Source organism: Amycolatopsis acidiphila, from assembly GCF_021391495.1.
Lineage (GTDB): Bacteria > Actinomycetota > Actinomycetes > Mycobacteriales > Pseudonocardiaceae > Amycolatopsis_E > Amycolatopsis_E acidiphila.
Genome location: NZ_CP090063.1, coordinates 1809795 through 1865632 on the forward strand (window position 1 = coordinate 1809795; position 55838 = coordinate 1865632).

A 55838-nucleotide genomic window follows, 5' to 3' on the forward strand; every position below is an offset into this window, starting at 1 on the left:
GGCTTGGTGTGGCGCGGCTGACCCTGCCCCCCGGTGCCGACCCGCATGACCAATGGGTGCGTGAGCAGTGCTGGGTTCTGGTCAGCCTGCTCGGGCACCTGGTGCTCACCAAGCTGCACTACAGCGACCTGTTCCACACAGTGCGCCGGACGAAGCCGTTGTCGGTGGCGTCGGAACTGTTGTGGCAGCTGCTGCCACCACAGACCTTCGCCCGTGAGCAGGTCGTGGTCACCGCCTTGATGGAACCCTACGACCAGGTCGGCGGTGACGGTTACGACTACGCCGTCGACGGGCAGCGAGCGCGCGTGGCGATCTTCGACGCCATGGGCCACGACCTGTCCGCGGGACTGACCACAGCGATCGCCCTGGCCGCCACCCGCAACGCCCGGCGCCGGGGCGATGGGCTGATCGAGTCCGCGGCCCTCGCCGACCGCACCATCCACGACCAGAACCTTCTCCACCACGAGCACGTCTTCGCCACCGCCGTGCTGGCCGAGCTCGACCTGGACACCGGGGTCCTGAGCTACCTGATCGCGGGCCACCCGCCACCTGTGCTGCTGCGCAAGGGCCGGCGGATCAAGACCCTGCAGGCCCCGATACGACCACCACTGGGTCTCGGGCACCTGGCCACGACCATGCCCGAACTCGGCGAGGAGCAACTCGACCCCGGTGACCGGCTCCTGTTCTACAGCGACGGCGTCGTCGAAGCCCGAAACCCCAGCGGTCAACTGTTCGGCCTCGACCGCCTCGTCGAGCTCACCGAGCAGCACGAAGCCGCCGGCCTGCCCGCGCCCGAGACACTACGACGCCTCACCCAAGCCGTCCTGACACACCAGAACGGCCACCTGCAGGATGACGCCACTCTCCTGCTTCTGGAGTGGACCACCGAAGCCAGCCACCAGCTGCTACCCCAACCGTGAACGTCGGCCGGTACCCGACGAACGGCCGTTGACCACGGTTCGCCGGCGACCTAACCTTGCCGCTCACGTAAGCGATCCGAGGTACCACCGGAGGTGCCCGTGGTGGCGGGAGAGCTTGGCCGGCGTACGTTGCTGCGCCTGTGCCTCGTGGGCGGTGGAGCACTGGCCGTTTCCCTGCCAGGTGGGGTGGCCGCGGCTGACGGGCGAGACGCCGAGCTGCGGGCCCTCGACGCGGGAGCCGCGCGGATCCTGGCAACGGTGCGCCGCCCGCGCTTTCCCGCGAGGTGGTTCCCGGTCACGGAGTTCGGCGCCATCGATGACGGGCGCACCGACTGCACGGCCGCGTTCCGGCGCGCGATCGAGGCGTGCCACCGGGCGGGCGGCGGGCACGTCCTCGTGCCGCGCGGCGTTTACGCGACCGGTCCGATCCACCTGCTCAGCAACGTCGACCTGCACCTCGAACAGGGCAGCCGGATCCTTTTCAGCACCGATCCGAACGCTTACCTGCCACTGGTCCGCACGCGCTGGCAGGGCATCGAGTTCATGAACTACTCGCCGCTGATCTACGCCTACGACCAGCGCAACATCGCGATCACCGGCACCGGGGAACTGGACGGCCAGGCCGACGCGACGCACTGGTGGGACTGGAAGGCGCCCAGCGACCAGGAGTTCGCGCAGCTGGAGGCCCAGGCCAATGCCGGCGTCCCGGTGCCGCAGCGCGTTTTCGGCCCTGGCTTCCACTTCCGGCCGCTGTTCGTCCAACCCTACCGCTGCGACACCGTGCTGATCGAAGGCGTCACGTTCCGCAACAGCCCAGCGTGGCATCTCAACCCCGTGCTGTGCGGCAACGTGGTCGTCGACGGGGTGACCGTCGACTCGGCAGGACCGAACACCGACGGGTGCGATCCCGAGTCCTGTGACGGCGTCGTCGTCACCGGCTGCTCGTTCAACACCGGCGACGACTGCATCGCGATCAAGGCGGGCCGCAACACCGACGGCAGGCGCGTGAACGTGCCGTGCCAGAACCTCGTGATCCAGCGCAGCAGCTTCGCCAACGGCCACGGCGGAGTGACCATCGGCAGTGAGATGACCGGGGGAGTGCGCAATGTCTACGCGCGCGACCTGACCATGAACAGCCCGAACCTGCAAAGCGGGCACCGCATCAAGACCAACTCGGTGCGCGGCGGTTTCGTCGAGAACGTCCACTTGGGACGGATCGCGGCCGGTACGATCGGTGGCCCGATGCTGCTGATCGACTACAGCTACGGCGAGGGCGACACCGGAAAGTATCCGCCGACCGTGACGGACATCAACCTGGCCGACTGGACGGTGCAGGCCTGCGAGCAGGGCTGGCAGATGGCCGGTTACCAGGAGAACCCCATCGGCAGCGTGACGCTGACCGACGTCGCCATCGCCTCGATGTCCGGGACGAACGTTGCCCAGTACATCGCCGATCTCCAGCTGAACGGGGTGACCATCGGCGGACAACCGGTCAGCGGCTAAGGGCACCCGAGGTCATCGGTCCGGTTGCCGCCGGACTGGTGTGGCTCACCGTTGTCCCGGCGCCGCCGGCCCGCGTTCGTGACCGCTTCCCGCGCGATGCAACAGGCCGCCAGTGCGACAGGAGGAGATAGCTCGGCCGCGTGCAGCTCGTCGATGAGGATCTGGTCCTGCCGCTGCCGGCGCGCCGCCTGTGCTCGACTTTCACGGATCGACGCAGCAACCGTGGCGGGATGGTGATCGTCAAGCGCTGAACCGGTCCCGCAGCAGGAACTTCTGGATCTTGCCTGACCCCGTCATCGGAAACCGGTCGACGAACTGCCAGATCCGCGGAGCCTTGTGTGGCGCGAGGCGTTCGCGCACATAGGTGAAGAGTTCGTCCTCGCCCGCGGTCGCTTCGGGCGCGAGCTTGACGAAGGCCGCGACCTGTTCGCCCCACGTCTCGTCCGGAATGCCGACGACCGCGACGTCGACGACGTCCGGATGCGCGAACAGCACGTGCTCGATCTCGCGGGGATAGATGTTCTCGCCGCCGCGGATGATCATCTCCTTGACCCGGCCCTCGATCCGGCAGTAGCCGCGGCTGTCCATGCTCACCAGGTCGCCGGTGTGCAGCCAGCCCTCGCCGTCGATCGTCTCCGCGGTCTGCTCCGGCAGGTCGAAGTACCCGGTCATCACGTGGAAACCACGCGTGTACAGCTCGCCGACCTGCCCGAACGGCACGGTTTCCCCGCTCGACGGGTCGACGATCCTGACCTCGACACCCGGGATCGGACGGCCCAGCGTCTCCGCCCGGTCGGCGGGATCGTCGTCGAGGCGGGTGGTCGTGATGCCGGGCGAGGCTTCGGTCTGCGCGAAGCAGAGCGTCATCGGCACGCCGAGTGACTCTTCGACGCGGCGCACGAGGTCCGGTGGCACCGTCGCGCCGCCGGAGAGCGCGAACCGGACCGAGGACAGATCCGTTTTCGGGAAGTCCGGATGCCCGAGCATCGCGATGAGCATCGTCGGCACGCCACCGAACGTGGTGCCGCGTTCCGACTCGATCACGTGCAGCTGCAGCGCCGGGTCGAAATGCGGCAGGAGCACTTGCCTGCTCCCACTCGCGATCGACGAAAGCGTCGTCAGCACGCAGCCCGCGGTGTGGAACAGCGGCATCGGGTTGACGAACACGTCGTCCGGTCGCGCGTCGAAGGTCCGGACGTAGGTCAGGCGCGCGCTGTTGGTGATGCCCCGGTGTTGCAGGACAGCGCCCTTGGGCACGCCGGTGGTGCCGGAGGTGTACTGGATCTGTGCGGCGTCACCGGGTTCGACGACCGGGAACTTCTCCGTCGGCGAACCGGAGGCACGGAACTGCGCCCAGTCCTCGAAGAAGATCGTCTCCCGCAGGCCCGGCAATTCCTGCCGCACGCTCGCGAGCGAGTCGGCCATGGGGTTGGTGCGGTAGGACTTCAGCAGGAAGACGCCCGAGGAGCGGGACTGGCCGAGCACATGCTCGAGTTCGGCCGGCCGCAGCGCGGGATTGACGGTCGCGAGCGTCACGCCGGCCAGTGCGGCCGCCATCTCGAGCACGATCCACTCGGGAATGTTGTTGGCCCACACGGCAACCCGTTCGCCGGGCGCGAACCTGCCGAGCAACGCCCGCGCAGCCTGTTCCGCTTCGCCGAGCAACTCCGCGTACGTCCAGTGCCGGCGGGCGGCGGGATCGGCCACCCCCTCTACCAAGGCCACCGCGGACGGGAGCCGCTCGGCGGTCTCGCGAAGCAGGTCGCCCACGGTTTCGTCGCGCACCAGATCGGTGTCGCGAGCAGGCCAGTACGAAAGGTTGGGCACGCCGTTCACGCTAGCCACGTGCCGTGCGCGGCGGAACCGGTCGGACCGGGAAGTGCCCGTTCAGCCCGCGGATGCGGTGAACACTGGAGTGCCGGGCACGTCGAGATCAACAGGGAGCTGCCGTCCGGCACAGGGGCTGAGAGAGGACATGGCTACATCGCCTGACGAGATCGGTGGGTGGTGGTGATTTACTCAGGGCTTTCGGCGGATCGCCCTGAATGACGGAGCACAGGTCACGAAGAGTTCCTGACAGTTCTCATGCTGCTCGCCCGATGACCGCACGGGTATTCGCCTTCAGGCCTATTTCGTGACCGCGCCTGGATCAGGCAAACGGGGATCAGCGGCGCTCAGATCTGGCATCACGAGCGCGACAGCCAACCTGCGGCTGCGGACTCCGGTGCGGTCCTCGACCTCGTGCCGGCTCAACGAGGGAACCGCGTTCCGGCGTCGCTGGGCATCGAGGTGGACCTCGTAGAGATGTGGCCTGAGGAGCTGCAACAGCAAGCGGTCGCGTTCGCTGAAGTCAGGGCCGTCAGCACGCCACAGTTGCATTCGCCGGGTCTGCCCCGGGACGGTGGGAAACGAAAGCAACATGCTGTGCTTGCGACCGTCTCTGGCGTAGAGGTCGGCGAACATCGGGGCGTTGCGCAACTCACGGAGCGTGTAGAAATCCGACCACAATGTGACGCTTGCCAGATCGCCGGTTCGCGCCGGGTAACTGCAGGGCAGGAAATCGCGTCGGAGCTTCCAGAACCCTTCGCCCGAGCCGCACCGGCCCTCGTGATCCAGTAGCCGCATTCCGCTCTGTAGCGACTGGTAGACGACAACGTCCTCACTGAGGATGTCGAGTTCCTTGAAATCCACCGAATCGCAGGGAACCAGGTCGCACAGCCGGTCCAGGGCGGCCCACGGCGTCGCCTGGTTCGGATCGTCACGTGGGCCATCCTCGACGACCGCCATCAACGAACGCAGTTCCCCTGCCGACAGGCTGCAGACCATCGGGCACCTCCTCGGCCCAAGGAAATCGTACGCCGGGGACATACCACCCAGACAGGTCTCAGCGGGAACCACCATTTCATGCCGACCAGACCGGGGGACAACGTTCGCGCAGGCTCGGGGGAACGCCGATAATCAGTACCCGGCCGCGTGTCGAGATACCGTCGGCCTGTTCGTCATTCTCTGCAGAGACCGGCACGGACGACGGGGAGCGCACATGCGGTACATGCTGTTGATCTACAACTGTGAACGGCCCGAGCCGGGCGACCCGGAGTTCGCCGAGGCGCTGGCGAGGGTCAACGCGTTCGCCGACGAGTGCCGCGGCCGGGGTGCGTTCGTGTCGGGCGATCCGCTGCAGTCCGAGAGCACCGCCACCACGGTGAGCGTGCGCGACGGCCGGACCCTGATCACCGACGGGCCGTTCGCCGAGACCCACGAGCACCTCGGCGGCTACTACGTCCTCGACTGCCGCAACCTCGACGAGGCCCTGGAGCTGGCCGCCCTGTGCCCGATGGCCGAGCAGGGCTCGATCGAGGTGCGGCCCCTCGCCGGGGTGCCGGGCCTGCGGCACCTGGCGGCCTCGGGGGAGTGAGTGCCACGGAGGTCGTCGAGCGGGTCTACCGGGAGCACCGCGCCCGGATGCTCGCCGCGCTGGTCCGCATCCTCGGCGACTTCGAGCTCGCGGAGGACGCGCTGCAGGACGCCTGCACGCTGGCGTTGCGCCGCTGGGAGGACACCGTGCCCGGCGACCCGGTGGCCTGGCTGCTGACCGCCGCGCGCAACAAGGCCATCGACCGGCTGCGCCGGGCCAGGGTGGGCCAGGAGAAGCAGGAGCAGACGGCGGCCGGGACGGTCACGATGACGGACTTCAGCGAGGACCGGCTGGTCAGCGTGGGGGACGAGCGGCTCAGCCTGATCTTCACCTGCTGTCATCCGGCGCTGGCCGAGGAGGCCAGGGTGGCGCTGACCCTGCAGGCCGTGGTCGGGCTGACCGCGGCTCAGATCGCGCGGATGTTCCTGGTCGGCGAGGCGACGCTGGCGCAGCGCCTGGTGCGCGCGAAACGGAAGATCCGCGACGCCGGGATCAGTCTCGAGGTGCCCGCCGACCACCTCCTGCCGGAACGGCTGGACGGCGTGCTCGCGGTGGTGTACCTGATCTTCACGCAGGGGTACACCGCGGACACCGAGCGGCACACCGTCCAGCAGGAGGCCATCCGGCTCGCGAAGCTGATCGCCACCCTGATGCCCGACGAACCCGAGGCGCTCGGCCTGGTCGCGTTGCTGCTGCTCCACGACTCGCGCGCGGCGGCCCGGTACAGCGACACCGGCGAGGTGGTCCTCTTGGCGGACCAGGACCGCGCGCGCTGGAACGGCGCCGAGATCGTCGAAGCGGTCCGAGTGCTGGGCCGGGCGCTGCGCCACGGCACGCCCGGTCCCTACCAGGTGCAGGCCGCGATCGCCGCGCTGCACGCCCAGGCGCCGTCCGCGGAACAGACCGACTGGCCTCGCATCGCCGCGCTGTACACGGAGCTGCTCGCGCTCGCGCCGTCGCCGGTGGTCGCGCTGAACCGCGCGGTCGCCGTGGCCATGGCCACCACACCCACCGACGGGCTCGCCCTGATCGACCGGATCGACGGGCTCGAGCGCTACCACCTGCTGCACGCCGCTCGCGCCGACCTGCTGCGCCGCCTCGGCCGGAGCGGTGCGGCAGCGGCCGCCTACCGGCGCGCGCACGAGCTCGCCACCAACCCCGCCGACCGGCGCTACCTCGCCGGGCGGCTGCTCGCCCTCGACACCCCGGAGTCCAGATGAGACTGTCGATCCTCGACCACGGTCACCGGCGCCGCGCGAAGGCGTTCATCGCCGTCACGGCCAAGCTGTCGCGAGTGGACAGTCCGGACATCGTGAAGATGCTGCTGTACCGGCCGGACTTCCTCACCGGCCGGTTGCTGGACCTCACCGCAGCGGTGATGCGCGGGCCGTCCTACTGGACCGCCGCGGAGCGTGAGTACCTCGCGATGTCCATCGCGCAACGGCACCAGTGCCCGTTCTGCATCGTGACGCACGCCGAGCTCACCCGCATCGCCGGTGCCGGCGAGGTCGACCCGGACGATCCCGCGTCCGTCCGCCCGGAGCTACGCGAAGTCCGCGAGTTCCTCGAAACCCACGACGCCCGTGTCGTCGCCGGGCTGCCGCGGGCGGCGGTCCTGGCGGCGTTGCAGATCAACGTCGTGTGGGACATCGTCAACCGGCTCGCGAACGCCTTCGGCTTCGAGCTGCGCGACGGTCAGCTGTCCGTCGGCACCCGCGCGTTGCACCGGTCCGGCTACCGCTTCCCCGGCTTCCTGCTGGCCGGCGGTGAGCATGCCGACAGCGGCGACCCCGTGGAGAACCTGAGGCACGCCGCGCTCGACGCGCCCGCCATGACCGACCCGGCATTGCGCGCGGCGGCCGCCACGGGCGAGGGGCTCGAAGAGCCGTGGCTGTCCTACACCGCGATCGTCCGCGATGCCTCGTACCGGTTGACGGACAGCGACCTCGACCGGCTCAGGGAGGCCGGGCACAGCGAGAACGAGATCTTCGAGGTCACCGTCGCCGCCGCGGTCGGCGCCGCACTGCGGACCTTCACCGAGGGACGGGACGCCCTCCTGGGCGCTGCCGACGAAGGCTGAACCGGTGTGGAAGGAGATTCGCGCTCCTCCCACACCGGAAGGTCACGCCGCGACCGGCTGCCAGGCCGCCCGCCCGATGAAGGCGAGCATCCGGGCCTGCTCGTCCGCCTCCCCGGGCGGGGTGAGCTCCGGGCCGAAGAACCCGGGCCGGCGCACCGCGTGCGCCCGCGCCCACTCGAACGCCATCGTCACCAGCACCGGATCGAGCCGCACGTCCATCGCCAGCGCGTGCCCGATGTCCCAGGTGTGCGCCACGAGATCGGTGCGGAGCAGCCTCACCACCGCCACGACCGGAACCTCGCCCATCCCGGGGATCGTCGTCGGCCGGGTCAGCGCGTCCTCGGTCAACGTGGCCAACGACGCGTCGCGCGCGGTCCGCCAGCTCGTCACCGGATCCTCGCCCGCCAGGCCCGCGGGATGTGGTGCCCCCGGAGCGCCCGAGCGATCGGCGAAATCCGCCCCGGTCGCCCACGCCCGCAGCTGGAGCTGGCCCCAGACCACGTGCCCGGCGACGTCTCGAACCGTCCACCCGGGACAGGTGGACGGCGAGTCCCACCGGCCCGGCGGAACGCTCGCCAGCACGTCGTCGAACCCGTCCTGCGCCCGCCGGTACCACTCCATCGTGTCCATCGTCGATCCCTTTCTCGAGGTGAGCTGCACCCCGAGGACGATCGGCGGGCGCCGGACTCGACAGCTCAGCTGGACGAGTCGGTGTCCCAGCGGTGCTGCACCTTCGCCAGGCGCCAGTAGGTGAGGGCGACGGCCCAGACGACGACGAACAACGCCACCACGAGGTAGCCGACGTTGCCCAGGTCGATGGCCGCGATCCAGTCGACCACGGGACCGGACCAGCCCAGGTCGTCGCGGGCGACGGTGACCAGTTCGATGGTGCCGATGACCAGGGCGACGGTGACCGAGAGGCCGGTGATGGTGAGGTTGTAGTAGACCTTGCGCACCGGGTTGGCGAAGGCCCAGTGGTAGGCGAAGTTCATGAACGTGCCGTCGAGGGTGTCGAACAGGCTCATGCCGGCGGCGAACAGCAGCGGCAGGCACAGGATCGCGTACCACGGAAGTCCGGCCGCGGCCGAGGAGCCGGCGAGTGCGAGCAGCAGCACCTCGGTGGCGGTGTCGAAGCCGATCCCGAACAGCAACCCGATCAGGTACATCTGACCCGGCCTGCGGATGGACCGGGTGAGCGGGCCCAGGATGCGGGCGAGGAACCCCCGCGAGTCCAGCTGCGCCTCGAGCTCGGTCTCGTCGAACCGGCCCTGCCGGAGCTTGCGGAACACGCGCCAGATCCCGGCCAGTGCGACGAGGTTGAGGATCCCGATGAGGTAGAGGAAACCGCCGGAGGCCGTGGTGGAGATCGCGCCGAGCACGTGGTGCACGCCGGAGCCGTCGTCGGCCCAGCTCATGGCGCTGTGCGCGCCGAGCGCGACGAGCGCGGCCAGCACGACGACGATCGTCGAGTGGCCGAGGGCGAACCAGAACCCCACCGACACCGGCCGCTTGCCTTCGGCCATCAGCTTGCGGGTGGTGTTGTCGATCGTGGCGATGTGGTCGGCGTCGAACGCGTGGCGCATACCGAGCGTGTACGCGGTGACGCCGAGCCCGACGCCGAACACCTGCGTGCCGACCGCGTAGCGCTGGGGCACGACCAGCAGTGCCAGGATCCCGAACGCCACCGCGTGCAGCAGGAGCAGCGCCAGTAGCAGTACGAGACTTCGGTAGACGTCCTGACGCTGCCAGGACAGGGACGGGGACACGCTCACGGACAGACCGCCTTCCAGCACCTCGTGGATGGTCACACGGTGCCGTGGCCGGTCTCCTGGCTGACGGGTCGACGCGCACGGTCCGCCTTCCCGGACGCTGTGGCGTCCAGTGGCTGCCCGGAGGCGTGGATCGTGAACTTCCCGTTTCACAGTGGCGAGGGCCGCGCCGGCTTCACACCGGCTTCCCGAGCACCACGGCTCAGTCACTGTAAGTGCCGCAACGCGGGCGCGGCAAGCGACGTAGAACACTGCCAACCGTTAGAAGTCTCTCGGGCAGTCAGGTGCGCAAGCGTTCGGCCGGGTATGGGCATGCCGAGGGCCGGCACCGCGACGAGCCCGCTCGCGGCGGTCGTCGCGGCACTGGTCCGGCCGAGCCGGATCGGCCGGGAGCGCTCCCAGCCAGCCCGGCTCGCGGACGCTCCCTAGCCCGCGGTCAGGGCCCGCAGGAGTGCGGCGCCGTCGGGGGAGCCGAGGCCGGTGCAGGCGTCCCAGCCCGCGGCGGCCTGGTAGGCCCCGTTGTCGCCGTCGGTGATGTCGCGGAAGCCGGGTTGCGGCCTGCCGGGCTGCGCGCCTTGGTACAGCTGGGTGTGGATCAGCCCGAACCGGCGCCCGGCGCCCTGCGCCAGGCGGCAGATCAGGGCGGACCACAGCGGCGCGACCGCGCTCGTGCCGCCCACCACGGCCTGCTGTCCATCGACCAGGATCTGGTACCCGGTCGCGGGGTCGGCATTGCCTGCCACGTCGGGCACGCCGCGGCCGGTCCCGCCGTCCGCGCGCGCCGGCACTCCGGCCGAGGTCTGGAAATCAGGCACCGGGAACGCATCGCTGACCCCGCCACCGCTCGCACCGCCGCCGGCGTTCCACACCGTCTCCGCGGTGATCGTCGACGGTGGCGTCGCGTCGAGATGGGTGCCGCCGCACGCGAGCGCGTGCGGGCTCGACGCGGGGAAGTCGGCATGCTGCTTGCCGTCCGTCTCCCCGTCGGTGCTCCCGCTGTCCCCGCTGGCGGCGCAAATGGTCACGCCGAGCGCGGCGGCGTCGGCGAAGGCCTGGTCCATCGCGGTGCGGGCCTGTTCCGTCCACTGGTCTTCGGACTGGCCCCAGCTGATGCTCACCGCAGCCGGCGTCGGTGTCGCGTGGATCGCGGTGCTCACGGCGTCCAGGAAGCCCTGGTCGGTGTTCGGTGCGAAGTAGACCAACTGCGTCACCCCGGGCGCGAGCGCGCCGATGACCTCGATGTCGAGCAGCACCTCGCCGTCCGCGGAATTGGGGTCACCGGTCGGCGCGTTCTTGACACCGTCCACCTCGACCGCGCTCACCTGCGGCACCGGAAGGTTCAAACCGCTCAAGTAGTCGTCGATATCGCTGGTGGTGAAGCCGCCGCCGAGTTCGATGATCGCGACGGTCTGGCCGGCGCCGTCGGTGTGCGGCGGGAAGTCGTAGAGCGAACCGAGCTGGTCCGGAGTGACCGACTGCGCCGCCTCGGTGCCGCTGTAGACCCGGAACTGGGCGCGAGCCTGGTCGCGTTCGTCCAGCCCCAGCACGGCAGTCACGACGCCGTCGAGCACGGCGGGCAAGGACAGCTCGCCGGTCCGGGCGTGGTGCTCGGCGCCGCCGTCGCGCACGCGCACCCGGCTGAGTTCGGTGCCGAAGACGTCGTTCAGCGCGCGCACCGGCCCAGTGACGACCACTCGTCGCGACCCGGGATGCTCTTCGATGACCGTCAGGCCGGCGGCGGTGAGGGTCTCGCGCACCCGGCGCACGTCCTCGTCGGCCGCGCCGTACCGCTCGGCCAGTGCCGCCGGGGTGAGGAATTCCGGCCCCGTCAGGGCGGCTTCGTCGAGTTCGGCGCGCCGCCGCAGGACGAGGGTCGCAGAGATGGTGGCTTCCGGGTCGGCGGGGCCGAGGAGTTCGGCGCCGGTCAGCTCGGTACGGGCACTTCCGGGAAGGGGGACACGCTGGGCTTCCGTCATCGTCGTATCGTCGCCGGGATCCGGCCCGCCCGCCAATGGGGGAGAACGGGTTTTCCCGCGCTGTGAACGATTCTTGTCCGGGGCACTGCCCAACCGCTTGCCATGGGGACTACCCTCCGATCACCGCACCCACGAGGAGTGATCATGGGCTGGTTGGGGACACACTGGTCTGCGGTCTGGCTGCTGGCCGCGTTCGTGCTCGGTGCCGGGTTCAACATGCTGTGCGACTGGCTGAAGGGCCGCCGCGCGAAGCGCCGCGAAGAGCCGCCCGCCGTCGCCCCCGAACCGGTGGAAAACACCCGAACCGAGCACGAGCGCCGCGAGGTGTTCGAGCTGCAGAAGCTCATCGACGCCCACGAAGCACTCACGGAGTTCGCGCGCGGGACGTTCAACGCGTACTTCCCGATGGAGGGCAAGAACATCGCCGGGCCGAACTACCGCTGGCGGGGCGGGGTCGACGTCCGGATCATGAACGAGGTGTCGGAGGCGGGCCTGCGATTGCACGCCCTGGAAGGTCTGGTCCTCGACGACCGGATCCGGGAGCTCGTCCGGACGGCCCGCGCATCGCTCCAGTTGCACTTCGAGGTGGCGACGGTCGAGCAGGCGAAGGCGGCGTTCAACTACGCGGCGACGGCGCTGGAGGAAGCCCAGTCCGCGCTCGCGCAGCGGATCCGGGAGATCTACGGACGATCACCCACCAACACCAGGAGCGAGGCCTTCTGAACCTCCGGCCGGCGGGCCGGTAGCGGATTGAATGTCCGACCCGATCATTCGCGACTCGCGGTGACGTCACCCACAACCATGAGTGACCTGCGGCCTCTCGTCGGGCAACATGCCTCTAACAGGAGGAGGTGGCTGGTGATCGACACCGGGGACACGGCGTGGCTGCTGGGCTCGGCCGCGCTGGTAATGCTGATGACGCCCGGGCTGGCACTCTTCTACGGCGGCATGGTCCGCTCCAGAAGCGTCCTCAACGTCATGATGCTGACGTTCGGCTGCCTGGCCGCGGTCGGCGTGGTGTGGCTGCTCTACGGCTACTCCCTGGCCTTCGGCAACGACGGCTTCGCCGGGCTGATCGGCGACTTCCGGCTGGCCGGCCTGCACGGGCTCACCAACACCACCGTCGGCCCGCCCGGCCATCAGGTCCCGCTCCTCGCGTTCGCCGGGTTCCAGCTCATGTTCGCGGTCATCACCGTCGCCCTGCTGGTCGGCGCGATCGCGGAACGCGCGCGGTTCTGGCCGTGGCTGCTGTTCGTCGTGGTCTGGGTGACCCTGGTCTACCTCCCGCTCGCGCACTGGGTCTTCGCCTTCGACGGGTTCGCCGGGCCCGGCAGCACGGGCGGCTGGCTGGTCAACAAGCTGCACGCCCTCGACTTCGCGGGCGGCACCGCCGTCGAGGTGAACTCCGGTGCGGCGGCGGTGGCCCTCGCCATCGTGATCGGGCACCGGCACGGCTGGCCGCGGCAGGCGGTCCGGCCGCACAACCTGCCGTTCGTGATGTTCGGCGCCGGGCTGTTGTGGTTCGGCTGGTTCGGGTTCAACGCCGGTTCGGCGCTGGGCGCCTCCGGCGTGGCCGCGACCTCCTTCCTCAACACCACCACCGCCGCGGCGACCGCGGTCGTCGGGTGGCTGCTCGTCGAGCAGTTCCGGGACGGCAAGCCGACCACCCTGGGCGCGGCCTCCGGCGCCGTGGCGGGGCTGGTCGGCATCACCCCGGGCTGCGGCTACGTCGAGCCGCTCGGCGCCGCCGCGATCGGCGTGGTCGCGGGCGTGGTCTGCTCGCTGGCGATCGGGCTGAAGTACCGGCTGCGCCTCGACGACTCGCTCGACGTGCTCGCGGTGCACGGGATCGGCGGGTTCACCGGCATGATCCTCATCGGGCTGTTCGCGAGCAAGGGCGTGAACAGCGCGGGCGCGGACGGGCTGTTCTACGGCGGCGGGCTCGACCAGCTCTGGCGGCAGGCGGTCGCCACCTTCGCCGCGCTCGGGTACTCCCTCGTCGTCACCCTCGTCATCGCCTGGGTGATCCACCGGACCATCGGCCTGCGTGCCGCCCGCGAGGCCGAGCTGGACGGCATCGACGAGGCCGAGCACGCGGAGAGCGCCTACGATCTGGCCGTTCATCCCAGCCGCCGGTCGATGGCGGCCGGTTTCGTGGAAGGAGGACGCCCGTGAAGCTGCTGACCGCGGTCGTACGCCCGTTCGTCGTGGACGACGTCAGGGAAGCCATGGAACGGCTTTCCGTGCTCGGCATGACGGTGAGCGAGGTACAGGGTTACGGCCGGCAGAAGGGCCACGTCGAGGTCTACCGCGGCGCCGAGTACTCGGTGGACTTCGTGGCCAAGGTGCGGGTGGAGATCCTGCTGGACGACTCCATTGTGGACAAGGCACTGGACGCGGTGGTGGCGGCGTGCCGGACCGGCCGCATCGGGGACGGCAAGGTGTGGGTCACCCCGGTCGACGCGGTGGTGCGGGTGCGCACCGGCGAACGGGGCACGGACGCGATCTGAGCCGTGCGTTTTCCAGACGCCGCCGGGTGCCGTGCCGAGTACTCCTGCGCTCGCGGCCGATCAGCGGACCCCCGGCTGGTAGCCCGCCCACTGGCGATCGCCCAGGTGCATCAGGTGTTCCAGGAGTGTCGCGAGCACCTTCTTGCCCGGTTCACGGCGGCGGGCGTCGCACAGGACGACGGGGATCTCGCGGTCCAGGTCCAGCGCCGCGCGCACCTCTTCGGCGTGGTAGACGGGCGCGTGCTCGAAACAGTTGACGCCCACGACGAACGGGACCTCGCGGCGCTCGAAGAAGTCCACGGCGGCGAAGCTGGTGTCGAGCCGGCGCGGGTCGGCGAGCACGACCGCGCCGAGGGAGCCGCGGGCGAGCTCGTCCCACATGAACCAGAACCGCTGCTGCCCCGGCGTCCCGAACAGGTACAGCACCAGCTCGGGGCTGATCGTGATGCGGCCGAAGTCGATCGCGACCGTCGTCGTGGTCTTGCCCTCGAGCCCGGACAGGTCGTCCACACCGGCGCCCGCGTCGCTGAGGATCTCCTCGGTGCGCAGCGGCCGGATCTCGCTCACCGCCCCGACCATCGTGGTCTTGCCGACGCCGAACCCACCCGCGACGAGGATCTTCACCGCCGTGGCCAGCGCCGGGGCGGTGTGCTCAGAGCCTTCTGATGCCATCAAGGACCGCCTGGAGTAGTTCTCGGCTGGGGATCTCGGTCGTGCTCGGCGGCGACCGGTGGATCAGGTACCCGCGGTCGATCAGGTCGCTCAGCAGCACCTTCACCACCATCAGCGGCAGGTTCGTCAGCGCCGAGACCTCGGCCACCGAACACGGTTCCCGGCACAGCCGCACGATCCGCGCGTGCTCCGGGCTGACCGTCTCGCGGATCTGCTCGGTCACCGAGACCACGAGGGTGATCAGCTCCAGGTCGGTGCGCGCGGGGCGGCTGCGGCCGCCGGCCAGGAAGTACGGCCGGACGAGCGGACCCGACTCGTCGTACGGTGATGCGTCCACCGGGCTCACCGCCGGTCATGTGCCCCGCCGTTCGGCGCCCCGGCCGGGCGTGGCGGCGCCGACATGTTCACGCCGACCCGTTTGACCAGCCGGTTCATCTCGTAGGCGACCAGCCCGAGGTCGGCGTCGCGCACGGCGATCGTCGCCAGGCACGCGCCGCGGCCCGCCGCCATCACGAACAGGAACGCGTTGTCCATCTCGACCAGGGTCTGCCGCACGGCGCCGCCCTCGAAGTGCCGGGCGGCGCCGCGGGCGAGGCTCTGGAAGGCCGACGCCACGGCGGAAAGGTGCTCACCGTCCTCTTCGGACAGTTCGTGCGAGCGGCCCATGAGCAGTCCGTCGGCGGACAGCAGCACCGCCCGGTCGATCGCCACCACCCGGTCGACGAAGTCGTCGAGCAGCCAGTTCAGGTCCAGGTTTCGGGTTGTCTGTTCCACAGTGTCCTCGTCTCGGGACCGGCTCAGCCGTCCCACGTCTCGTTGTCGGCGCGACCGCGGCGGGTGCCGTCCTGGAAGGCCGTCATCAGGCTCCGCGCCTCGACGGCGGTCGCCTCGTGATCGCCCGCCACGGGCTCCGGCTCGGGCAGCTCGTGCAGTTCGGGTGCCAGGTTCGCCTGGCGGTGGCGTTTGGGCAGGGGCGGCCGGTCGTCCGAAGGCGGCAACGCCGGCCAAGCCGGATTGCCCTCGGGCAGCATCGCGACCGTCGTCCGGCGTGGCGCGCCGGCTTCGACGCGGCTTTCCTGCGCGGGCACCACGGTGTCGAACCAGTCGGTGTGCCGGTCGTCGCCGGAGTCGAGGCGCTGCACCGGAACGAGCGCGCTGTTCGGGATCAGCACCACGGCCCGGACACCGCCGTAGTTCGACTCCAGCAGCGACACCCGGATGTCGTGCTGCCGGGCCAGCCGCGCGACCACGTAGAACCCGATCCGGGAGTCGCCGGTCAGCGCGAGCATCCCGAAGTCCGGCGGATCGCCGAACATGTCGTTGGCCCGCGAGCGATCCTCGGGTGCCATGCCGAGGCCCTGGTCGTCGATCTCGATCACGGCGCCCTTGCCGACGGGGTTGCCACGCACCTCGATGCGGGACTCGGGCGGGGAGAACGCGATCGCGTTGTCGACCAGTTCGGCCAGCAGGTGCATCAGGTCGGCCACGGCCTGGCCGGTGATCTGCAGCTGCGGGATCCGGCCGAAGCTGATCCGGTTGTACTGCTCGGTCTCGGCGACGGCGCTGCGGACGATGTCGAGCAGGCTCACCGAGGTCCGCCACTGGCGGGTCAGCCGGCCGCCGCCGAGCACGATCAGGTTCTCCGCGTTGCGGCGTTCCCGGGTGCTGAGGTGGTCCAGCAGGTAGAGCAGCTCGACCTGCTCGGGGTCGTCGGCCGCGCGCTCGGCCTTGTCGAGTACCTGCAGCTGCCGGTGCACGACGGCCTGGCTGCGACGGGCGATGTTGAGGAACACCGTGTTCGTGCCTTCGCGCAGCCGGGCCTCCTGCACCGCCGCGGCGACCGCGGCCTGCTGCGCCTTCGTGAAGGCCTCGGCCACCTCGCCGACCTCGTCGCGGCCGTAGTCGAGTGCGGGCATCTCCTCGGCGACGTCGACCTGTTCGCCCTGGCGGATTCGGTCCACCACCAGCGGCAGCCGCTCGTCGGCGGCAAGCGTGTCCGAGCGCAGCTGCCGCAGGCGGCGCACCAGCCCGTTGCCCATCCGGACGGCCAGCGACAGCACGACGACCGCCAGCAACAGGCTCGCCGCGGCGATCAGGACCGAGCGGAGCAGGGTGTCGTCGGCGCTCTGCTTCTCCGCCGCGGCCGCCGTGCTGCCCAGGTCACCGAGGCCGAAGCCGCTGATCGTGCTCGCGACCTGGCGGACGGCGTCCTGCCACTGCTGGACGGTCACCGGCAGCGAGGGCACGGCGCCGGGCGAGAGCGGACGCGGGTCGAAACCCTGCCGCACCAGCGCGTCCTCCACGGTGCCGAGCAGCGCCCAGTCCGAAGAGGACTCGAGTTGGCCGATCTTCTGCTGTTGTGCCACGGGGAGTTGCGGACGCAGCCCGTTCAGCTCGGCCCGGTAGGCGCGCGTCAGCGAGTCGTACTCGGCCAGTTCGGCACCGGTGAGCCCGCCGTTCCGGTAGGCGGCGAGCGCGAGCGAGTTGCTCCGGTCGAGCCAGTCCGACACGCGCATGAGGTCGGCCGCGCTCGAGCGCAGCAGCGCGGCGTCCTTGTCGGTGGAATCGCGGCCGATGGCGCCGGCGGCGACGATCATCGCGTCGGCGATCGAGTTGTACGTGGAGTAGACGGTGAGCCGGGAAGCCTGGCCGTTGTCGATCTGTGCCCGGATCTGCGGCACCTGGCCCATCGACTGCACGAACCTGCCGATGGCGGCGCGGGACTCCGGCGGCATCGCGTCGGCGACTTCCGTGGAGATCTGGCTGAACTGGGCCATGAGCTGGTTGAACGCGCCGCGCGACTGGTCCAGGGCGGCTCTGTTCTCCGGCGAAGGATCGGCCGCCGCGGCGACGCTCGCCCGGCGCTCCTGCGTCATCGCGGGCATGAACGGGACGGCCAGGCTGTATCCGCGCGCCAGCAGGATCGCGGTATCGCGTTTCTGCACGGCGGCGGTGATCAAATAGGCGTTGATCCCGACTCCGGCCGCGAGCAGGACGAAACTCGGAATCAACGCTATCGCCAGTACCCGGGTCCGTAACGAGATCTTGGATTTACGCCTGGTACTTATGTTTCCTAATTGCTGAGGCACTTCGTGGCCTTCCGACGAAAATGCCGCGGTGAGCGCGGACGGAGTACACAATTAGTCCACAAGAGGGCCTGCGTCCAGACTTTTGGACAGTTTTCATCCGACTACGTTGAGCGACGAAATGTCATTCGTTCGGCCTATGTCCGCCCAGCCGGAACTGACCTACTTTTACAGCTTCCGATAAAAGCTCAGCCCACCACCATTGCCCACGGAACGAGTGCCAGCACGGCCGCCGCGGCGATATTCGTGCGGCGGTAATGGACCAGCAGGGCAGCGAACTCGCGCAGGAACGCGCTCGGCAGGAAGTACAGGGCGGTGGGTGCGCCGGCGACGTCGAGGCGCAGGCCGAGGCGCCGTGCGGTGACGGCTGTGCGGAACACGTGGTAGTTGTTCGTGACGGCGGCGAGGTAGCCGTGCCGCGTCCGCTCGTCGAGGAGTTCGGTGCTGAAGCGCAGGTTCTCCTCGGTCGTGGTCGCCCTGTCCTCCACCACGATGCGTTCGGCGGGAATGCCGCGCAGTAGCAGATGCTCGCGCATGGCGGCGGCCTCGCTGGTGGTCTCGCCGGGGCCCTGCCCGCCGGACACCACGACGAGCGGGCGCCCCTCTTCCCGGCGGTAGAGCCGGATCGCGAGAGACAGACGGCTTTCCAGCAGCGGCGGCACTTTCGCGCTGTCGAGCCCGGCGCCGAGGACGATGATCGCGGAGAAGCCGCGCCGACGACGGAGCCTGCCGTAGAGCAGCGAGTACAACAGGAAGCAGCCGAACACGAACCCGGCATACGCGACGACGAACACGAACGACCCGACGGGCGCGTTGAGCCACGGGTTCGTGCTCGGGCCGGTGACGAAGAGCAGCACCGCCGTCGCGGCGATGCCGAGGCCGGCGAGCAGGGAGAGCGAGTTGGCAAGGCGGTGGCCTTCGCGCCGCCACATGACGGCCCCGTTCACGATCAACGCGAGCGGCAGGATCATCGCGACGACGAGGGCGACCACCAGGAACACCAGGCCGAGCACCCGATCGAGCCAGGGGGACTCGGTGGCGCGCACGAGGAGCCACAGCAGGACGAACAGGCAGGCCAGCCCGAGCCAGACCCCGTTGCTCACCCGCCGCGGCTCGCGCACGACGCCGATCGCGAAAAGTCCCAACGCCGCGGCGGCCAGGTATGCGTAGAGCACGGTTCCCCCTGTCCTCGCCGGAAGGACGAGCATAGGAGGCGGGGTTGGTCACGGGGTGGCTCAGGGGTGGCCGCGGCGGTGTCGCCAGGGTGTGCGCACGGCCTGCGAGCGGCAGCGCGCGACCGTCGGGCGGGGCGGGGCGCGGCGTGGTCGGCGCCTCAAGCAGACCGCCTGGTGGCGGCGGCCGAGGCGAGCGGCCCGGACGCCACCACCCGGGAGCGGGCTCAGCGATCCGTCGCCCGCCCCCGCCACCCGCGGGCTCAGCCGCGCCTGCTCTCCGGCGGCCCGAGGTAGCTGGGCCGGAGCCCACCGGTGTTCACGACCAGCTTCTGCACCACCACCGTCGGGTCGATCATCCACACCTTGACCGTGTGCACGCCCGGCGCCGCGATCGTGTGCGTCGTCGTGGTGAGGTTGACGTTGTCCGAGGTGTTGCGCTCCCACTGCCGGTTCATGCCGGCGTCGTCGGCGCCGGTCGCGGCGATCACGTCCACCACCTGCGGCTGCTCGTCGTCGATCGACACCGCGTACTTCAGCCCCTCGCCCGGCACGGCGTCGTTGCGCGGCGACAGGTAGGCGAGCACCTGCACCGGCCCGGCGGTCGAGAGCGTCATCGTGTACTCCAGCCGCGGTCCCTGCCCCGCCACCTGCCGGGGCGCGGTGACCGGGAACGGTTCCATACCCGAGCCGTCCCGCCCGATGTCCGGGATCCGCTGCCACTGCACGCCGCCCGCGCCGACCGCCCGCGTGAAGTGGTCGGCCTGCATCGAGACGTAGCCGTTCGCCTCGACGAAGCCCTTCGGGTTGGCGAGCGTGTTGTCCACGACCGCCTGCACCTGCACCGTCGTGCCGTTGCCCGTCACCGTGAGAGGCACCGTCGTACGGCCCTTCGGCGCGTGCGCCCAGTCCACCCACACCGTGACGCGGGTCTGCTTGTCGACCCGGCCACGGTCCTGGTCGACGTGCACCCACGGCGCGCCGGAGCGGACCTGGAAGTCGAACGGGACCGAGCCGCGGTCGAACACGTCGAAGTACTGCTGGGGCTGGCTCTGGTACGGGCTGAACGTCGGCAGCACCGCTGGCGAGGGCTCCGCGGGCCACCACTTGTCCGAGCCGCCGATCGCGACGCCCAGCTCCGCGCGGTCCGGCAGCGCGATGCGCTGGACCGCCGGGAAGACCTCGTCCGGCAACGCCTCGTTGTTCAGCTCGGGTTCCTGCCAGCCCGCGCCGGGGCCGTACCGTGCGACGTCCCCGTAGCCGATCTTGGGCTGGGTCTGGAAACCACGCCACTTGCCGCCCGCGAGCGTGTTGTTGTAGTAGTCCGACATCGCCTGGTCGTCGGCGAAGCGCGCATCGGTGACGTCGGCGAGGTCGTTCGTCGCGGCGCGGCCTTGCTTGGCGTACAACAGGTTGGTGAACTCGGCCTGGCGCAGGGCGTACAGGTTCGCGCTCGCCTTCACCTCGTAGTACACGAGTTCGTAGTACGCGTCCTGCAACGCGGCGGGCAGTGTTCTCCTGATCGCTTCGGCCTGCGCCGCGAGTTGCTGCCACTGCGCGGTGACCCGGTCCAGCTCCTGGTAGTCGGTGAGGCTGAACGGGGAGGCCTGGTCGTCGTAGACCACCTGGTTGTCCGGACCGGTGGTGATGCGGCGGTTGAGCAGCTCCGGCTTCCGCCGCGACTGCAGGATCGCGTAGGTGTGCAGCACCTCGGCGATCGCGCCGGCCTGCCACGGGCCGAAGCTCTCCGCGGTGTACCTGCGTTCCCACTCGCCGAGCTTCGCCAGCGGCCAGCGCGCGGGATTCCAGGCGTAGTCGAGGAAGAACTGCGTGGGCAGCTCGTCGTTCTTCAGGTCGCCCACGTTCACCGTCCACAGCCGGTTCACGCCGTACTGGTAGGCCTGGTTGAGCTGGTCCCAGATGTTGGGCAACAGGTTCGTGTCGGCCCACTTGTAGTCGCGGCCGCCGCCCACGTAGTCGAAGTGGTAGTACAGCCCGTAACCCCCGCCGCGGGGCGGCAGGGTCTGCTCGGGCAGCTTCCGGAGGTTGCCCCAGTTGTCGTCGGCGAACACGACCGTGACGTCGTCCGGTGGTCGCAGCCCCTCGTCCCAGTACCGCTGCACCTCCTTGTACAAGGTCTGGACCTGCGGGATCGTCGTGACGTCCTTCCCGGTGACCTGCCCGAGGATCTGCCGCTGGCTCGCCAGGATGTCTTTCATCAGGTCGATGCCGTCGCCGTCGGGCAGACTGGTGTCGCCGTTGCCGCGCATCCCGAGGGTGACGACGCCCTCGAAGTCCTCCTCGGTCATCCGCTTGATGCCCTCGGTCCAGTACTTCTTGATCGCGTCGGCGTTGGTGCGGAAGCTCCATTGGCCGTTGCCGCCGTAGGGATCGCTGCCGGGCGTCGCGTGCCGGTTCCATTCCTCGATCCCGCGCATCATCGGCGCTTCGTGCGAGGTGCCCATGACGACGCCGTACGCCTTGGCCGTGAGGTGGTTCTGCGGATCGTCCTCGGCGAAGGCCCGGCCCCAGACCGCGGGCCACAGGTAGTTGGCCTTCAGCCGCAGCATCGTCTCGAAGATCTTGGCGTAGAACTGGGAGTTGAAGCCGTTGGGATAGCCGGGGGCGAGGCCGGGGCCGAAGTAGCCGGGCGCCCACCGGCCCAGCGCCGGGTTCTCGTCGTTGAGGAAGAACCCGCGGTACTCCACCGCCGGCGTGCCCTGGCTGTGCCGGCCCGGCAGGACGTACAGCTCGTTCTGGTGCGCCGCGGGCACGTCGTCCCACCAGTACCACGGCGAGACCCCGATCTGCCTGGAGATCTCGTAACCGCCGTAGATCGTGCCGCGCTGATCGCTTCCCGCCACGACGAGGGCGCGCCGGACACCGGGCATCGGGTTTTCGACCACCTGCTGAAGCGAGGTCTCCCATTTCCCGGCGATACCGCCGACGTCGAGCTTTCCGGTCCTGACGAGATCGTCGACGAGCGGGCTGTGGCCGAGCGTGCCGATCAGCACCACTTCGCGCACCGAGGGAACGGTGTCGACGGAGAGCACGGGCCTGGTTCCGGTGACGCGCTGCAGGTCGCCCTGCAGGTCCGCGGCCGCGTGGGCCACGCCCTCGTAGTCGCCGCCACTCACCACGATCGGCGTCGTTCGGCCTTGTGCGGCAAGGGGAAAGCGGCCGGGGCCGGGGTCGTGGACGACGAAGTCGTCGGCCGGCGCGGCCGGCGCCGCCGTGCTGGGAACGGGTGCGACGACGGCCGTGAGCGCGAAAGCCAGCGAAGCCAGAATGGCGGCGGATCTTCTCATCGGGCGATCTCCGTTGACCGAAACTTTTCGAGAATCATTCCTCCGGCGGTCTCCCAGTGTGCTGTTCTTGACGCGGAATGTAAACCCGTTCTACCGTCCCTCAGTCAGTCCGCCCGATTTCGAAATGTTTCGATAAATCAGGGGTCCTTATGCGCAGATTCCTCGCCATCGTCGTCGGGGCACTCGTACTCCTCGTCGCGCCCACCGCCGCCGCCGCGCCGCCCACGCTGCGGGCGCTGGCCGCCCGGCACGACATCCGGATCGGCACCGCGGTCGACATGTCCGCCCTGGCCGCCGATCCCGTCTACCGCCGGCAGGTCGGCAGCGAGTTCTCCACCGTCACCGCCGAGAACGTGATGAAGTGGGAGGTCCTCGAACCCCAGCGCGGTCAGTACGACTGGAGCGCAGCGGACCGGCTGATGGCGTTCGCGCGGCAGCACGGTCAGGCGGTGCGCGGGCACGTTCTGGTGTGGCACAGCCAGCTTCCGGCCTGGCTGACGGCCGGGAGCTTCTCCTCCGACCAGCTACGGCAGATCCTGCGCAAGCACATCTTCGACACCGTCGGGCACTTCAAAGGCCGGATCTGGCAGTGGGACGTGGTCAACGAGGCGTTCAACGAGGACGGCACGCTGCGCGACACGATCTGGCTCGAGAAGCTCGGGCCGGGCTACATCGCGGACGCCTTCCGCTGGGCGCACGAGGCCGACCCCAGCGCGAAGCTGTTCTACAACGACTACAACATCGAGGACGTCAACGCGAAGAGCGACGCGGTCTACCAGCTTGTGAAAACCCTTCGGGCGCAAGGGGTTCCGGTCGAAGGCGTGGGAATGCAGGCACATGAGACGGTCGACTACACGCCGACGACCATGCGGCAGAACATGCAGCGCTTCCAGCGCCTCGGCCTCGACACGGCGGTGACCGAGGCCGACGTCCGGATGGTCATGCCCCCGGACGCGGCGAAGCTGGGGGCCCAGGCGGACGTCTACCGCAGCATGCTCTCGGACTGCCTCGCGACCGACCGGTGCATCTCGTTCACGGTGTGGGGCTTCACGGACAAGTACTCGTGGGTCCCGGGCACGTTCGAAGGCCAAGGCGCGGCGAACCTGCTCGACGAGACCTTCACCCCGAAACCCGCCTATGACGCGGTGCGCGCGACCCTGGCCGCGAAGGAGCACCGGGGTTAGCCGGCGGCGCCACGACTCGGGCCCACCCCGTCCGCGAACGCGGGCTGGGTGGGCCCGCGCGCTGCCTACTGCTGGTAGTGCTCGACCTCGCTGATCGGCCGGGCCTCGGCCACGCTCTCGTCCTCGCCGAACTCGCGGCGGGCGCGGCGCTGGCGAAGCAGGTCCCAGCACTGGTCGAGCTGCTCCTCGACCTGCTTGATCCTGGTGCGGTCGGCGTCGTCGAGGCCGGCGCCGGTGGCCTTCTCGCGCAGCTTGTGCTCCTCGGCGATGAGCTCGTCGATGTTGCCGATGATGTCCTTGTCGGTCACGCGCTCACCGTACCTCGCCCGCCGTCCGCACGGTTGCTCACGACGTGCGCGGGTATGCGGGTAGGGAGAGGAGGGCGAATGTCTGCTCTGCACGAGCTGAAGGACCAGGCCAGGGCCTATCGCGGGAACGAGGACCGGCCGCTGGGCGGCTACCTGGCCGTGATGGTGGTCTACGGGTGCCTCGTCGGCCTCGGGACCCTGGCCGTCGCGCTGACCGGGCGCAAGCTGCCCCAGCGCGTCCCGAAGGAGGACCTGGTGGTCCTCGCACTGGGCACGCACAAGCTGTCGAGGACCCTGACCAAGGACGCGGTGACCAGTCCGCTGCGCGCGCCGTTCACCCGGTACTCCGGCACCGGCGGGCCGGCGGAGGTGATGGAGGACGTCCGCAAGCCCAGCGGGCTTCGGCACAGCCTCGGCGAGCTGCTGTCCTGCCCGTTCTGCCTGGACATGTGGGTCGTGACGGCGTTCGCGTTCGGCCTGCTGTTCGCACCCAGGGCGACCCGGCTGGTCGCGGGCGCGTTCGCGACGCTGGCCGGCGCGGACTTCCTGCAGCTGGCGTACGCCAAGGCACAGCAGATCACGGAGAAGGGGTAAGCGATGACCGACCTGATCGAGCGCGAGACGACCGCGACGTTCCGCGAGGCAGACGACGCCATCGTGTCCGCGCGGCGGGCCTTTCCCGACTGGGCACGCACCCCCGCCGGCGAGCGTGCCGCGGCGCTCAAGGCCGCCGCCGCCGACCTGCGGGCGCGGGCCGACGAGATGGCCGAGCTCAACCACCACGAGACCGGGAAGCTGCTCGACGAGGCCAAGGGCGGCGTCGAAGCCGGGGCCGCGACGCTGGAGCAGTACGCCGAGCTGGGGCCGACGCACCGGGGCCGCAGCCTGCAGGGCGGCTGGGACGCGACCGACGTGATGGTGCCCGAGCCGCGCGGCGTCGTGCTCGCGCTGACGCCGTGGAACGACCCGGTCGCCGTCGCGTGCGGGCTGCTCGGCGCGGCCCTCGCGACCGGCAACACCGTCGTGCACAAGCCGAGCGAGCGCTGCCCGCAGCTGGGCGCGATCATGACCGAGATCCTCGCCGCACACCTGCCCGGCGATGTGCTGCGCTGCGTCTCCGGCGACGGCCGGGTCGGCGCGCAGCTGGCCGCGCATCCGGAGGTGGACCTGATCGCGCACGTCGGCAGCACGGCCACCGGGCGGTCGATCTCCGCGGCCGCGGCCACCAGCGGCGCCAAGGTCCTGTTGGAGAACGGCGGCAACGACCCGCTCATCGTGGACGGCGACGTGGACCCGGCGTGGGCCGCCGAGCAGGCCGCGCTGGGCTCGTTCGCCAACGCGGGGCAGATCTGCGTCTCGGTCGAACGCATCTACGTGACCCGCGACCTCGCGCCCGCCTTCCTGGACGCGCTGGTCGAGCAGGCCCGCAAGCGGCCGGACGAGATTCCGATGGGGCGCCTGGTCGACACCAGGCTGCGGGACGAGGTGCACGCCCAGGTCAGCGAAGCGGCCGCGGACGGCGCGGAGCTGCTGGCGGGGGGAGCGCTCCCAGAGGGCGACGGCTCGTTCTACCCGGCGACCGTCCTGACCGGCTGCGAGCCCACCATGCGGATCATGCGGGAGGAGACCTTCGGCCCCGTCGCGCCGGTGCGCGTGGTCGACGACTTCGACCAGGCGCTGCGCGAAGCCTGCGACGACCGCTACGGCCTGGCCGCGACGGTACTGACCAACTCGATGGCGCACGCGCAGCGCGCGTGGCGTGAGCTGCCCGTCGGCACGGTCAAGGTCAACGCGGTGTTCGGCGGCGCACCCGGTGGCGCGGCACAGCCGCACGGCGCGAGCGGCGAAGGCTTCGGCTACGGCCCGGAGCTGCTGGACGAGATGACCCGGATGAAGGTCGTGCACCTCAGTCCGGCGCCGCGCTGACGCCGAAGGCCTCCCTCGCCTTGGCGATGAGCGGCGCGAGCTCCCCGCCGGGTTCGGCGCGCTCGCGCCGCCACGCCAGCGCGGTCCGCAGATGCGGGTCGAGGTCGGCGAACGGCAGCGTGACCGTGTTGTCGAGGCGGTAGAGCTGCATCGGGCTCGCCGGGTCGAGCATGGAGATGGAGAACGCGATCCCGCTCGACACGAGTTCGGCGATGCCCGAGTAGTCCCCTTGGGACAGTCGCAGCCGCTTCTTCACGCCCGCCGCGTTGAGCTGCGCGTCGATCTCCTCGAAGTACGCCGGGGTGCTGTCGCTGGGCGTGGAGATGTAGGACAGGCCCGCCAGCTCGGCCAGGTGCACCGACTTCCGGCCGGCGAACTGGTCGGCGGGCACGACCGCGCCGAGCGGTTCGGACAGCACCTCGGCGACCTCGAGCGCGGGATCGGCCACCGGCAGCCGGACCAGGGCCAGGGCCAGCCTGCCGTCGTGCACCGCCTCGACCAGCCCGGCCGTGGGTCCCGGCCAGCGCTTGAGGTCGACCGTGTCGCGGGTGCGCTCCTCGAGTAGCTGCAGCTTCCCGCGCAGGTCCGGGTGCAGCCCGGCGGGCACCCCGACGAACACCGTCGCGCGCTCGGGATGCGCGGCCTCCCGCAGCCGCCACGGGATCGCGTTGACCTGCTCGATCACCTCCCGGGCGAGCGGCAGCAACGCGCGCCCGGCCGGGGTGAGCTCGACGGCGTGCGTGCTGCGCTTGAACAGCTCCTGCCCGAGCTCGCGTTCGAGGTCCTTGATCCGGCGGCTCAGCGGGGAGGTCGCCATGTGGAGCTTGCGGGCGGCCTGGGAGTAGTTCAGCTCTTCGGCCACGGCCACGAAGTAGCGCAGGTGAAACAACTCCACCTCGGGGAGCCTACCCGCGCGGCCCGCACCACTTCAGGGCCGGAAGCAGTGGCTGCCGTCGTAGAGCGGGCCGGGGTCCACCGGCAGCCCGGCGGGCGGGTCGATCAGGTAGGACCGGGTCTCCTGCGCGCCGAGCCAGGCCGCGCAGGCGCGGATGCCCTCGTCCAGCGACGAACCGGTCCACAGCGCGATATGCGTGCCACCGCAGGACGCGCACAGGTCCTCGAGCACGAAGTACCGCCGCAGGTCCGGCAGGTAGATCCGGGTGCCGGGCGCGAACACCCCCGGCGCGGCGGCGAAGGTCACCGGGTCGTCGTAGCTGCCGCTGCCGCCGGCGAGCCCGTGCAGGATCGTCGGGAAGGCGATCAACAGGCTGCCCAGCGGGTTCTTGTCGAGGGCGGAGTAGAAGCTGACGGTGCCGGAGGTGCTCTCGGGAGTGGCCGTTGTCGGCGCCGGACTGCTGGTCGCGGAGCCCGTGGGGGTCGCGGTGACCGTCCTCGTCGTGACGGGCCTGCGCATGGTGATCGTCTTCGTCGGCGGCGGGGTGGTGTCCGGCCGGCTGGGCAGGACGTAGTTCACCGTCGGCGGCTCTTCGGGCGTCATGGCCACGACCGGGAGCACCCTGCCGCCGCCCGCCCCGCAGGCGGCCAGCACCAGTGCGACGGGCAGCAGGAGCGGCAACCGGAATCGTGTGCTCATTCTCGCCTTTCTCCGACGGCGCGGAAAAGATAGCGGAACGACTCGTCGAAGGCAACGGACGAACATTTCTGCTCCGGTTCCGCGCCATTTCGTCAAGAAATCATCACGCCGCGCGCATAGACGGTGCGAATGCGGTGGATCGCATCCGGATCGGCCAGCGGGTCACCGTCCACAGCGAGCACGTCGGCGTCGAAACCCCGGGCGAGCCTGCCCTTCCGGTCGCCGAGGCCGCACGCCTCGGCCGGCGCCTCGGTCGCGAGACGCAGCGCTTCGGCCGGGGTGAGTCCCATCGCGGCCGCCATCCGGAGCGAGTACCGGAGGGTGTCGTGCGGCTTGGCGGCATTGATCCCGGCATCGCTGCTCAGCACCAGGCGGGCCCCGGATCGGTGCAGCAGCAGGAGGTTCCGGGCGATCCCGGGAATCCGGGCCGCGATGAACGGGGGTGGGGCGAAGCCCTCGAGCGGTACGGTTCCCGCGGTCGCGCCCACGACGATCCGCCGTTCGACGATCGTGTGCACCAGTTCCGGTGGCGGCTCGTCCACTCCGTCCGCGCTCCAGAACGACACGTGTTCCAGACTGTCCACATGCGCCTCGACGGCGTTCCGGATCGCTTGCGTGGCATGGGCGTGTGCGGTGACACCGAGGCCGAGCCGGTGCGCCTCCTCCACCGCCGCGCGCAGCTCGGGCACCTCGAACTGGGCGTCCTCCTGGCGGGTGCCGGGGGTGAGGGTGCCGCCGCTCGCCATGATCTTGATGAGGTCGACGCCGCGCTCGGCGCGTTCCCGCACGGCCGCGCGCATCGCGTCGGCGTCGGGCTTGGTCTCGCCGCCGAGGTAGTGACAGTGCCCCGAGGGCGGGGTGATCGGCGGCCCGGCGGCGACGATCGTCGGCAGCGGCCCGCCCTCTTCGCGCAGCCGCAGGGCGAGGTAGTTGCGGTCGCCGAGGTCCCGCACCGTGGTGACCCCGCCGCGCAACGCTTTCCGTGCGGCGGTGCGCATCGCGTCGAGCGTTTCGTCGTCGTCCCGCGCGGCCAGCGCGCCGACGGGGTCGGTGCCGGCGTCGAACGCGAGGTGGACGTGCGCGTCGACCAGTCCCGGCAGCAAGGTCGCACCGGCGAGGTCGACCGCGTCCGCCGGTGGTTCCACGCCGAATTCGAGGTTCGTTATTCGCTGCCCGTCCATCGTGAGGACGGGATCGTCCCGCAGTTCCGTTCCGTCGAAAAGCCTGGCCGCTCGCAGCACGGTGCGCATTCGGCGAATACTACGCGCGCGATCAATGCGCGTTGCGGTCTTCGCGTCCGATGAAGGCTCGTCGCAGCCCGTCAGGCTCGCGCCTGTGATCGGGAGTCGAGTTGGGCGGCGCGCGCCTGCAGGTCGCTCAGGGCCGCCTGGGCGTAGGGCGAGAACGGCTTGTCCTCGTCCGCCTTCATCCATCGCTCGAAGGCGACCCTGAAGGCGAGGATGACCAGCTCTGCCCCCAGTCGTGCGCTGAGCTCGTCGTTGCCTCGCTCACGCAGGGCGGCGGTGACCGACGCGGCGATCCTCGCCTGCTTGAGCAGTCCCCGCTCGTGCACCTCGGTGTTGGCTGCGACCACCTGCACGCGCTGGGCGGCCTTGACCCGTTGCTGCGGCGTCATCGTGGCGTCGGCGCCGACGAAGGCGGCGTGCAAGCACTCGGCGAGCGTCGCATCGGGGGAGGCGGCACGGATGCCGTCGGCGAACAGCCCGGCCAGCACGTCTTCGCCACCGAACAGGACCTCGCGCTTGTCCGCGAAGTGCCGGAAGAACGTAGCGCGGTTCAACCCGGCGCGCTCAGCGATCTGCGCAACCGTCGTGTCCTCGTAGCCGTTCTCCACGAAGAGGTCCAGGGCGGCAGCCTCCAGGCGCTCGCGCGCATTCGGTGCCCATCTGCCCACCTGCACACCGTAAGCCACGCGATCGGAGCACATCAACAAGGAATGATGCGATCCAGTCGCATCACGTGCTACGTTGACGCGACTGGATCGCATCAAGGCGGGGCGGCGTCTTCGCCGCACGTCCAGCGCACCGAATCGCACAACGAAGGAGACCTTCCATGCGCATCTTCGTCACAGGCGCTTCGGGCTGGATCGGCTCGGCCGTCGTCCCGGAACTCATCGGTGCGGGTCACGAGGTCGTCGGGCTGGCGCGCTCGGACGCCTCAGCCCAGGTGGTCGCCGGCATGGGCGCCGAGGTGCTGCGCGGCGACCTGAACGACACCGGCGTACTGCGCGCCGGCGCCCTCGGCAGCGACGGCGTCATCCACCTGGCCTTCGTCGTGCCCAGCGTGACCGAGGCCGCGACCCAGACCGATGCCAAGGCCATCGAGACGTTCGCCGCCGGTCTCGCCGGCTCGGGCAAACCCATGCTGATCTCCGGCGGAACGATCGTCACGCCCGGCCGCCCCTCGACCGAGCGCGACGAGCTCATCGCCCAGGGCCCGATCGCGGCCCGCATCCGCAACATGCGGGCCGCCCTGGCAGCCGCGGAACGGGACGTGCGGGCGGCGCTGGTCATGCTGCCCCGCTCGGTGCACGGCGAGGGAGAGCGTCACGGCTTCATCCCCCAGCTCATCGCCACGGCCCGGGCCAAGGGCGTCTGCGGCTACATCGGCGACGGGACCAGCCGCTGGCCCGCCGTCCACGTCGAGGACGCAGCCAGGCTCTACCGGCTGGCCGTCGAGCAGGCTCCCGCCGGTGCGGTACTCAACGCCGTCGGCGATGAAGGCGTACCCACCCGCGAGATCGCCGAGGCCATCGGCCGGCACCTGAACCTGCCTGCCCGGTCCCTCCCCGCCGAGGAATTCGGCGGGATGCTCGTCCCCCTGCTCAGCACCGACATGCCCGCCTCCAGCGCCATCACGCAGGAAGTCCTGGGCTGGAAGCCCACCCATCCGGGCCTCATCGAGGACATCGAACGCGGCCACTACTTCAGCTGACCGAGCCACACGTCGACGGCTCGAACCCACGTCGTGGGGCGGTTGCCTGCCGGGTCGTCGAGCCCGACGAATGGCGGTCCCCGCGGCATCGTGGGGTCAGTCAGGGAGCGCTCCCACCGGCATGGCGAGCGTGGTGAGGTCGCCGTCGGTGGCGGAGCGGACGAGGACCGGCTCCTCAGGGGTGGACATCTCGAGCAGGAGGTCGGGCCCCACGGCGGTGCTGATCGCCGCGCGCAAGGTGGCCCGCTCGAACGTCAGGCCGAGGCTGCCGATGTGGACCCGTTCGCCGGGAGCGTTCTCCACGGCTTCGAGCAGGGTGTCACGCCTCTCGACGACCCGCTTCCGCCGTGGGGTGAGCGCCGACAGCATCAACCGGTAGTCCGGGAACTCGTCGTCCACAATGTGACAGCGATGCTCGTCTTCCTTGCCTGTCAACAAAAATCCGTGGTCGTCGAGAGTGAGCGAGACCTCGTCCTGGGCACGCAGCCACGTTCGCGCCCGGGCGATCTCCGCCCGCGGCACCGCCGCCGCGCCCGTGCTCTCCTGCCGGGCCACGAGTGTTCGCGTCGAGAGCCGGTACCGGTCGGTGGCGGTGAGCGTGACGGCGTCCGCCGCCAGTTCGAGGAAAACCCCTTCCAGCACCGGGATCTGCCCGGTCGAGGCCGCGGCGGGCAGGACCTGGTCGATCGCCTCGGCGAGATCCCGCGCGGACAGGGCCGGAGTGAGCAACCGCCGGATCGACCTCGCCGCCACCGCGGCCGTCCGCGCGCGCCGCCGGAGGTCGCCGACGTGGGCGTCGAGGAGATCCGTTTCCCCGGCGAGGATCCGGGTCACCGTTTCCAGCGGGACGTCGATCTCGCGCAGCTTCCGGATGAGCACCGCGCGCTCCCGCTGCGCCTCGCGGTAGTACCGGTAACCGGTGACCGGGTCCACCTCGGCGGGCACGAGCAGGCCGCAGTCCCCGTAGAACCGCAGAGCGCCCGGCGTGACCCCGCTGGCGCGGGCGAGCGCGCCGATCGTGATGAGCATGGCCCCATCATGAAGTCTCGACCAGCTCGAAGGTCAAGCCGATCCGCGCAGGCGCAGGGACACCGGGAGAACGTGCCGGCGCGGGCGGACCGCCTCGCCCGCCAGCAGTGCCATCAGGATGGTCACCATGTGCTGCACCTGTGCCGCCGGGTCCTGGTGCACGGTGGTCAGCGGCGGGTTCATCGCCGCCGCGAGCGCGGGATGGTCGTCGAACCCGATCACCGCGACGTCGCCGGGCACGCTCCGGCCCGCGTCCTGCAGCGCGCGCAGGGCGCCAGCCGCCATCAGGTCGTTCGCGACGAACACGGCGTCGAGGTCCGGTTCGCGCGTCAGCAGGCGGGCCATGGCGGCGCGGCGAACCCGCGGGGGCTGGACTTCTACGACCGCCTCGTCGACGAGCTGCTGGCGAACGGGATCCGGCCGTGGGCGACGCTGTATCACTTCGACCTGCCGCAGGCGCTGGAGGAGAAGGACGGCTGGGCCAGCCGTGACACCGCGTACCGGTTCGCGGAGTTCGCCGCGACGGCGGCCGAACGGCCCGGCGACCGGGTACCCCTGTGGTCCACGTTGAACGAGCCGTGGTGCTCGGCCTTCCTCGGCTACGCCTCGGGAATCCATGCGCCGGGCCGCCAGGACCCGGTCGCGGCCGCGGCGGCGGCGCACCACCTGCTGCTGGCACACGGGCTCGCGATGCCGGAGCTGCGGCGGCACGCGCCGTCCGCGCAGGTGGGGATCACCCTCAACCTGTACCCGGTGCAGGGGCCCGATCCGGAGGCGGTGCGCAAGATCGACGGCCTGCAGAACCGGTTGTTCCTGGATCCCGTGCTGCTCGGGCGGTATCCCGAGGACCTGCGGGCGGACCTCGCGCCGTTCGGGTTCCCGGTGCTCGACGGCGACCTGGAGGTCATCTCGGCGCCGATCGACATGCTGGGCATCAACTACTACCGCGGCTACGTGGTCACGAACACGCCGGCCGCGGACACCGAGCCTGCCGGGCCGGAGTGGATCGGGGCCGGGGAGGTCCAGTTCGTGCCCGACCCGCAGGCCGCCCCGCACCGACTCCGGCTGGCGGGTGGAGCCGGAGAAACTGGCCGACACCCTGGTGCGGGTGCACCAGGACTACCCACGCATTCCCTTGTACATCACGGAAAACGGCGCCGCGTACCCCGACGCGGTCGGCGCGGACGGGCAGATCGCCGACGACGACCGGATCGAGTTCCTGGCCGCGCACCTGCGGGCCACGCACGCTGCGCTGGAGCAGGGGGTGGACCTGCGGGGCTTCTTCTACTGGTCGCTGCTGGACAACTTCGAATGGGCGGAGGGCTATGCGAAGCGCTTCGGCCTCGTCCACGTGGACTACGCGACCCAGCGCCGCACGCCGAAGCGCTCGGCGCACTGGTACGCCAAGGTGGTGGCGAGCAACACGCTGACGTGAGCTCAGGCCGCCGCGTGGAAGGGGATCGTGCTGACGTCGGCGACCGCGGGCGGGCACTCGACGAAGAGGGCCGTCGCGTTGTCGGAGCCGCCGGCCGCGATGGCCGCGCCGGTGAGGGCTTCGGCCGAGTTCGCGGGCCGGCGCAGCAGTTCCGCCATCGTGGCCAGGCTCAGCGTCTTGTGCACGCCGTCGCTGGTCAGCAGCAGCCCGGCGGGCGAGCTGATCTCGGCGCGGCCGAACTCGGTCGCGCCCGCGGTCCGCACGCTCGTGGTCACCACGTGCTCCATGCGCGGGGCGGGCGGCTGCCCGTGGTCGCGGAAGTACTGGGCGAGCGTGTGGTCCTTGGTCACCTGGGTCAGCCCGGCACCGGTCCACACGTACGCCCGCGCGTCGCCGACCCAGCCCACGCGGTAGCCGCCGTCGAACGGCAGCGCCACCACCAGGACGCAGTCACCGGCGGACGGGTCGGCGCGGACCGCCTCCTGGGCGGCGAGCAGGGCCTGGACCGGGCCCTCGGCCGCCGGGGTGTGGGCGGCGGCCGTCGCGGCGAGCCGGGCGGCGTGTGCGGCGCCGGAAGCGTCGCCCACGCCGTCGGCCAGTGCGAACACGACCTGCTGGGTGGCGGGATCGGCGTAGGCCGCCACGGCGTCGGCGTTCACCGCGCGCGGCCCCTGAGCGCTGGCGGTCTGCCAGATGGGGTTCATGGTTTCCCCTCCTTAGCCCTGTGTTTTCCAGTTTGGCCTGTTCGGCTGAGCGGCGCCTGTGGAATTCGGAAGTCTGCCCTGAGGGTCAGCCGGTCGGCACGCACGCAGTCGTCCGGCCTGTGGTCGTACCTGGCACGGAGGGGGTCTGCGGGCAGTGGGTCAGGTGGTCAGGTCGTAGACCGTCGTTCCGTCCACTGTGGTCGCGGTGAAGTTCTGCGCGACCCACTGCGCGATCTCCTGCGCGTCGTCGCTGCCGGAGCCGCCGCGGGAGCCCATGCCCATCGACGTGCCGGTGCCGACGAAGTAGTGGATCTTCCCGTCGTGCACGTACTGCTGGAACTGGGCGAGCGTGGGGGCGGGGTCGGTGCCGTTGAAGCCGCCGACGGCCATCACCGGCACGTCCGCCGCGAGCTGGTAGCTGGCCGCGGGGTTCGACCCGACGGTCGCGGCGGCCCAGGTGTAGGAGCCGCTGTCCTTCTGCAGCAAGGAAACCAGCGCCTCACCGGGCGTGGAGGTGGTCAGCAGACCGCCGATGCCGCCCCGGCCGCCGCCCGGCCCGCCGCCGGTGAAGTTCCCGCGCGCCGTCCCGCCGCCGAAGCCGCCGAACCCGCCGCTGCTGGGTCCGGCGGACGGGATCGCGCCGGAATGCGGGGTGGCCGCGGTGGCCACCGTGTACGCCCCCGCCCCGGACAGCGACGCGACGAGCGCGAGCACCGCGACACCGCGGGCCGCGGGCCGCGGCAGCCGGTCGGCGACCAGGAGCAGCGCCGCCGCACCCAACCCGAGCACCAGCACGAAGTACTTCAGCCATGGCTGCCAGCTCGATTCCTGCTGAAGTACCAGGTACGCGGTCAGCGCGGTCAGCGCGACACCGCTGGAGAGCAGGCCCGCCGCGATCGGATGGGAGCGCGCCCGCCACAACCGGGTGGTACCCATGCCCACCAGCGCGGCCACCGCCGGAGCGAGCGCGATCGTGTAGTAGGGGTGGATGATGCCGCTCATGTAGCTGAACACGATGCCGGTCACCAGCAACCAGCCGCCCCACGCGAGCGCCGAGGCGCGGGTGAGGTCGGTGCGCGGCGAGCGCCAGGAGAGCCAGATCAGCGCGCCCAGCGCGAGCACCGCGGCGGGCAGCAGCCACGCTATGCCGCCTGCCATCTCGCTGCCGAACAGCCGGGCCCAGCTGCCGCTGCTCTGCGCCCCGCCGAGGCTGCCCACCTCGTCGCCGGTGATGCGGCCGAAACCGTTGTAGCCGAAGGCGAGTTCGAGGATGCTGTTGGTCTGCGAGCCACCGATGAACGGCCGGCTGCTCGCGGGCCACAGTTCGACCACGGCGATGTACCAGCCCGCGGAGACGACCACCGCGCCCAGCGCGCCCAGCAGGTGCAGCAAGCGCTTTCCGACCGAGACCGGCGCGGCCACCAGGTACGCCAGCGCGAACGCGGGCAGCACCAGGAACGCCTGCAGCATCTTCGCCAGGAACCCGAACCCGACCGCGGCTCCGGCGAGGGCGAGCCATTTCGGGCTCGCCTTCTCCGCCGCGCGGATCGTGCAGTAGGCGCCCGCGATCAGCAGCAGCACCAGCAGCGCGTCCGGGTTGTTGAAGCGGAACATCAGAGCCGCGACCGGCGTCAGCGCGAGGGCCGAGCCGGCGAGCAGGCCGGCGCCCGGCCCGCTGACCCGCCGGACCGTGACGTACAGCAGCGCGACCGATGCGATGCCCAGCAGCGCTTCGGGCACCAGGACGCTCCACGAGCTGAGCCCGAAGATCCGCACCGAAAGGCTCATCAGCCACAGCGCGGCCGGCGTCTTGTCGACCGTGATCGCGTTCGACGGGTCGCTGGAGCCGAAGAACAACGCCTTCCAGCTCTCGCCGCCCGCCTGCGCGGCGGCCGAGTAGAACGCGTTGGCCCAGCCGGACGCGCTCAGCCCCCACAGGTAGAGCGCCGCCGTCACAACCAGCAGTCCGAGCAGGCCGGGGCGGACCCAGCGGGGGTCGCCGGCACGCGGGTGGGACCGGGGCGGGCTTTCGGGCAGGGCGATGGCTGTCATGAATTCACCTTCTCGGCCCGACCTTGGCCATTGTTGTGCCGTCCCTGTGAGAACCCTGTGCGTGGCAGGCGCACCTCGAACTCGGTCCGGCCGGGCCTGCTCCGCACGTGGACCTGCCCGTGGTGGGCGCTCACGACCGCGGCGGCGATCGCCATGCCGAGCCCGGTGCTGCCCGCCGCGCGCGAGCGCGACGAGTCCCCGCGGGCGAAGCGCTCGAACACGTTCGGCAGCAGTTCGGGGGCGATGCCCGGGCCGTTGTCGGTGACCGTCAGCACCGCGCTGCCGTCCGCGGCGACGGCGAGCCGGGTGGTCACGGTCGTGCCCGGCGGGGTGTGCGTCCGCCCGTTCGCCAGCAGGTTCGCCAGGACCTGGTGCAGCCGCTGCGCGTCGCCGGGCACGACGACGGGCTCGCCGGGGAGCTCGAGCCGCCACCGGTGCTGCGGGCCCGCGATGTGCGCGTCGCCGACCGCGTCCGCGACCAGCCTGCTCAGGTCCACTTCGGACCGTTCGAGCGGCCGTCCCGCGTCGAGGCGGGCCAGCAGCAGGAGATCGTCGACGAGCGTGCTCATCCGCGCGGCCTCGGACTCGACGCGGTTCATGGCGTGGGCGACGTCCGGCGGCACGCGTCCGTTCGAGCGGCGGGTCAGCTCGGCGTAACCGCGGATCGCGGCGAGCGGCGTGCGCAGCTCGTGGCTCGCGTCGGCGACGAACTGCCGCACCCGGGTCTCGCTCGCCTTCCGCGCGTCGAGGGCGTTGTCGATGTGCCCGAGCATGCGGTTCAGGGCGTAGCCCACCTGTCCGACCTCCGTCGTCGGGTCGGTGTCGGTCACCGGAACCCGCACCGACAGCGCGACGTCACCACGGTCCAGGGGCAGCTCGGTGACCTTGGAAGCCGCCGCGGCGACCCGGTCGAGGGGGCGCAGCGTGCGCCGGACGACGAAGGCGCCGACGACCCCCGCGCCGAGCACGGCGGCCGCCGCGACCCCGCCGAGGATCGAGCCCACCGTGACCAGCGTCGTGTTCGCCTGGTCCATCGGCAGCCCGAACAGCTCGACGCCGTCGTCCGTGCTGATCGCGAGGACGCGGTACTCGCCGCCGGACAGCGAGACGGTCCGCGGCTGCCCGTCGACCGGCACGCCGATGAGGACGGCCAGGTCGGCGTCGCCGAGGGGCTGGGTGACCGGCACGTGCGAGCCGGGCTCGGTGGCCAGGATGTCGGCGTGCGGCGCGGGGCCGGAGGTCCACGCGTGGATCGTGCCGGTCGTGGTGCCCAGCGCGTCGAGCGCGTTGCCCTGCCCGTGGTCGCCGTGCGTGAACATCTGCGAGCGGCTCACGGTGTCGTGCAGCTGGTCGTCGACCTGCCGGGTGAGGAACGCGCCCAGCGCGAACTCGCTGATCACGCCGATCACCAGGCACACCACGGTGAGCAGGGCGACCAGCGCCGCGATCAGCTTCGTCCGCAAGGGGCGGACGCGCCGGGCGGACTTCGGCAGGTGCACACCTCGACCATCGCCGCCGCAGGTGTGGGTCCGTTGTGTGCTTCCTGTGTGGTGGCTGTGGAATTGCGGGCTCGCCGGGAAACCACAGCAATCCCCCATAACTCCCACAGGAGCGGCACAGCGAGTGCTTGGAAGGTGAACGGCATGACTACCGGACAGCTTCCGAACCAGCAGGCCGAGCAGCAGTGGGGCGCTCCGCCGCAGCGGCCGCCGCAACGCTGGTCCTCGCGCAGGACGATCGCCGCGGTCGCGATCGCCGTCGGCGTCGCCGCCGCGGGCGGCGCCGCGATCTACGCGGCCAGTGACTCCACCAGCTCGTCGTCCGCCCAGGGCGGTCCGGGCGGGCAGACGATGCAGGGCGGGCCCGGCGGTGCGGGCGGCCAAGCGGACCTGATGAGCGCGCTGCACGGCGAGTACGTCGTCTCGGACGGCAACGGCGGGTACACCACGCAGCTGACGCAGCTCGGCACGGTGACCGACATCAGTTCCACCTCGCTGACCGCGAAGAGCGACGACGGCTACACCAAGACCTACGCGATCGACAGCGACACCGCGGTCGGCGGGAACGCGGCGCTGAGCAGCATCGCGACGGGTGACACCGTGACGGTGGTCGCGAGCGTCTCCGGTGACACCGCCACCGCCGACACCCTCACCGAGGGCACGGCGCAGGCCGGCGGCGGCATGGGACAACAGGGAACGCTCCCACGTCGTGGCGATTCGGCGCAGGGCTGAGCCGTGGGCGCCCGTGAGACAGGTCTGCGGCGCGTCGCGCTGGTGACCACCGGGGTGGCCGTGGCCGGCGTGGCGGGCGCGACGCTGATCGCCTGCACCGTCACGGACAGCACGGCCGGCACCTCGACGTCCGTGGAGCAGTCGCCCACTCAGCAGTCCACTTCGGACAGTTCGAGCGGGGACAGCGGGATGTCCGCGGGCGGCGGTCTGGCGCACGGCCATTCGGGAGGTTCGTGATGAGCATGCTGCTGACGGGCGACACCGTCGCACAGTGGCCGGTGTGGAGCACCACGGCCCGGGTCGTGGTGGCCGACCCGGGAGCGCTCCCAGACGCGCGAGCGCTCGTCGAAGCCGAGCTGGCCGCCGTGGACGCGGCGTGCAGCCGGTTCCGGCCGGACTCGGAGCTCGCCCTGGCCGAACGGGCCGGCGAGGAGGTCGAGGTCAGCGAGCTGCTGGCCGAGCTGGTCGGCGCCGCACTGGACGCCGCCCGCCGCACCGACGGTGACGTCGATCCGACGCTGGGGGACGCGCTCGCCCGGCTCGGCTACGACCGGGACCTGCCGCTGGTCCCGCCGGACGGGCCGGCGATCCCCGTGCGGGTGTGCCCGGCGCCCGGCTGGCGGCGGGTCGGAGTGGACGGACGACGGCTGAGCGTGCCGCCGGGGGTCCGGCTGGATCTCGGCGCGACCGCGAAGGCGTGGACGGCGGACCGGTGCGCGAGGCTCGCCGCGGGTGCCCTCGACACGGGTGTGCTCGTCGAGCTGGGCGGCGACCTCGCCACGGCGGGCGCCGGGCCCGCGGACGGCTGGCGGGTGTACGTGGCCGACCAGCCCGGCGACCCGGCGTGCGTGGTGGCTGTGCCGAGTGGTTCCGCGATGGCGACGTCGAGTACGAACAGCCGCAGCTGGCGCCGTGGCGGCCGGCTGTTGCACCACGTGCTCGACCCGCGCACCTGCCAGCCGGCGCCGCGCGTGTGGCGCAGCGTCACGGTGGTGGCGGACCGTTGTGTGGACGCGAACACCCTGACCACCGCGGCCCTCGTCCGCGGCACCGCCGCGCTGTCGTGGCTGTCGGGCCGCGGCGTTCCCGCCCGCCTGGTCGACGACTCCGGGAGGGTGCATCCCCTGGGCGGCTGGCCGGACGAACCATGACCGGTTCGCTGCTGTGCCGGAAATCCCAGCCCACCCCGGAGGACCCATGACCACCACCGCCCTGTGGGACTTCGGCCGCGGGAGCGGCGTCGTGGCGCTCGTGCTGCTCACCGCGTCCCTCGTGCTCGGCATCGCGACGCGCTCGGGCCGTCCCGCGCCGTGGCTGCCGCGGTTCGCGGTCACCGAGCTGCACCGCAACCTCAGCCTGCTCGCCGCTACCTTCCTCGCGCTGCACGTCGGCCTGCTGTTGTTCGACCCCTACGCCATGCTGCGCCTGTTCGACCTCGTGCTGCCGTTCGCCGGCGACTACCGGCCGTTCTGGCAGGGCCTGGGCACCGTCGCCCTCGACGTCCTCCTCGCGCTCGTCGTCACGAGCCTGCTGCGCCACCGCCTCGGCCGCCGCACCTGGCGCGCCGTCCACTGGGCCGGCTACGCGCTGTGGCCGGTCGCACTGGTCCACGCGCTCGGCACCGGCACCGACAGCTTCACCCCGTGGTTCCTCACGCTCGCCGCGATCTGCACCGCGGCCGTCGCCGGCGCCCTGTGCTGGCGCCTGTCCGCCCGCTTCGCCGAGCGCCACAACCCGGCCCGTCTGGAGGCCCGCCCATGACCACCCTCCTCACCGAGGCGACCGGCCTCTTCGCTGCCGCCGCCCCGGATCTCCGCACTCATCTGGCCCGCAACGGTCCGCTGCCACGCCGGGTCGGTGCGCTCGTCGACGACGTCCGTGCGGCCGGGCTCACGGGCCGCGGCGGCGCGGGCTTTCCCGTGTGGCGCAAGCTCGCCACGGTGGCCGAGGGGCAAGACGCCGTCGTGATCGGCAACGCCGCCGAGAGCGAGCCCGCCAGCTCCAAGGACCACGTGCTGCTCGTCCGCGCACCGCACCTCGTGCTCGACGGCCTGCAGCTCGCCGGTGAGACCGTCCGCGCTACTGAGGCCTACCTGTACGTCGCCGCCGGCGCCGCGGCCGAGACCGTACGCAAGGCCCTCGCCGAACGTCGGGACGCGCTGCCGGTGACCGTCGTGGTCGCGCCCGACTACTTCGTCGCGGGCCAGGAATCCGCCGTCGTCGCCGCGATCGAGGGTCGGCCGGCACTTCCGGCCGACAGGCTGGAGCTGACCGCGAGGTCCGGCGTCCACGGCCGGCCGACGCTCGTGCAGAACGTCGAGACCCTCGCGCACGTCGCGCAGATCGCGCGGTACGGGCCCCGGTGGTTCCGCCGGTGCGGCACGGCCGAGGAACCGGGCACCTTCCTCGCGACCGTCAGCGGGGCGGTCCGCCACGGCGGCGTGCACGAGGTGCCCGTCGGCATCCCGCTGACCGACCTGCTCGGCAGAGCCGGCGCCCCCGCGGGAGAGCTGCGGGCGGTGCTGGTCGGCGGCTACCACGGCACCTGGATCCCGGCGGCCGATGCGTCGACTCCCTTGTCCCGCAAGGCACTCGCGCCGATCGGCGGCTCACTCGGCGCCGGCGTCGTGGTCGCGCTGGACAGCACGCGCTGCGGGCTGAAGGCGGCCGCCGACGTCATGAACTACCTGTCGAGCCAGAGTGCCCGCCAGTGCGGGCCCTGCCTCAACGGGCTGCCCGCGATGGCCCGGACCATGACCGCGCTCGCCGAGGGCGCGCGGCCCGACCTGCCCGAGCGGGCGGCGCGGCTCGCGGCCCTGGTCGACCGTCGCGGCGCGTGCGGGCACCCGGACGGCGCGGCGCGGTTCGTGCGCAGCAGCCTGGCCGTGTTCGGCGACGAGATCGCCCGGCACCTGCGCGGTGCCTGCGTCGCGAGGAGGACGAGTTGAGACTGCACATCGACTGGACGGCCTGCGACGGGCGGGGCCTGTGCACAGAGCTGTTGCCGGAGACGCTGGACCGGGACCCGTGGGGCTTCCCGGTCCCGCGCGACGGCGCCCGCGAACCCGCCGTCCACCCGGACCTGGCGGCGCACGCCGAACGGGCAGTCCGCCTCTGCCCGAGCCTCGCCCTCCGGCTTCGCGGCGCGAAGTAGCTCAGCCGGTGGCGGCCGTGCAGAACCGTTCGCTGTGCACCGTCGCCGCGGGCACGTGGTGCTCGGTGAGCACCTCCCGCAGCGGATCGGCGACCTCGGGCGGAGCGCACACGAGCCACTCGTCGACCTTCGCCGGATGCAGGCGGCAGTCCAGCAGCGACCGCAGGCGTCCCGGGTCGAGCCCGCCGGGGTGGTAGCGCTCGAAGCAGATCGCGAGCGCCGAGGCGATGCTGTCGAACGGGCGGGCCGGGCGCAGCGGGCGCAGGTCGGGGTCACGCTCGTCGGTGCGGAAGTGGTCGACCCGCAGGCGGCCCTCGAACCGCCGCACGAGCGCGCCCAGCTCGTCGGCGAACAGCGTGTCGGCGCCGCAGCGGTTGATGTAGAGCAGCGTCACCCGGCTGCGCGACGAGTCGGCGAGCGTGTGCGACAGCATCGGCAGCAGCGGCGCTATCCCGACTCCGGCCGCGATCGCGACCACGTGCTTCCCGGTCCGCGACGGGCCGACCGTGAACTGCCCGGACGGCGGCAGCACCTCGACCCGGTCGCCGGGGCGAAGCCCGGTGGTCGCATACGTCGACATCCGCCCTTCCGGCACCTGCTTCACGGCGACGCGCAGCTCGGGGTCGCTGGGGGACGAGCTGATGGCGTAGGACCGCGCGACCAGCTCGCCGTCGAGCACCGCGCGAAGCACCACGTGCTGGCCCGGCGTGAACCGGAACTCCTCGCGCAGCTGCGGCGGCACCGTGAAGCCCACCTCGACGGCGCAGTCCGTCAGCGGTCGCACGCTCGACACCGGCAGCGGATGGAACACGTCCGGGCAAGCGGGCGGGGGCGGGGTGGCCGGCGACGGCGTGCCGTCGGCGCGTCGCGCCTGGGGGTAGCGGTAGAACGGCAGGTTCGGATACCGGCTGTGCACGCGGTGGTAGCTCAGCGCGTCGATGGGCTGCCGCCGCGGGAACCAGTCGGACCACCAGCCGGTCAGGCCGAGGGCGAGCCGCTGCGGCAGCAGGTAGACCACGACCAGCTGCCAGCCGTGTCCCGTCCCGATCACCGCGGCGAGCATGCCGGGCACGAGGACCAGCACGCCCAGCGCTTCGGCCACCTCCAGCTGCGGCCGGTCGGCCGTCTGCTTCAGATACGCCCAGACGTGCCACAGGTCGGTCACCATCCAGCGCAGCGGCAGCTGCCACCGGGGACCGCGCAGGTTCCACGGCGTCAGGTGCCCTCCGGCGTTCTGGCGGTGCTGCTGCAGATGCAGGTGCCGGGCCGCCGGGAACGACCCGAACGCCGACACGAAGGGCATCGCGAGCCTGCCGGTGACGTCGTTGAACCAGGTCAGCCGCCCCGCCGCGTGGTGCGCGCACTCGTGCACCACGACGAACATGCCGAACATCGCGGTCACGTGCATCGGCACCGTGAGCCACGGCGTGACCAGGTGTTCCAGCGCGAGCCAGGAGGCGAGCCCGCCCAGCGCGAGCATGCCGGCGAACAGCAGGAGGGTGGCGGGCACCACCGCGGGTACCCGCACCCGGAGCTGGGGCAGTGGCTCCGGCCGGGGGGCCTGCACCGCCTGTACTACAGCCACGACCGGCTCCTCGCCGAAAGGGGGACCTGCTGCAGGAAGAAGGTAGACAAGACCAGGTGGAATGTAAACTTCCGACCTCGTCCCGGCCGGGCCGAGCAGGGCCGGACCGGGCCTGTCAAGTCACTGGCCTAGACTCGGACTTCGGGCACCTGCGTGCCCTGGTACCGCATGCCCATCACCAACCCCTGTACGGCTCGAGGAGAACACGTTGAAGAGCACCGTCGAGCAGCTCAGCCCGACGCGAGTCAAGATCAATGTCGAGGTGCCGTTCGACGAACTCAAACCGAACTTCGACCGCGCCTACCGCAAGATCGCCCAGCAGGTTCGCATCCCGGGCTTCCGGCCCGGCAAGGCGCCCGCTCGCGTCCTGGAAAGCCGGATCGGCCGCGCGCCGGTGCTCGATGAGGTCGTCAACGAGGCAATCCCGGCCAAGTACCTGGAGGCCGTGCGCGCCGGCGAGGTGCGCACCCTCGGGCAGCCCGACTTCGAGGTCACCAAGCTCGAGGACCGCGAGGTGCTGGAGTTCACCGCCGAGGTGGACATCCGGCCGGAGATCGCGCTGCCCGAGCTCGAAGGCCTCTCGGTGAGCGTCGACGACGTCGAGGTCACCGACGAGGAGGTCGCCGCCGAGCTCGACCAGCTGCGCGCGCGCTTCGGCACGCTCACCGGCGTCGAGCGGCCCGCCCAGGACGGCGACTTCGTGTCGATCGACCTGTCGGCCACCGTCGACGGCGAAGAGGTCGAGGAGGCCGCCACCACGGGCCTGTCCTACGAGATCGGCTCCGGCCAGCTCGTGGACGGCATCGACGAGGCGATCGTCGGCGCGAACGCCGGCGAGACCAAGACCTTCACCACGCAGCTCGTGGCCGGCCAGTACGCCGGGCGGGAGGCCGAGGTCTCGGTCACCGTGCAGAGCGTCAAGCAGCGCGAGCTGCCCGAGGCCGACGACGAGTTCGCCCAGCTGGCCAGCGAGTTCGACACCATCGACGAGCTCAAGGCCGACCTGCGCGAGCGGCTCGCGAAGATGAAGAAGGTCCAGCAGGGCGTGCAGGCCCGGGACAAGATCCTGGACGAGCTGCTCGGGACCGTCGAGGTGCCGCTGCCGGAGAAGGTCGTCGAGGCCGAGGTGGAGAGCCGCAAGCACGACGCGGTCCACGACCTCGACCACAGCGAGGAGGCCCTCGCCCAGTTGCTCGAGTCGCAGGGCAAGACCCTCGACGAGTTCAACGCCGAGGTGCAGGCCGAGTCGGAGAAGGCGGTGCGCACCCAGCTGCTGCTGGACACGATCGCCGACACCGAGCAGACCAGCGTCAACGACGCCGAGCTCACCGAGCGGATCATCTACCAGGCGCAGCGCTTCGGTGTCAGCCCGGACGAGTACGTGCAGCGGGCCCAGCAGTCGGGTCAGCTCTCGGCCATCTACGCGGACGTGCGCCGTGGCAAGGCGCTGGCCTCGATCGTGCGCCGGGCCACGGTGACCGATGCCTCGGGCGCGGTGGTGGACCTGGCGGACCTGTTCGGCGCTGAGGACACCACGGAGGCCGCTGAGGACAGCACTGAGGCCCCGGCCGTGGTCGAGGCCGAGCCGGCTGAGACCGAGGTCACCGACGCGGCGGAGTCTTCGACCGAAAAGTAAAGCTCTCAGCGAACTCGGGCGGTGTCAGGACTTCTGCGCCGCCCGAGTTCGTTAGGGTCGATTGCAAGATCTCAAACTTGAAGGACGTCCACAGTGGATCACCGAGGCAGGTGGTCCGCGGCGGGAAAAGGCAGGCAGACGTGACCCAGCACCAGCCCGAGGCGCGGACAAGCACCGCGGGGCTCAACCTGACCGACTCCGTGTTCGAGCGGCTGCTCGCCGAGCGCATCGTGGTGCTCGGTTCCGAGGTCAACGACGAGGTGGCGAACCGGATCACCGCGCAGCTGTTGCTGCTGTCGGCGGAGGACTCCGAGTCCGACATCCGCTTCTACATCAACTCTCCGGGCGGCTCGGTCACCGCGGGCTTCGCCATCTACGACACCATGCAGCTCATCGAGCCGGACGTGGCGACGTACGCGATGGGCCTGGCGGCGTCGATGGGGCAGTTCCTGCTGTCCTCGGGCACCCCGGGCAAGCGGTACTCGCTGCCGCACGCGCGCATCCTGATGCACCAGCCCTCGGCGGGCGTCGGCGGTACTGCCTCCGACATCGCCATCCAGGCCGAGGTGTTCGGCAAGTGGAAGCAGGAGCTCGCCCGGATCACCGCCGACCAGACCGGCCAGAGCGTGGAGCAGATCATCCGCGACGGCGACCGGGACCGCTGGTTCACCGCGGAGGAGGCCCGCGAGTACGGCTTCGTCGACCACGTGCTGAGCCGGGAGAACCAGCTTCCGTCGCCCAACGGCAGCCGCTGACCGGGCGTAACCAGGAGATAAGGCAATGAGCGAATTCCAGCTTCCGCAGTCCCGGTACATCCTGCCCTCGTACGTCGAGCGCACGAGCTACGGGATCAAGGAGTCCAACCCGTACAACAAGCTCTACGAGGAGCGGGTCATCTTCCTGGGCGTCCAGGTCGACGACGCGTCGGCCAACGACGTGATGGCCCAGCTGCTGCACCTCGAGCACGAGGACCCGGACCGCGACATCACGATCTACATCAACTCCCCGGGTGGCTCGTTCACCTCGCTGATGGCGATCTACGACACGATGCAGTTCGTCCGCCCCGACATCCAGACCGTGGCCCTGGGCCAGGCGGCCTCCGCCGCGGCGGTGCTGCTCGCGGCCGGCACCAAGGGCAAGCGGCTCGCGCTGCCCAACGCCCGCGTGCTGATCCACCAGCCCGCCACCGAGGGCACCTACGGCCAGGTGTCGGACCTGGAGATCCAGGCCAACGAGATCCAGCGGGTGCGCCGCCTGATGGAGACCACGCTGGCCAAGCACACGAACAAGACGCCGGACGAGGTCCGCGCGGACATCGAGCGCGACAAGATTCTCACGGCCGAGCAGGCCAAGGAGTACGGCATCATCGACGAGGTGCTGCCGTACCGCAAGGCCTCCGAGGGCTGATCCGGCCGGACCCGGCGGGGGAGCCGGCGCGTGTCGAGGCCGATGCGCGCCGGTTCTTCCGACTAGGGTCCAACGGGCGCACCTCGGTGGCCGATGGTCCTCCCGCGGGGCGCTCCGGGCGGGTACCGTCAGAGGCGAGGTTCGCAACTCCGCTGTCTCGGCGGTGAGGGCAGGTACACGGACAGGTGCGCCATCCGGCGCTCCGGAGGGGACAGGTCAACGATCATGGCACGGATCGGCGACGGCGGAGACCTGCTGAAGTGTTCTTTCTGCGGGAAGAGCCAGAAACAGGTGAAGAAGCTCATTGCCGGCCCCGGCGTGTACATCTGCGATGAGTGCATCGACCTGTGCAACGAGATCATCGAAGAGGAACTGGCCGAAGCCGGTGACGTGAAGCTCGACGAGCTGCCCAAGCCGTTCGACATCCACGAGTTCCTCGACCAGTACATCATCGGCCAGGGCGACGCCAAGCGGACGCTGGCCGTGGCGGTGTACAACCACTACAAGCGCATCCAGTCCGACGACAAGAGCGGCCCCAAGGACTCCAAGGACGAGCCGGTCGAGCTGGCCAAGTCCAACATCCTGCTGCTGGGCCCCACCGGCTGTGGCAAGACCTACCTCGCGCAGACGCTGGCGAAGATGCTGAACGTGCCGTTCGCCATCGCCGACGCGACGGCGCTGACCGAGGCCGGGTACGTCGGCGAGGACGTCGAGAACATCCTGCTCAAGCTGATCCAGGCCGCGGACTACGACGTCAAGCGTGCCGAGACCGGCATCATCTACATCGACGAGGTCGACAAGATCGCCCGCAAGTCGGAGAACCCGTCGATCACCCGCGACGTCTCCGGCGAGGGTGTGCAGCAGGCGCTGCTGAAGATCCTCGAGGGCACCACCGCGTCGGTCCCGCCCCAGGGCGGGCGCAAGCACCCGCACCAGGAGTTCATCCAGATCGACACGACGAACGTGCTGTTCATCGTGGCGGGCGCGTTCGCGGGCCTGGAGAAGATCATCAACGAGCGGGTCGGCAAGCGCGGCCTCGGCTTCGGGGCGGACATCCGCACCCGGACCGAGATCGAGGAGAGCGACATCTTCTCCGACACGATGCCGGAGGACCTGATCAAGTTCGGGCTCATCCCGGAGTTCATCGGCCGGCTGCCGATCGTCGCCAACGTGACCCACCTCGACAAGGACTCGCTGGTGCGGATCCTGACCGAGCCGCGGAACGCGCTGGTCAAGCAGTACAAGAAGCTGTTCGAGATGGACAACGTCGAGCTGGAGTTCACCAAGACCGCGCTCGAGGCCATCGCGGACCAGGCGGTGCTGCGCGGCACCGGTGCCCGCGGGTTGCGCGCCATCATGGAGGAGGTCCTGCAGCCGGTGATGTACGACATCCCGAGCCGCAACGACGTCGCCAAGGTGGTCATCACCGAGCAGACCGTCCGGGAGAACGTGAACCCGACCATCGTGTCGCGGCAGCCGTCGCGCCGCCGCAGCACGGAGCGTGGCGAAAAGACGGCCTGAAGCCGTAGCGGCACCGGTGGGGCGGTTGTGCTCGCAGAGAGCGCCCGTCGAACCCGTGCGGTCGTGCCCCCCAGACCCCCGGTTGCGGCCGGTCGCGTGTTTGGCGCGGTTGCCCGAAAGGGGCTCCGCCCGAGTGGATAAGCTACGCGAATGAGCGTCGAGGGGGCGGGCCCCGGTCAGGGGGCCGAAACCGCCACGGCCGGCCGCGCGGACGACATGGACAAGGTCGTCCCGGAAGGCCGGGGAGATGTGCGGGGGATCAGTGATCTCACGTACCGGATCATCACGCCGTATCTGAGCCACGCGCTGCTGCACCGCGTCATGCGGATCGTGCTGATCGTGCTCGCGGCGGTGTGCCTGGTGGCGACCGGTGTGCGTCTCTCGCCTTTGCCGTTGCTGCCCATCCCGCTGTTCGCGTTCGCGTACTACTGCCTCCGCCGGGTCCGCGCGGCCGGTGCCGACGACCGGCCGCTGGTGGTCTGGTCGTCCCTCCTGCTGGCGGGCCTCCTGGTCGGTTTCTGGACCCTCTCCGTCGTGGCGAACTGGGTCAGCTGACACCGGCCGGCTAGCCGACGTGGCGCCCCAGAAAGCTGATCACGCCAGGCACCACGGTCCGGTTGAACGAGTCGCCGTGCTTGCCGCGGATGGTGCAGGCCACCGCCGGGTGGGTCGCGGCGATGAACTGCCGGACGCCCTGGATGAACGGGTCCTCGATGCCGCACCACACGCCCGTCGGCACGCCTGCCGTCGCCGACAGGTGCTTCAGCGGGTCCATCGACGCCCAGTCCGCCGCGTCGTGGAAGGCGTCGCGCTTGGCCATCTCCTGCCACGACAGGATCAGCGCCGGCGCCAGCAGTGCCATCGTGTGCACCGGTTGCCGCCGCTCCGCCCGCCGCCGCGCGTAGAGCAGCCCGCCGAACCCGCCCATCGACATGCCCAGTACCCCGGCCGGCAGCCCGTCGGTGCCACCGAGCCCGCGCCGCCGCAGCCACTGCGGGACCTCCTCGAGCAGCATCCCCATCGGGTTGTCGCCGCGCCGGTTCTGGTGCCAGTAGTTGTCGCCGCCGTCGACCGCCACCAGCCCGAACGGCGGCACCGCACGCCGAGCGACCTGACCGGCCAGCTCCGCCAGCGTGCCGGTCGGGGCGGCGGTCCGCGCGCGCCCGTGCAGGCCGTGCAGCACCAGCACCATCGGCAGGTTCCGCGCGGACGACCTGCTCGGCAGCATCGTGACGAAGTCGATCTCGCGGTTGCGCGCCGCCGACCACACGCGCTCCACCTTCGCCGTGCCGAGCTGGCTCACGGGTGTGGTCGACGTGACCCCGAGCGCGCGCTGGACAGCCTCGCTGACCGGCAGCACGCCCGTCGCCGTACCCGCCGCGAACGCGGCCACACCCAGCCCGGACGCCCCGGCGACGAGCACCGACCGGCGGCTGAAGCGCAGCTTGTCCACCGGCCCATTGAAGCGCACCCGGCGCCGTGGGGAAACGATCAGGCCACGGCCTTCTCGAGCACCCGGTGCTCCCCGGTGTAGAGGTTCATGCTCGTGCCGCGGAGGAACCCGATGAGCGTCATGCGGTTCTCCTCGGCCAGCTCGGCGGCGAGCGAGGAGGGCGCGGAGACCGCCGCGAGCAACGGGATCCCGGCCATCGCGGCCTTCTGCACGAGCTCGAAGGACGCCCGCCCGGACACCAGCAGGCCGACGTCGCCCAGCGGCACCCGGTTCTCCAGCAGCGCCCAGCCGAGCACCTTGTCCACGGCGTTGTGCCGCCCGACGTCCTCGCGCACCACGAGCAACGTGCCGTCGGACCGGAACAGACCCGCCGCGTGCAGGCCGCCGGTGCTCGCGAACACCTTCTGCTGCTCCCGCAAGGCGTCCGGCAGTCCCGAGAGGACCTCCGGCGTCACCGAGAAGGGCGAGTCTCCCGGCGCGAACCGCGTCTTGAGCTTCACCGCGTCGAGCGCCGCCTTGCCGCAGACGCCGCACGAGGACGTCGTGTAGAAGTTGCGCTCCACGCCGGTCTCCGGCGGCGCCACGCCCTCGGCCAGCGTCACGTCGAGCACGTTGTAGGTGTTGTGGCCCTGATCGTCGACCCCGTCGCAGTAGCGCGCGCCGTACACGTCGTCCGGCGAGCCCAGGACTCCCTCCGAAAGCAGGAACCCGTGTGCGAGCTCGACGTCGTGGCCGGGGGTCCGCATGGTCACCGCCAGCGCCTTCCCGCCGACCCGGATCTCCAGCGGTTCCTCGGCGGCCAGGGAGTCGGAGCGGCGGCGCTGACCGTTCTCGGTCAGCATCCGCACCGGTCGTCGAACGGTCACTCGGCCCATGTTCCGTTTCTCCCGCCGACTCTGCCCGAAAGTTCCACAGCCAGGTAATGCGCCGACAAACTTTCGGTACTAGATTGCACTCGCACCATCCAGCCTAGGGGAGCGTCTCAGTGGCCGTCACCTTCCTCGACCGTTCGCACACGGTCGCACCTGACAATTGGAGTCGCTGGCTGATCCCGCCTGCCGCGCTCTCCGTTCACCTGGCCATCGGCCAGGCCTACGCCTGGAGTGTGTTCAAGCCACCGCTGGAGAAGGCGCTGCACCTGTCCGGCACGCTGAGCGCGCTGCCGTTCCAGCTGGGCATCGTGATGCTCGGCCTGTCCGCGGCGTTCGGCGGCACGCTCGTCGAGAAGAACGGCCCACGCTGGGCCATGTTCGTCTCGATGAGCTGCTTCTCCACCGGCTTCCTGGTCTCCGCGCTGGGCGCCGCGACGTCGCAGTACTGGCTCGTCGTGCTGGGCTACGGCCTGATCGGCGGCGTCGGGCTCGGCATCGGCTACATCTCGCCGGTCTCGACCCTGATCAAGTGGTTCCCCGACCGGCCGGGCATGGCGACCGGCATCGCGATCATGGGCTTCGGCGGCGGCGCGCTCATCGCCTCGCCGTGGTCGAGCCAGATGCTCGAGTCGTTCGGCAGCACCCCGGGCGGGATCGGCCTGTCGTTCCTGATCCACGGTCTCGTCTACGCGGTCTTCATGTCGCTGGGCGTGTTCCTCATCCGCGTGCCCGCGGACGGCTGGCGGCCGAAGGGCTGGCAGCCGCCGGCGACCAACGGCAAGGCGATGATCACCACCGCGAACGTGTCGGCGGCGAACGCGCTCAAGACACCGCAGTTCTGGTGCCTGTGGGTCGTGCTGTGCTTCAACGTGACGGCCGGCATCGGCATCCTCGAGAAGGCCTCGCCGATGATCACCGACTTCTTCAAGGGCACCGCGGTGCCGGTGGGTGCGGCGGCCGCGGCCGGGTTCGTGGCGCTGCTGTCGCTGACGAACATGCTCGGCCGGTTCGTCTGGTCGTCCACTTCGGACCTCATCGGCCGGAAGAACATCTACCGCGGCTACCTCGGCATCGGTGCGGTGCTGTACCTGGTCATCGCGCTCACCGGGAACTCGTCGAAGCTGGTGTTCATCCTCTGCGCGATGGTGATCCTGTCCTTCTACGGCGCGGGTTTCGCGACCCTGCCCGCCTATCTGAAGGACCTGTTCGGCACCTACCAGGTGGGTGCGATCCACGGCAGGCTGCTCACCGCGTGGTCGGTGGCCGGCGTCGCCGGCCCGCTGATCGTCAACGCCATCGCGGACAACGAGAAGCAGGCGGGCAAGCAGGGGCCCGACCTCTACACCACCTCGTTCTACATCATGATCGCGCTGCTGGTCGTCGGCTTCATCGCCAACGAGTTCGTGCGGCCGGTCAAGGAGAAGTTCCACGAGCCGGTCGCGCAGCGGCCGGGTGTCACGGCGGGAAGGGAAGCGGAATGAACGAGAGCCGGCGTCCCTGGCTGCTGACCCTGGCGTGGCTGTGGGTGGGCGTGCCCTTCGTCTACGGCGTCTACGAGCTGATCCTGAAGGTGATTCAGCTCTTCGGCGGCTGAGCGAGCCCTTCGACCAGCGCGCGGCGGGCCGAGTGCACGTGCTCCTCGGCGATGCCGGGGAGCCGCTCGGTGTCGCCGCCGCGGATGAGTGCGGCCAGCTCCCGGTGCTCGCCCCAGGCGCGGGCCCGGTACTGGCCGCGGCTGAGCCGGATGCGGTGGGACTGGAAGAAGCGGACCTGCGACCGCACGGCGTGCCAGGCGTCGAGCAGCCGCCGGTTGTTCGCCGCACGGTAGATGACCTCGTGGAACTCCATGTCGAGAGACAGCACCCGCGCGGCGTCGGTCTCCTCGGCCATGCGGTCGACGAGGGCGTCCAGCTCGTCGAGGTGATCCGTCCTCGCGCGGGCAGCCGCTGACGTCGCCGCGAGCCGGTCGAGGGCCGCGCGCACCGCGTACACCTCGTCGATGTCGGACTCGGTGAGCCCGATGACGTGCGTGCCCTTGTGCCAGACGCTCTGGACGAGCCCCTCGCGCTCGAGCACGGCGAGCCCTTCCCGTACTGATCCGCGGCTGACCTGCAGCGACGCGGCGAGGTCCACCTCACGCAGCGCGCTGCCCGGCTGAAACCGGCCCGCGAGGATCTCCTCGCGGATCCGGTCGGCCGCCTCGTCGGCGAGACCACGGCGCTGGGCTGGCTGCATGTCCGAATGTTGACATTCGGACGTTCCACAGGTCAAGCTGAAGATCCGACAACGTGAGGAGCCGCCGATGAGCCGTCCCGGTTTTCATCTCGCCATCCCGGTAGACGACCTGTCCCGCGCCCGCGAGTTCTACGGCCGGGTCCTGGGACTGCCGGAGGGCAGGTCCGACACGGCGTGGGTCGACTGGAACTTCCACGGGCACCAGGTCGTGACGCACGTGGTTCCTGGCGCGCGCACCGAATCCGGCCGCAACCCCGTCGACGGGCACGACGTGCCGGTGCCGCACTTCGGGCTGATCCTCACGGTCGAGGACTTCCACGAGCTGGCGGGCAGGCTCCGCGCGGCGGGCACCGAGTTCGTGATCGAGCCGTACCAGCGGTTCGCGGGCGAGCCGGGGGAGCAGTGGACGATGTTCCTGCACGACCCCGCCGGGAACGCCTTGGAGTTCAAGGCTTTCCGCGACGAGTCGCAGTTGTTCGCCAAATGAGCCGCGGCGTTCTGGTCACCGGCGCGGCCTCCGGGCTCGGGCGGGCGGTGGCGCTCGCGTTCGCCGGGCGGGGCGACCGCGTGGCGGTGCACTACAACTCCAACCGGACCGACGCCGAGGCCACGCTGAAGTCGTTGCCGGGCAACGGACACAGCATCCTGCAGGGCGACATCACCACGTCCGCCCAGCAGATCGCGGACGCGGCGGAGGAGGCTCTCGGCGGTGTCGACGTGCTGGTGAACAACGCCGCCGTGGTGACCACCACGGCCACCGCGCACCCGCTCGCCGAGACGTCTTTCGAGCACTGGCAACGGATGTGGCGCGAGTCGGTCGACGTCAACCTGCTCGGCGCCGCGGACATGACGTACTGCGTCGCGCGGCACATGATCGGACGCGGGGTCCAGGGGCACGTCGTCAACGTCGGTTCGCGCGGCGCCTTCCGCGGCGAACCGGATCACCCGGCGTACGGCGCGACGAAGGCCGCGCTGCACTCGATGGGCCAGTCGCTCGCCGTTTCCCTTGCGCCACATGGCATCTCGGTCGCGTCGGTGGCACCGGGCTTCATCGCGACCGAGCGCGTCGCCGACTGGCTGACCGGCGAGCGCGGCGACGCACTGCGTGCGCAGAGCCCGTTCGGCCGGGTGGCCGAGCCGCCCGAGATCGCCGACGCGATCGTGTACCTCGCGAGCTCGCAGTGGGCATCAGGTGCCGTCCTCGATCTGAACGGTGCCTCGTACCTGCGGACCTAGGGAGCGCCCTCACCACGGTTCTGCTGCCACCGCTGCACTGCCGTCCGCACCGCCTCTTCGTCTTCAAGCGCATGGGCACCGGATGCGCCTGCGGCACCGAGGATCGATCCACCGTCGGTGACCAGGACGCCGCCCGCCCACGGGACGAAGTCGCCGCCGTAGAGGTGCTGGATGCTGTCGACGATCCCCCCGGGCAGGTCGATCAGGCCGGAGGGCTTCAGTGTCAACAACGCAGTCCGTGCCTTGGCCACGGCGATCCGGCTGGTCATGGGCATACCACCGTCGTCCCGCCGCAGCACGATCACCTCTCCGGCGACGTCGACGACGGCCACCGCCAGCGGAGGGAAGCCGCGCTCCGCACGGACCGCCAAAGCCGTTTGCGCCAACCAGTCCGCCTCGGCCAGCTTCAGTCCGGGGAGGCGCGGGGTATGAGACACGAACGCGAAGTTATCGGCGGCCACACCGGAAGTCAAAGCAGCCGGGCCACCGCCGCTTTCCCGCGAACCCCTGCTAGGAGCGGTGCTCCAACCGGACGACGACCGCCTTCGAGACCGGGGTGTTGGACTTCCGGGCGACCGAATCCAGTGGCACCAAGGCGTTCGCCTCCGGGAAGTACGCCGCCGCGCAGCCGCGGGCCGTCGGGTAGGCGACGACGCGGAACTGCTCCGCGCGCCGGTCGCCGTCCGCCCACTCCGACACCAGGTCCACGATCTCCCCGTCGGCGAACCCGAGCTCCGCGATGTCCTCGGCGTGCACCAGCACGACTCGCCGGGCGTCCTCGATCCCGCGGTAGCGGTCCGACAACCCGTAGATCGTGGTGTTGTACTGGTCGTGGCTGCGCAACGTCTGCAGCAGCAGCCTGCCCTCGGGCACCTGCGGGAACTCCAGTTCACTGGCGGTGAAGTTCGCCTTGCCGGTGCCGGTGCGGAACTCGCGCGAGTCACGCGGCGGGTGGGGGAGCACGAACCCGTCGGGCTGTCGCACCCGGGCGTTGTAGTCGGCGCAGCCGGGCACCACCCGCGCGATCCGGTCGCGGATCAGGTCGTAGTCGCGTTCGAACGCCCGCCACGGCACCGCGTGGTCCTCGCCCAGCAGCTTCCCGGCGAGCCGGCAGACGATCGCGACCTCGGACAGCAGGTGCGGGCTCGCCGGCCGCAGCCGGCCGTGCGAGGAGTGCACCGAGGACATCGAGTCCTCGACCGTGACGAACTGCTGCCCGCCGGCCTGCACGTCGCGTTCGGTGCGGCCCAGCGTGGGCAGGATCAGCGCCGTCCTGCCGTGCACGACGTGCGACCGGTTCAGCTTCGTCGACACCTGGACGGTCAGCTCGCACGCGCGCAGCGCCCGCTCGGTCAGCTCGGAATCCGGTGTCGCGGCGGCGAAGTTGCCGCCCATACCGATGAACACCTTGCCAAGGCCGTCGCGCATCGCGCGGATCGCGTCGACGGTGTCGAACCCGTGCTTGCGCGGCACCGGGATGCCGAACTCGGACTCCAGGCTCGCCAGGAACGTCTCGGGCATCTTCTCCCAGACGCCCATCGTGCGGTCGCCCTGGACATTCGAGTGCCCGCGAACGGGGCACAGCCCGGCGCCGGGCTTGCCGATCATGCCACGCAGCAGGGCGACGTTGGTGATCTCCTGGATGGTCGCGACCGCGTGCTTGTGCTGCGTCACGCCCATCGCCCAGCAGTACACCGTGCGCTGCGAGTCGGCGATCATCCGGGCGATCCGGACGATCTGCTCACGGGCGAGCCCGGTCGCCTCGTCGACCGCGGCCCAGTCGATCTCCCGCAGGTGCTTCGCGTAGTCCTCGAAACCGTGCGAGGAGCCGTCGATGAAGTCGTGGTCGAGCACCGTGCCGGGCGCCGCGTCCTCCCAGGACAGCAGCAGGTGCCCGATCGCCTGGAACAGCGCGAGGTCGCCGCCGAGCCTGATCTGCGCGAACTCGTCGGCCAGCGCGGTGCCCTTGCCCACCACGCCGCGCGGCGACTGGGGGTTCTTGAACCGCATCAAACCCGCCTCGGGCAACGGGTTGACCGCGATGACCTTCGCCCCGCCCGCTTTCGCCTCCTCCAGCGCGGAGAGCATGCGCGGGTGGTTCGTGCCGGGGTTCTGCCCGACGACCACGATCACGTCGGCGTGGTGCACGTCGGCGAGGCTCACCGAGCCCTTGCCGATGCCGGTGGCCTCGGTGAGCGCGGCGCCGGAGGACTCGTGGCACATGTTGGAACAGTCGGGCAGGTTGTTCGTCCCGAAGGAGCGGACCAGCAGCTGGTACAGGAACGCGGCCTCGTTGCTGGTGCGGCCCGAGGTGTAGAAGATGGCTTCGTCCGGTGAGGACAGTGCGCGCAGTTGACCGGCGACGAGCGCGAACGCGTCGTCCCAGGCGATCGGCTCGTAGTGCGTGCCGCCCTCGCGCAGCACCATCGGCTCGGTCAGCCGACCCTGCTGACCGAGCCAGTAGTCCGTCCTGCCCGCCAGCTCCGAGACCGGGTGCGCGGCGAAGAACTCCGGGCCCACCCGGCGTTTCGTGGCCTCTTCGGCGACGGCCTTCGCGCCGTTCTCGCAGAACTCGGCGAGCTTGCGGTGCTCACCGTCGGACTGCTGCGGCTCCGGCCAGGCGCAGCCCGGGCAGTCGAAGCCGTGGCGCTGGTTGAGCAGGCGGAGCGTGCGCACCGTGCGGCCGGTGCCCATCTGCTCGACACTGCGCAACAGCGAGACGGCCACGCCGGGAACGCCGGCCGCCCAGTCCTTGGGCTTGGAGACTTCGAGCTGGGCCTCGTCGATGTCGGCCTTCGGCGCGTTGCGTGTCACGCCGTCATTTTCCGGCCTTGATCACTTCCTGACGAGAGCGGGTGCGCCTCAGAGCCGGATCGGAGACCGTCACGGCCAGCAGGACGACGCCGACGC

At 70.7% G+C, this 55838-nt stretch carries 55 protein-coding genes, 1 pseudogene and 1 riboswitch (2 of these 57 cut by a window edge); of the genes and pseudogenes, 28 read left to right on the forward strand and 28 right to left on the reverse strand.

Annotation, left to right across the window (positions count from 1 at the left end; translation table 11 throughout):
* A protein-coding gene (locus tag LWP59_RS08810; RefSeq protein WP_186383384.1) for a PP2C family protein-serine/threonine phosphatase crosses the window boundary here: on the forward strand, positions 1–920 show its 3' portion. 295 nt of this gene lie to the left of the window's left edge; 920 of the gene's 1215 nt are visible here — the last part of the coding sequence; the start codon falls outside the window, past its left edge; its stop codon occupies positions 918–920.
* Positions 921–1022: 102 nt separating this feature from the next.
* A complete protein-coding gene (locus tag LWP59_RS08815; RefSeq protein WP_222425643.1) occupies positions 1023–2423 on the forward strand; it encodes a glycoside hydrolase family 28 protein in 1401 nt (466 codons plus the stop codon).
* A gap of 240 nt (positions 2424–2663) precedes the next feature.
* On the opposite strand, the gene LWP59_RS08820 is transcribed toward LWP59_RS08815, so the two are convergent.
* Together LWP59_RS08820 and LWP59_RS08825 are read right to left on the reverse strand one after the other, a co-directional pair.
* Positions 2664–4250: an AMP-binding protein gene (locus LWP59_RS08820; protein WP_144642256.1), complete on the reverse strand. Its 1587-nt coding sequence runs from the start codon at positions 4248–4250 to the stop codon at positions 2664–2666.
* A 300-nt stretch (positions 4251–4550) separates the two neighbouring features.
* Positions 4551–5249, reverse strand: coding sequence for a hypothetical protein (locus LWP59_RS08825; RefSeq protein WP_144642257.1), 699 nt, complete (start codon positions 5247–5249; stop codon positions 4551–4553).
* Positions 5250–5463: 214 nt separating this feature from the next.
* Between LWP59_RS08825 and LWP59_RS08830 the strand changes: the two genes are divergently transcribed.
* The 3 genes from LWP59_RS08830 to LWP59_RS08840 are packed head-to-tail and all read left to right on the forward strand — an operon-like array spanning position 5464 to position 7918.
* Positions 5464–5838 carry a YciI family protein gene (locus LWP59_RS08830; protein ID WP_144642258.1) on the forward strand — a complete coding sequence of 125 codons (375 nt, stop codon included), beginning with the start codon at positions 5464–5466 and terminating at the stop codon, positions 5836–5838.
* On the forward strand, positions 5835–7058 hold the full coding sequence (locus LWP59_RS08835; protein ID WP_144642259.1) for an RNA polymerase sigma factor: 1224 nt from the start codon (positions 5835–5837) through the stop codon (positions 7056–7058). Before LWP59_RS08830 ends, LWP59_RS08835 begins: the two co-directional genes overlap by 4 nt.
* The gene (locus tag LWP59_RS08840) at positions 7055–7918 is read left to right on the forward strand and encodes a carboxymuconolactone decarboxylase family protein (RefSeq protein WP_144642260.1); all 864 of its coding nucleotides are present in this window, start codon (positions 7055–7057) and stop codon (positions 7916–7918) included. Before LWP59_RS08835 ends, LWP59_RS08840 begins: the two co-directional genes overlap by 4 nt.
* A 42-nt stretch (positions 7919–7960) precedes the next feature.
* On the opposite strand, the gene LWP59_RS08845 is transcribed toward LWP59_RS08840, so the two are convergent.
* The 3 genes from LWP59_RS08845 to LWP59_RS08855 form a co-directional block, all read right to left on the reverse strand.
* Positions 7961–8548, reverse strand: a complete 588-nt coding sequence (locus LWP59_RS08845; RefSeq protein ID WP_144642261.1) for a TIGR03086 family metal-binding protein — start codon at positions 8546–8548, stop codon at positions 7961–7963.
* Between the two features lie 65 nt (positions 8549–8613).
* Complete coding sequence (gene nicT / locus LWP59_RS08850; protein WP_144642288.1) at positions 8614–9672, reverse strand: Nickel transporter NicT; 1059 nt, start codon at positions 9670–9672, stop codon at positions 8614–8616.
* Between the two features lie 47 nt (positions 9673–9719).
* A riboswitch (cobalamin riboswitch) is annotated at positions 9720–9902 on the reverse strand.
* A gap of 210 nt (positions 9903–10112) precedes the next feature.
* Positions 10113–11663: a S53 family peptidase gene (locus LWP59_RS08855; protein ID WP_144642262.1), complete on the reverse strand. Its 1551-nt coding sequence runs from the start codon at positions 11661–11663 to the stop codon at positions 10113–10115.
* Between the two features lie 144 nt (positions 11664–11807).
* Here LWP59_RS08855 and LWP59_RS08860 point away from each other — a divergent pair, with 144 nt between their 5' ends.
* The 3 genes from LWP59_RS08860 (at position 11808) to LWP59_RS08870 (ending at position 14173) form a co-directional block, all read left to right on the forward strand.
* Entirely contained in the window at positions 11808–12386 is a 579-nt protein-coding gene (locus tag LWP59_RS08860) for a hypothetical protein (protein ID WP_144642263.1), read from the forward strand.
* Between the two features lie 135 nt (positions 12387–12521).
* On the forward strand, positions 12522–13838 hold the full coding sequence (locus LWP59_RS08865; RefSeq protein ID WP_144642264.1) for an ammonium transporter: 1317 nt from the start codon (positions 12522–12524) through the stop codon (positions 13836–13838).
* A complete protein-coding gene (locus LWP59_RS08870; RefSeq protein WP_144642265.1) occupies positions 13835–14173 on the forward strand; it encodes a P-II family nitrogen regulator in 339 nt (112 codons plus the stop codon). Before LWP59_RS08865 ends, LWP59_RS08870 begins: the two co-directional genes overlap by 4 nt.
* Positions 14174–14233: 60 nt before the next feature.
* Here the strand turns inward: LWP59_RS08870 and LWP59_RS08875 are convergent, their stop codons facing one another.
* The 6 genes from LWP59_RS08875 to LWP59_RS08900 all read right to left on the reverse strand — a co-directional run bounded on the left by LWP59_RS08875 (position 14234) and on the right by LWP59_RS08900 (position 22411).
* Positions 14234–14845, reverse strand: a complete 612-nt coding sequence (locus tag LWP59_RS08875; protein WP_144642266.1) for a GTP-binding protein — start codon at positions 14843–14845, stop codon at positions 14234–14236.
* Entirely contained in the window at positions 14826–15182 is a 357-nt protein-coding gene (locus LWP59_RS08880) for a DUF742 domain-containing protein (RefSeq protein WP_373299406.1), read from the reverse strand. The genes LWP59_RS08875 and LWP59_RS08880 overlap by 20 nt, the downstream gene beginning before the upstream one ends.
* Before the next feature lie 5 nt (positions 15183–15187).
* The gene (locus LWP59_RS08885) at positions 15188–15619 is read right to left on the reverse strand and encodes a roadblock/LC7 domain-containing protein (RefSeq protein ID WP_144642268.1); all 432 of its coding nucleotides are present in this window, start codon (positions 15617–15619) and stop codon (positions 15188–15190) included.
* Between the two features lie 23 nt (positions 15620–15642).
* On the reverse strand, positions 15643–17856 hold the full coding sequence (locus LWP59_RS08890; protein WP_144642269.1) for a sensor histidine kinase: 2214 nt from the start codon (positions 17854–17856) through the stop codon (positions 15643–15645).
* Between the two features lie 263 nt (positions 17857–18119).
* Positions 18120–19106 carry a YdcF family protein gene (locus LWP59_RS08895; RefSeq protein ID WP_229857306.1) on the reverse strand — a complete coding sequence of 329 codons (987 nt, stop codon included), beginning with the start codon at positions 19104–19106 and terminating at the stop codon, positions 18120–18122.
* A 260-nt stretch (positions 19107–19366) separates the two neighbouring features.
* Positions 19367–22411, reverse strand: a complete 3045-nt coding sequence (locus LWP59_RS08900) for a glycosyl hydrolase 115 family protein (RefSeq protein WP_144642271.1) — start codon at positions 22409–22411, stop codon at positions 19367–19369.
* Positions 22412–22560: 149 nt separating this feature from the next.
* Here LWP59_RS08900 and LWP59_RS08905 point away from each other — a divergent pair, with 149 nt between their 5' ends.
* On the forward strand, positions 22561–23595 hold the full coding sequence (locus LWP59_RS08905) for an endo-1,4-beta-xylanase (protein ID WP_144642272.1): 1035 nt from the start codon (positions 22561–22563) through the stop codon (positions 23593–23595).
* 65 nt (positions 23596–23660) lie between these two features.
* Here the strand turns inward: LWP59_RS08905 and LWP59_RS08910 are convergent, their stop codons facing one another.
* Entirely contained in the window at positions 23661–23903 is a 243-nt protein-coding gene (locus tag LWP59_RS08910) for a DUF2630 family protein (protein WP_144642273.1), read from the reverse strand.
* Positions 23904–23981: 78 nt separating this feature from the next.
* Here LWP59_RS08910 and LWP59_RS08915 point away from each other — a divergent pair, with 78 nt between their 5' ends.
* Both LWP59_RS08915 and LWP59_RS08920 read left to right on the forward strand, forming a co-directional pair.
* Positions 23982–24497: a DUF1360 domain-containing protein gene (locus tag LWP59_RS08915; protein WP_222425645.1), complete on the forward strand. Its 516-nt coding sequence runs from the start codon at positions 23982–23984 to the stop codon at positions 24495–24497.
* Between the two features lie 3 nt (positions 24498–24500).
* The gene (locus LWP59_RS08920) at positions 24501–25829 is read left to right on the forward strand and encodes an aldehyde dehydrogenase family protein (RefSeq protein WP_144642275.1); all 1329 of its coding nucleotides are present in this window, start codon (positions 24501–24503) and stop codon (positions 25827–25829) included.
* Here LWP59_RS08920 and LWP59_RS08925 read toward each other — a convergent pair.
* The 4 genes from LWP59_RS08925 to LWP59_RS08940 all read right to left on the reverse strand — a co-directional run bounded on the left by LWP59_RS08925 (position 25810) and on the right by LWP59_RS08940 (position 29338).
* Positions 25810–26724 (reverse strand): LysR family transcriptional regulator, encoded by a 915-nt coding sequence (locus tag LWP59_RS08925; protein ID WP_144642276.1) that lies wholly within the window; start codon positions 26722–26724, stop codon positions 25810–25812. The genes LWP59_RS08920 and LWP59_RS08925 overlap by 20 nt on opposite strands.
* Positions 26725–26757: 33 nt before the next feature.
* The gene (locus tag LWP59_RS08930; protein WP_144642277.1) at positions 26758–27423 is read right to left on the reverse strand and encodes a hypothetical protein; all 666 of its coding nucleotides are present in this window, start codon (positions 27421–27423) and stop codon (positions 26758–26760) included.
* Positions 27424–27515: 92 nt separating this feature from the next.
* Positions 27516–28673 carry an amidohydrolase family protein gene (locus LWP59_RS08935; protein ID WP_144642278.1) on the reverse strand — a complete coding sequence of 386 codons (1158 nt, stop codon included), beginning with the start codon at positions 28671–28673 and terminating at the stop codon, positions 27516–27518.
* A 71-nt stretch (positions 28674–28744) separates the two neighbouring features.
* Positions 28745–29338, reverse strand: a complete 594-nt coding sequence (locus tag LWP59_RS08940) for a TetR/AcrR family transcriptional regulator (protein WP_144642279.1) — start codon at positions 29336–29338, stop codon at positions 28745–28747.
* A 158-nt stretch (positions 29339–29496) separates the two neighbouring features.
* Between LWP59_RS08940 and LWP59_RS08945 the strand changes: the two genes are divergently transcribed.
* Positions 29497–30378: an SDR family oxidoreductase gene (locus tag LWP59_RS08945; RefSeq protein WP_144642280.1), complete on the forward strand. Its 882-nt coding sequence runs from the start codon at positions 29497–29499 to the stop codon at positions 30376–30378.
* Positions 30379–30474: 96 nt separating this feature from the next.
* On the opposite strand, the gene LWP59_RS08950 is transcribed toward LWP59_RS08945, so the two are convergent.
* Together LWP59_RS08950 and LWP59_RS08955 are read right to left on the reverse strand one after the other, a co-directional pair.
* Positions 30475–31407, reverse strand: a complete 933-nt coding sequence (locus LWP59_RS08950) for a DNA polymerase III subunit beta family protein (protein ID WP_144642281.1) — start codon at positions 31405–31407, stop codon at positions 30475–30477.
* 33 nt (positions 31408–31440) lie between these two features.
* On the reverse strand, positions 31441–31752 hold the full coding sequence (locus tag LWP59_RS08955; RefSeq protein WP_308431685.1) for a substrate-binding domain-containing protein: 312 nt from the start codon (positions 31750–31752) through the stop codon (positions 31441–31443).
* Between LWP59_RS08955 and LWP59_RS08960 the strand changes: the two are divergent.
* Positions 31753–32842 (forward strand): annotated as a pseudogene (locus LWP59_RS08960) (glycoside hydrolase family 1 protein); the annotation flags it as partial.
* Positions 32843–32844: 2 nt separating this feature from the next.
* Here the strand turns inward: LWP59_RS08960 and LWP59_RS08965 are convergent.
* The 3 genes from LWP59_RS08965 to LWP59_RS08975 all read right to left on the reverse strand — a co-directional run bounded on the left by LWP59_RS08965 (position 32845) and on the right by LWP59_RS08975 (position 37097).
* Positions 32845–33546: a PP2C family protein-serine/threonine phosphatase gene (locus LWP59_RS08965; RefSeq protein WP_144642284.1), complete on the reverse strand. Its 702-nt coding sequence runs from the start codon at positions 33544–33546 to the stop codon at positions 32845–32847.
* 159 nt (positions 33547–33705) lie between these two features.
* Positions 33706–35598 carry an ArnT family glycosyltransferase gene (locus tag LWP59_RS08970; RefSeq protein WP_191334782.1) on the reverse strand — a complete coding sequence of 631 codons (1893 nt, stop codon included), beginning with the start codon at positions 35596–35598 and terminating at the stop codon, positions 33706–33708.
* On the reverse strand, positions 35595–37097 hold the full coding sequence (locus LWP59_RS08975) for a sensor histidine kinase (RefSeq protein ID WP_229857305.1): 1503 nt from the start codon (positions 37095–37097) through the stop codon (positions 35595–35597). Before LWP59_RS08975 ends, LWP59_RS08970 begins: the two co-directional genes overlap by 4 nt.
* Before the next feature lie 144 nt (positions 37098–37241).
* Here LWP59_RS08975 and LWP59_RS08980 point away from each other — a divergent pair, with 144 nt between their 5' ends.
* The 6 genes from LWP59_RS08980 to LWP59_RS09005 are packed head-to-tail and all read left to right on the forward strand — an operon-like array spanning position 37242 to position 40983.
* Entirely contained in the window at positions 37242–37829 is a 588-nt protein-coding gene (locus LWP59_RS08980; protein ID WP_144642586.1) for a hypothetical protein, read from the forward strand.
* Positions 37830–37832: 3 nt separating this feature from the next.
* Positions 37833–38066 carry a hypothetical protein gene (locus LWP59_RS08985; RefSeq protein WP_144642587.1) on the forward strand — a complete coding sequence of 78 codons (234 nt, stop codon included), beginning with the start codon at positions 37833–37835 and terminating at the stop codon, positions 38064–38066.
* Complete coding sequence (locus LWP59_RS08990; protein ID WP_144642588.1) at positions 38066–38980, forward strand: FAD:protein FMN transferase; 915 nt, start codon at positions 38066–38068, stop codon at positions 38978–38980. The genes LWP59_RS08985 and LWP59_RS08990 overlap by 1 nt, the downstream gene beginning before the upstream one ends.
* A 46-nt stretch (positions 38981–39026) precedes the next feature.
* Positions 39027–39590, forward strand: coding sequence for a ferric reductase-like transmembrane domain-containing protein (locus tag LWP59_RS08995; protein WP_144642589.1), 564 nt, complete (start codon positions 39027–39029; stop codon positions 39588–39590).
* Positions 39587–40777, forward strand: a complete 1191-nt coding sequence (locus LWP59_RS09000) for an NADH-ubiquinone oxidoreductase-F iron-sulfur binding region domain-containing protein (protein ID WP_144642590.1) — start codon at positions 39587–39589, stop codon at positions 40775–40777. Before LWP59_RS08995 ends, LWP59_RS09000 begins: the two co-directional genes overlap by 4 nt.
* Positions 40774–40983 (forward strand): ferredoxin, encoded by a 210-nt coding sequence (locus tag LWP59_RS09005; protein ID WP_144642591.1) that lies wholly within the window; start codon positions 40774–40776, stop codon positions 40981–40983. The genes LWP59_RS09000 and LWP59_RS09005 overlap by 4 nt, the downstream gene beginning before the upstream one ends.
* 1 nt (position 40984) lies before the next feature.
* On the opposite strand, the gene LWP59_RS09010 is transcribed toward LWP59_RS09005, so the two are convergent.
* Positions 40985–42568, reverse strand: coding sequence for an FAD-binding oxidoreductase (locus tag LWP59_RS09010; RefSeq protein ID WP_229857303.1), 1584 nt, complete (start codon positions 42566–42568; stop codon positions 40985–40987).
* A 208-nt stretch (positions 42569–42776) separates the two neighbouring features.
* Here LWP59_RS09010 and tig point away from each other — a divergent pair, with 208 nt between their 5' ends.
* The 5 genes from tig to LWP59_RS09035 all read left to right on the forward strand — a co-directional run bounded on the left by tig (position 42777) and on the right by LWP59_RS09035 (position 47687).
* Complete coding sequence (gene tig / locus LWP59_RS09015) at positions 42777–44204, forward strand: trigger factor (protein ID WP_144642592.1); 1428 nt, start codon at positions 42777–42779, stop codon at positions 44202–44204.
* Between the two features lie 140 nt (positions 44205–44344).
* Positions 44345–44959: a ClpP family protease gene (locus tag LWP59_RS09020; RefSeq protein ID WP_144642593.1), complete on the forward strand. Its 615-nt coding sequence runs from the start codon at positions 44345–44347 to the stop codon at positions 44957–44959.
* A 25-nt stretch (positions 44960–44984) separates the two neighbouring features.
* A complete protein-coding gene (locus LWP59_RS09025) occupies positions 44985–45611 on the forward strand; it encodes an ATP-dependent Clp protease proteolytic subunit (RefSeq protein WP_144642594.1) in 627 nt (208 codons plus the stop codon).
* Between the two features lie 225 nt (positions 45612–45836).
* The gene (gene clpX, locus LWP59_RS09030; RefSeq protein WP_144642595.1) at positions 45837–47132 is read left to right on the forward strand and encodes an ATP-dependent Clp protease ATP-binding subunit ClpX; all 1296 of its coding nucleotides are present in this window, start codon (positions 45837–45839) and stop codon (positions 47130–47132) included.
* 150 nt (positions 47133–47282) lie between these two features.
* Positions 47283–47687: a hypothetical protein gene (locus LWP59_RS09035; RefSeq protein ID WP_229857301.1), complete on the forward strand. Its 405-nt coding sequence runs from the start codon at positions 47283–47285 to the stop codon at positions 47685–47687.
* A 10-nt stretch (positions 47688–47697) separates the two neighbouring features.
* Here the strand turns inward: LWP59_RS09035 and LWP59_RS09040 are convergent, their stop codons facing one another.
* Both LWP59_RS09040 and fdhD read right to left on the reverse strand, forming a co-directional pair.
* Entirely contained in the window at positions 47698–48585 is an 888-nt protein-coding gene (locus tag LWP59_RS09040) for an alpha/beta hydrolase (protein WP_229857299.1), read from the reverse strand.
* 38 nt (positions 48586–48623) lie between these two features.
* Positions 48624–49460: a formate dehydrogenase accessory sulfurtransferase FdhD gene (gene fdhD / locus LWP59_RS09045; protein WP_144642597.1), complete on the reverse strand. Its 837-nt coding sequence runs from the start codon at positions 49458–49460 to the stop codon at positions 48624–48626.
* Positions 49461–49570: 110 nt separating this feature from the next.
* On the opposite strand from fdhD, the gene LWP59_RS09050 reads away from it, so the two are divergent.
* Both LWP59_RS09050 and LWP59_RS41370 read left to right on the forward strand, forming a co-directional pair.
* Positions 49571–50938 carry an L-lactate MFS transporter gene (locus LWP59_RS09050; protein ID WP_144642598.1) on the forward strand — a complete coding sequence of 456 codons (1368 nt, stop codon included), beginning with the start codon at positions 49571–49573 and terminating at the stop codon, positions 50936–50938.
* The gene (locus LWP59_RS41370) at positions 50935–51051 is read left to right on the forward strand and encodes an MFS transporter small subunit (RefSeq protein WP_444541901.1); all 117 of its coding nucleotides are present in this window, start codon (positions 50935–50937) and stop codon (positions 51049–51051) included. The genes LWP59_RS09050 and LWP59_RS41370 overlap by 4 nt, the downstream gene beginning before the upstream one ends.
* Here the strand turns inward: LWP59_RS41370 and LWP59_RS09055 are convergent.
* On the reverse strand, positions 51033–51692 hold the full coding sequence (locus LWP59_RS09055; RefSeq protein ID WP_144642599.1) for a GntR family transcriptional regulator: 660 nt from the start codon (positions 51690–51692) through the stop codon (positions 51033–51035). The two genes, LWP59_RS41370 and LWP59_RS09055, sit on opposite strands and share 19 nt — an antisense overlap.
* Positions 51693–51759: 67 nt before the next feature.
* Here LWP59_RS09055 and LWP59_RS09060 point away from each other — a divergent pair, with 67 nt between their 5' ends.
* Both LWP59_RS09060 and LWP59_RS09065 read left to right on the forward strand, forming a co-directional pair.
* The gene (locus tag LWP59_RS09060; protein ID WP_144642600.1) at positions 51760–52179 is read left to right on the forward strand and encodes a VOC family protein; all 420 of its coding nucleotides are present in this window, start codon (positions 51760–51762) and stop codon (positions 52177–52179) included.
* Positions 52176–52928 carry an SDR family NAD(P)-dependent oxidoreductase gene (locus tag LWP59_RS09065; protein WP_144642601.1) on the forward strand — a complete coding sequence of 251 codons (753 nt, stop codon included), beginning with the start codon at positions 52176–52178 and terminating at the stop codon, positions 52926–52928. Before LWP59_RS09060 ends, LWP59_RS09065 begins: the two co-directional genes overlap by 4 nt.
* On the opposite strand, the gene LWP59_RS09070 is transcribed toward LWP59_RS09065, so the two are convergent.
* The 3 genes in view from LWP59_RS09070 to LWP59_RS09080 are tightly spaced (at most 49 nt apart) and all read right to left on the reverse strand, a layout consistent with a single transcriptional unit that may run on beyond the window.
* Complete coding sequence (locus LWP59_RS09070; protein WP_229857297.1) at positions 52925–53389, reverse strand: GlcG/HbpS family heme-binding protein; 465 nt, start codon at positions 53387–53389, stop codon at positions 52925–52927. The two genes, LWP59_RS09065 and LWP59_RS09070, sit on opposite strands and share 4 nt — an antisense overlap.
* A 49-nt stretch (positions 53390–53438) precedes the next feature.
* Positions 53439–55742: an FdhF/YdeP family oxidoreductase gene (locus tag LWP59_RS09075; protein ID WP_144642602.1), complete on the reverse strand. Its 2304-nt coding sequence runs from the start codon at positions 55740–55742 to the stop codon at positions 53439–53441.
* 4 nt (positions 55743–55746) lie between these two features.
* A protein-coding gene (locus tag LWP59_RS09080) for an MFS transporter (protein WP_373299405.1) crosses the window boundary here: on the reverse strand, positions 55747–55838 show its final stretch. It continues 1312 nt past the right edge of the window; 92 of the gene's 1404 nt are visible here — the last part of the coding sequence; its start codon lies beyond the right edge, outside the window — the gene reads right to left on this strand; its stop codon occupies positions 55747–55749.

What these genes read in the sequence shown, in the direction of transcription:
- LWP59_RS08950 (WP_144642281.1), bottom strand. Translation starts at nt 31,407, where the DNA reads ATGCTCATCACGATCGGCGCGCTCGCCCGCGCCAGCGGGGTCACGCCG.
- LWP59_RS09000 (WP_144642590.1), top strand. Translation starts at nt 39,587, where the DNA reads ATGACCACCCTCCTCACCGAGGCGACCGGCCTCTTCGCTGCCGCCGCC.
- LWP59_RS08945 (WP_144642280.1), top strand. Translation starts at nt 29,497, where the DNA reads ATGCGCATCTTCGTCACAGGCGCTTCGGGCTGGATCGGCTCGGCCGTC.
- LWP59_RS08935 (WP_144642278.1), bottom strand. Translation starts at nt 28,673, where the DNA reads ATGCGCACCGTGCTGCGAGCGGCCAGGCTTTTCGACGGAACGGAACTG.
- LWP59_RS08875 (WP_144642266.1), bottom strand. Translation starts at nt 14,845, where the DNA reads ATGGCATCAGAAGGCTCTGAGCACACCGCCCCGGCGCTGGCCACGGCG.
- LWP59_RS08860 (WP_144642263.1), top strand. Translation starts at nt 11,808, where the DNA reads ATGGGCTGGTTGGGGACACACTGGTCTGCGGTCTGGCTGCTGGCCGCG.
- LWP59_RS08900 (WP_144642271.1), bottom strand. Translation starts at nt 22,411, where the DNA reads ATGAGAAGATCCGCCGCCATTCTGGCTTCGCTGGCTTTCGCGCTCACG.
- LWP59_RS08845 (WP_144642261.1), bottom strand. Translation starts at nt 8,548, where the DNA reads ATGGACACGATGGAGTGGTACCGGCGGGCGCAGGACGGGTTCGACGAC.
- LWP59_RS08990 (WP_144642588.1), top strand. Translation starts at nt 38,066, where the DNA reads ATGAGCATGCTGCTGACGGGCGACACCGTCGCACAGTGGCCGGTGTGG.
- clpX (WP_144642595.1), top strand. Translation starts at nt 45,837, where the DNA reads ATGGCACGGATCGGCGACGGCGGAGACCTGCTGAAGTGTTCTTTCTGC.
- LWP59_RS41370 (WP_444541901.1), top strand. Translation starts at nt 50,935, where the DNA reads ATGAACGAGAGCCGGCGTCCCTGGCTGCTGACCCTGGCGTGGCTGTGG.
- LWP59_RS08825 (WP_144642257.1), bottom strand. Translation starts at nt 5,249, where the DNA reads ATGGTCTGCAGCCTGTCGGCAGGGGAACTGCGTTCGTTGATGGCGGTC.
- LWP59_RS08840 (WP_144642260.1), top strand. Translation starts at nt 7,055, where the DNA reads ATGAGACTGTCGATCCTCGACCACGGTCACCGGCGCCGCGCGAAGGCG.
- LWP59_RS08920 (WP_144642275.1), top strand. Translation starts at nt 24,501, where the DNA reads ATGACCGACCTGATCGAGCGCGAGACGACCGCGACGTTCCGCGAGGCA.
- LWP59_RS09060 (WP_144642600.1), top strand. Translation starts at nt 51,760, where the DNA reads ATGAGCCGTCCCGGTTTTCATCTCGCCATCCCGGTAGACGACCTGTCC.
- LWP59_RS08980 (WP_144642586.1), top strand. Translation starts at nt 37,242, where the DNA reads ATGACTACCGGACAGCTTCCGAACCAGCAGGCCGAGCAGCAGTGGGGC.
- LWP59_RS09065 (WP_144642601.1), top strand. Translation starts at nt 52,176, where the DNA reads ATGAGCCGCGGCGTTCTGGTCACCGGCGCGGCCTCCGGGCTCGGGCGG.
- LWP59_RS08955 (WP_308431685.1), bottom strand. Translation starts at nt 31,752, where the DNA reads ATGGCCCGCCTGCTGACGCGCGAACCGGACCTCGACGCCGTGTTCGTC.
- LWP59_RS09055 (WP_144642599.1), bottom strand. Translation starts at nt 51,692, where the DNA reads ATGCAGCCAGCCCAGCGCCGTGGTCTCGCCGACGAGGCGGCCGACCGG.
- LWP59_RS08995 (WP_144642589.1), top strand. Translation starts at nt 39,027, where the DNA reads ATGACCACCACCGCCCTGTGGGACTTCGGCCGCGGGAGCGGCGTCGTG.
- LWP59_RS09035 (WP_229857301.1), top strand. Translation starts at nt 47,283, where the DNA reads ATGAGCGTCGAGGGGGCGGGCCCCGGTCAGGGGGCCGAAACCGCCACG.
- LWP59_RS08855 (WP_144642262.1), bottom strand. Translation starts at nt 11,663, where the DNA reads ATGACGGAAGCCCAGCGTGTCCCCCTTCCCGGAAGTGCCCGTACCGAG.
- LWP59_RS08830 (WP_144642258.1), top strand. Translation starts at nt 5,464, where the DNA reads ATGCGGTACATGCTGTTGATCTACAACTGTGAACGGCCCGAGCCGGGC.
- LWP59_RS08930 (WP_144642277.1), bottom strand. Translation starts at nt 27,423, where the DNA reads ATGAGCACACGATTCCGGTTGCCGCTCCTGCTGCCCGTCGCACTGGTG.
- LWP59_RS08970 (WP_191334782.1), bottom strand. Translation starts at nt 35,598, where the DNA reads ATGACAGCCATCGCCCTGCCCGAAAGCCCGCCCCGGTCCCACCCGCGT.
- fdhD (WP_144642597.1), bottom strand. Translation starts at nt 49,460, where the DNA reads ATGGGCCGAGTGACCGTTCGACGACCGGTGCGGATGCTGACCGAGAAC.
- LWP59_RS08915 (WP_222425645.1), top strand. Translation starts at nt 23,982, where the DNA reads ATGTCTGCTCTGCACGAGCTGAAGGACCAGGCCAGGGCCTATCGCGGG.
- LWP59_RS09025 (WP_144642594.1), top strand. Translation starts at nt 44,985, where the DNA reads ATGAGCGAATTCCAGCTTCCGCAGTCCCGGTACATCCTGCCCTCGTAC.
- LWP59_RS08965 (WP_144642284.1), bottom strand. Translation starts at nt 33,546, where the DNA reads ATGAACCCCATCTGGCAGACCGCCAGCGCTCAGGGGCCGCGCGCGGTG.
- LWP59_RS08905 (WP_144642272.1), top strand. Translation starts at nt 22,561, where the DNA reads ATGCGCAGATTCCTCGCCATCGTCGTCGGGGCACTCGTACTCCTCGTC.